The organism is Pseudomonas sp. P1.31, from assembly GCF_001269815.1.
In the GTDB taxonomy this organism is placed as follows: Bacteria; Pseudomonadota; Gammaproteobacteria; order Pseudomonadales; family Pseudomonadaceae; genus Aquipseudomonas; species Aquipseudomonas rustica.
In genome coordinates this window covers 1-57289 of sequence record NZ_LHVN01000003.1, presented here as the reverse complement: position 1 = coordinate 57289, position 57289 = coordinate 1, and the positions used below count along the sequence as shown (strand labels likewise).

The 57289-nt window shown below is 59.1% G+C and carries 51 protein-coding genes (1 of these 51 cut by a window edge); 28 read left to right on the top strand and 23 right to left on the bottom strand.

Features of this window, described 5'->3' with window-relative positions; translation table 11 throughout:
* A protein-coding gene (locus tag AD669_RS01030; protein WP_053116556.1) for an OprD family porin crosses the window boundary here: on the bottom strand, positions 1 to 204 show its 5' portion. Its footprint begins 1083 nt before the window's first position; 204 of the gene's 1287 nt are visible here — the first part of the coding sequence; its start codon is at positions 202 to 204; its stop codon lies beyond the left edge, outside the window.
* 508 nt (positions 205 to 712) lie between these two features.
* Between AD669_RS01030 and AD669_RS01020 the strand changes: the two genes are divergently transcribed.
* Together AD669_RS01020 and AD669_RS28400 are read left to right on the top strand one after the other, a co-directional pair.
* Positions 713 to 2809, top strand: coding sequence for a TonB-dependent siderophore receptor (locus AD669_RS01020; protein WP_053116554.1), 2097 nt, complete (start codon positions 713 to 715; stop codon positions 2807 to 2809).
* A 154-nt stretch (positions 2810 to 2963) separates the two neighbouring features.
* The gene (locus AD669_RS28400; RefSeq protein ID WP_156316121.1) at positions 2964 to 3317 is read left to right on the top strand and encodes a hypothetical protein; all 354 of its coding nucleotides are present in this window, start codon (positions 2964 to 2966) and stop codon (positions 3315 to 3317) included.
* A 101-nt stretch (positions 3318 to 3418) separates the two neighbouring features.
* On the opposite strand, the gene AD669_RS01015 is transcribed toward AD669_RS28400, so the two are convergent.
* The 4 genes from AD669_RS01015 to AD669_RS01000 form a co-directional block, all read right to left on the bottom strand.
* Complete coding sequence (locus AD669_RS01015) at positions 3419 to 3631, bottom strand: hypothetical protein (protein WP_053116553.1); 213 nt, start codon at positions 3629 to 3631, stop codon at positions 3419 to 3421.
* Between the two features lie 247 nt (positions 3632 to 3878).
* Positions 3879 to 4985: an agmatine deiminase gene (gene aguA, locus AD669_RS01010; RefSeq protein ID WP_053116552.1), complete on the bottom strand. Its 1107-nt coding sequence runs from the start codon at positions 4983 to 4985 to the stop codon at positions 3879 to 3881.
* Between the two features lie 5 nt (positions 4986 to 4990).
* The gene (gene aguB, locus AD669_RS01005) at positions 4991 to 5869 is read right to left on the bottom strand and encodes an N-carbamoylputrescine amidase (RefSeq protein WP_034151905.1); all 879 of its coding nucleotides are present in this window, start codon (positions 5867 to 5869) and stop codon (positions 4991 to 4993) included.
* 286 nt (positions 5870 to 6155) lie between these two features.
* Positions 6156 to 9068, bottom strand: a complete 2913-nt coding sequence (locus AD669_RS01000; protein WP_053116551.1) for an aminotransferase — start codon at positions 9066 to 9068, stop codon at positions 6156 to 6158.
* Positions 9069 to 9255: 187 nt separating this feature from the next.
* On the opposite strand from AD669_RS01000, the gene AD669_RS00995 reads away from it, so the two are divergent.
* Genes AD669_RS00995 through AD669_RS00985 form a run of 3 tightly spaced genes read left to right on the top strand, consistent with a single transcriptional unit; the run spans position 9256 to position 12898 of the window.
* Positions 9256 to 11064 carry an ATP-binding protein gene (locus AD669_RS00995; protein ID WP_053116550.1) on the top strand — a complete coding sequence of 603 codons (1809 nt, stop codon included), beginning with the start codon at positions 9256 to 9258 and terminating at the stop codon, positions 11062 to 11064.
* Positions 11061 to 12446 (top strand): sigma-54 dependent transcriptional regulator, encoded by a 1386-nt coding sequence (locus AD669_RS00990; protein ID WP_053116549.1) that lies wholly within the window; start codon positions 11061 to 11063, stop codon positions 12444 to 12446. Before AD669_RS00995 ends, AD669_RS00990 begins: the two co-directional genes overlap by 4 nt.
* Complete coding sequence (locus AD669_RS00985; RefSeq protein ID WP_053116548.1) at positions 12443 to 12898, top strand: YiiD C-terminal domain-containing protein; 456 nt, start codon at positions 12443 to 12445, stop codon at positions 12896 to 12898. The genes AD669_RS00990 and AD669_RS00985 overlap by 4 nt, the downstream gene beginning before the upstream one ends.
* Positions 12899 to 13075: 177 nt before the next feature.
* Here the strand turns inward: AD669_RS00985 and cysQ are convergent, their stop codons facing one another.
* Both cysQ and nudE read right to left on the bottom strand, forming a co-directional pair.
* The gene (cysQ, locus tag AD669_RS00980) at positions 13076 to 13903 is read right to left on the bottom strand and encodes a 3'(2'),5'-bisphosphate nucleotidase CysQ (protein ID WP_053116547.1); all 828 of its coding nucleotides are present in this window, start codon (positions 13901 to 13903) and stop codon (positions 13076 to 13078) included.
* 11 nt (positions 13904 to 13914) lie between these two features.
* Positions 13915 to 14481 carry an ADP compounds hydrolase NudE gene (gene nudE, locus AD669_RS00975; protein WP_053116546.1) on the bottom strand — a complete coding sequence of 189 codons (567 nt, stop codon included), beginning with the start codon at positions 14479 to 14481 and terminating at the stop codon, positions 13915 to 13917.
* Positions 14482 to 14570: 89 nt separating this feature from the next.
* On the opposite strand from nudE, the gene yrfG reads away from it, so the two are divergent.
* Entirely contained in the window at positions 14571 to 15233 is a 663-nt protein-coding gene (gene yrfG / locus AD669_RS00970; RefSeq protein ID WP_053116545.1) for a GMP/IMP nucleotidase, read from the top strand.
* A 104-nt stretch (positions 15234 to 15337) separates the two neighbouring features.
* On the opposite strand, the gene lysM is transcribed toward yrfG, so the two are convergent.
* The gene (gene lysM / locus AD669_RS00965; protein WP_053116544.1) at positions 15338 to 15778 is read right to left on the bottom strand and encodes a peptidoglycan-binding protein LysM; all 441 of its coding nucleotides are present in this window, start codon (positions 15776 to 15778) and stop codon (positions 15338 to 15340) included.
* A gap of 208 nt (positions 15779 to 15986) precedes the next feature.
* Between lysM and fdhD the strand changes: the two genes are divergently transcribed.
* The 3 genes from fdhD to AD669_RS00950 all read left to right on the top strand — a co-directional run bounded on the left by fdhD (position 15987) and on the right by AD669_RS00950 (position 19944).
* On the top strand, positions 15987 to 16826 hold the full coding sequence (gene fdhD, locus AD669_RS00960) for a formate dehydrogenase accessory sulfurtransferase FdhD (protein WP_053116543.1): 840 nt from the start codon (positions 15987 to 15989) through the stop codon (positions 16824 to 16826).
* Positions 16823 to 19171: an FdhF/YdeP family oxidoreductase gene (locus AD669_RS00955; RefSeq protein ID WP_053116542.1), complete on the top strand. Its 2349-nt coding sequence runs from the start codon at positions 16823 to 16825 to the stop codon at positions 19169 to 19171. Before fdhD ends, AD669_RS00955 begins: the two co-directional genes overlap by 4 nt.
* A 290-nt stretch (positions 19172 to 19461) precedes the next feature.
* The gene (locus tag AD669_RS00950; RefSeq protein WP_053116541.1) at positions 19462 to 19944 is read left to right on the top strand and encodes a glycine zipper domain-containing protein; all 483 of its coding nucleotides are present in this window, start codon (positions 19462 to 19464) and stop codon (positions 19942 to 19944) included.
* Between the two features lie 96 nt (positions 19945 to 20040).
* On the opposite strand, the gene AD669_RS00945 is transcribed toward AD669_RS00950, so the two are convergent.
* From AD669_RS00945 to AD669_RS00935, 3 genes are all read right to left on the bottom strand, one after another.
* Positions 20041 to 20475, bottom strand: a complete 435-nt coding sequence (locus AD669_RS00945; protein ID WP_053116540.1) for a thioesterase family protein — start codon at positions 20473 to 20475, stop codon at positions 20041 to 20043.
* 149 nt (positions 20476 to 20624) lie between these two features.
* Positions 20625 to 21851, bottom strand: a complete 1227-nt coding sequence (locus tag AD669_RS00940) for a 3-hydroxyacyl-CoA dehydrogenase (protein WP_053116539.1) — start codon at positions 21849 to 21851, stop codon at positions 20625 to 20627.
* A 204-nt stretch (positions 21852 to 22055) separates the two neighbouring features.
* The gene (locus tag AD669_RS00935) at positions 22056 to 23984 is read right to left on the bottom strand and encodes an ATP-dependent DNA helicase RecQ (RefSeq protein ID WP_053116538.1); all 1929 of its coding nucleotides are present in this window, start codon (positions 23982 to 23984) and stop codon (positions 22056 to 22058) included.
* Between the two features lie 438 nt (positions 23985 to 24422).
* Here AD669_RS00935 and AD669_RS00930 point away from each other — a divergent pair, with 438 nt between their 5' ends.
* The 5 genes from AD669_RS00930 to AD669_RS00910 all read left to right on the top strand — a co-directional run bounded on the left by AD669_RS00930 (position 24423) and on the right by AD669_RS00910 (position 27416).
* A complete protein-coding gene (locus tag AD669_RS00930; RefSeq protein ID WP_053116537.1) occupies positions 24423 to 24683 on the top strand; it encodes a hypothetical protein in 261 nt (86 codons plus the stop codon).
* 104 nt (positions 24684 to 24787) lie between these two features.
* Positions 24788 to 25930, top strand: coding sequence for a hypothetical protein (locus AD669_RS00925; protein WP_053116802.1), 1143 nt, complete (start codon positions 24788 to 24790; stop codon positions 25928 to 25930).
* 348 nt (positions 25931 to 26278) lie between these two features.
* Positions 26279 to 26578 (top strand): hypothetical protein, encoded by a 300-nt coding sequence (locus AD669_RS00920; RefSeq protein WP_053116536.1) that lies wholly within the window; start codon positions 26279 to 26281, stop codon positions 26576 to 26578.
* 122 nt (positions 26579 to 26700) lie between these two features.
* A complete protein-coding gene (locus AD669_RS00915; RefSeq protein ID WP_053116535.1) occupies positions 26701 to 27144 on the top strand; it encodes a hypothetical protein in 444 nt (147 codons plus the stop codon).
* On the top strand, positions 27144 to 27416 hold the full coding sequence (locus tag AD669_RS00910; protein WP_053116534.1) for a type II toxin-antitoxin system mRNA interferase toxin, RelE/StbE family: 273 nt from the start codon (positions 27144 to 27146) through the stop codon (positions 27414 to 27416). The genes AD669_RS00915 and AD669_RS00910 overlap by 1 nt, the downstream gene beginning before the upstream one ends.
* A 318-nt stretch (positions 27417 to 27734) precedes the next feature.
* Here AD669_RS00910 and AD669_RS00905 read toward each other — a convergent pair whose 3' ends face one another.
* Both AD669_RS00905 and hslO read right to left on the bottom strand, forming a co-directional pair.
* Positions 27735 to 29276 carry a phosphoenolpyruvate carboxykinase gene (locus AD669_RS00905; RefSeq protein ID WP_053116533.1) on the bottom strand — a complete coding sequence of 514 codons (1542 nt, stop codon included), beginning with the start codon at positions 29274 to 29276 and terminating at the stop codon, positions 27735 to 27737.
* A 182-nt stretch (positions 29277 to 29458) separates the two neighbouring features.
* Complete coding sequence (gene hslO, locus AD669_RS00900) at positions 29459 to 30361, bottom strand: Hsp33 family molecular chaperone HslO (RefSeq protein ID WP_008080485.1); 903 nt, start codon at positions 30359 to 30361, stop codon at positions 29459 to 29461.
* Between the two features lie 105 nt (positions 30362 to 30466).
* Between hslO and AD669_RS00895 the strand changes: the two genes are divergently transcribed.
* On the top strand, positions 30467 to 31267 hold the full coding sequence (locus AD669_RS00895; RefSeq protein WP_053116532.1) for a phosphatase PAP2 family protein: 801 nt from the start codon (positions 30467 to 30469) through the stop codon (positions 31265 to 31267).
* Positions 31268 to 31417: 150 nt separating this feature from the next.
* On the opposite strand, the gene AD669_RS00890 is transcribed toward AD669_RS00895, so the two are convergent.
* Positions 31418 to 31825 carry an RNA-binding S4 domain-containing protein gene (locus AD669_RS00890; protein ID WP_053116531.1) on the bottom strand — a complete coding sequence of 136 codons (408 nt, stop codon included), beginning with the start codon at positions 31823 to 31825 and terminating at the stop codon, positions 31418 to 31420.
* A gap of 116 nt (positions 31826 to 31941) precedes the next feature.
* On the opposite strand from AD669_RS00890, the gene AD669_RS00885 reads away from it, so the two are divergent.
* The 3 genes from AD669_RS00885 (at position 31942) to rimK (ending at position 34120) form a co-directional block, all read left to right on the top strand.
* Complete coding sequence (locus AD669_RS00885; RefSeq protein ID WP_053116530.1) at positions 31942 to 32721, top strand: EAL domain-containing protein; 780 nt, start codon at positions 31942 to 31944, stop codon at positions 32719 to 32721.
* Between the two features lie 77 nt (positions 32722 to 32798).
* On the top strand, positions 32799 to 33218 hold the full coding sequence (locus AD669_RS00880) for an ATP-dependent zinc protease (RefSeq protein ID WP_231982547.1): 420 nt from the start codon (positions 32799 to 32801) through the stop codon (positions 33216 to 33218).
* A complete protein-coding gene (rimK, locus tag AD669_RS00875; protein ID WP_007949201.1) occupies positions 33215 to 34120 on the top strand; it encodes a 30S ribosomal protein S6--L-glutamate ligase in 906 nt (301 codons plus the stop codon). The genes AD669_RS00880 and rimK overlap by 4 nt, the downstream gene beginning before the upstream one ends.
* A gap of 88 nt (positions 34121 to 34208) precedes the next feature.
* On the opposite strand, the gene AD669_RS00870 is transcribed toward rimK, so the two are convergent.
* Both AD669_RS00870 and ompR read right to left on the bottom strand, forming a co-directional pair.
* Positions 34209 to 35522: an ATP-binding protein gene (locus AD669_RS00870; protein ID WP_053116529.1), complete on the bottom strand. Its 1314-nt coding sequence runs from the start codon at positions 35520 to 35522 to the stop codon at positions 34209 to 34211.
* Positions 35523 to 35636: 114 nt separating this feature from the next.
* The gene (gene ompR / locus AD669_RS00865; RefSeq protein ID WP_008080479.1) at positions 35637 to 36377 is read right to left on the bottom strand and encodes a two-component system response regulator OmpR; all 741 of its coding nucleotides are present in this window, start codon (positions 36375 to 36377) and stop codon (positions 35637 to 35639) included.
* Between the two features lie 360 nt (positions 36378 to 36737).
* On the opposite strand from ompR, the gene AD669_RS00860 reads away from it, so the two are divergent.
* From AD669_RS00860 to tauD, 7 genes are all read left to right on the top strand, one after another.
* Positions 36738 to 39062, top strand: coding sequence for a Tex family protein (locus AD669_RS00860; RefSeq protein WP_053116528.1), 2325 nt, complete (start codon positions 36738 to 36740; stop codon positions 39060 to 39062).
* Complete coding sequence (locus AD669_RS00855) at positions 39062 to 39445, top strand: PaaI family thioesterase (protein WP_053116527.1); 384 nt, start codon at positions 39062 to 39064, stop codon at positions 39443 to 39445. The genes AD669_RS00860 and AD669_RS00855 overlap by 1 nt, the downstream gene beginning before the upstream one ends.
* Before the next feature lie 246 nt (positions 39446 to 39691).
* Positions 39692 to 41275 carry a glutamate--cysteine ligase gene (gshA, locus tag AD669_RS00850; RefSeq protein ID WP_053116526.1) on the top strand — a complete coding sequence of 528 codons (1584 nt, stop codon included), beginning with the start codon at positions 39692 to 39694 and terminating at the stop codon, positions 41273 to 41275.
* Positions 41276 to 41564: 289 nt separating this feature from the next.
* The gene (gene tauA / locus AD669_RS00845; RefSeq protein ID WP_053116525.1) at positions 41565 to 42542 is read left to right on the top strand and encodes a taurine ABC transporter substrate-binding protein; all 978 of its coding nucleotides are present in this window, start codon (positions 41565 to 41567) and stop codon (positions 42540 to 42542) included.
* Between the two features lie 16 nt (positions 42543 to 42558).
* Complete coding sequence (tauB, locus tag AD669_RS00840) at positions 42559 to 43353, top strand: taurine ABC transporter ATP-binding subunit (protein WP_053116524.1); 795 nt, start codon at positions 42559 to 42561, stop codon at positions 43351 to 43353.
* Entirely contained in the window at positions 43350 to 44189 is an 840-nt protein-coding gene (tauC, locus tag AD669_RS00835) for a taurine ABC transporter permease TauC (protein ID WP_053116523.1), read from the top strand. The genes tauB and tauC overlap by 4 nt, the downstream gene beginning before the upstream one ends.
* Positions 44190 to 44330: 141 nt before the next feature.
* Positions 44331 to 45170: a taurine dioxygenase gene (gene tauD / locus AD669_RS00830; protein ID WP_053116522.1), complete on the top strand. Its 840-nt coding sequence runs from the start codon at positions 44331 to 44333 to the stop codon at positions 45168 to 45170.
* Positions 45171 to 45330: 160 nt separating this feature from the next.
* Here the strand turns inward: tauD and mgrA are convergent, their stop codons facing one another.
* The 3 genes from mgrA to AD669_RS00815 all read right to left on the bottom strand — a co-directional run bounded on the left by mgrA (position 45331) and on the right by AD669_RS00815 (position 50108).
* Positions 45331 to 46368, bottom strand: a complete 1038-nt coding sequence (mgrA, locus tag AD669_RS00825) for an L-glyceraldehyde 3-phosphate reductase (RefSeq protein ID WP_053116521.1) — start codon at positions 46366 to 46368, stop codon at positions 45331 to 45333.
* Between the two features lie 193 nt (positions 46369 to 46561).
* On the bottom strand, positions 46562 to 47881 hold the full coding sequence (locus tag AD669_RS00820; RefSeq protein ID WP_053116520.1) for an LLM class flavin-dependent oxidoreductase: 1320 nt from the start codon (positions 47879 to 47881) through the stop codon (positions 46562 to 46564).
* Position 47882: 1 nt separating this feature from the next.
* Positions 47883 to 50108: a TonB-dependent receptor gene (locus AD669_RS00815; protein WP_053116801.1), complete on the bottom strand. Its 2226-nt coding sequence runs from the start codon at positions 50106 to 50108 to the stop codon at positions 47883 to 47885.
* A gap of 206 nt (positions 50109 to 50314) precedes the next feature.
* Between AD669_RS00815 and AD669_RS00810 the strand changes: the two genes are divergently transcribed.
* Complete coding sequence (locus AD669_RS00810; protein ID WP_053116519.1) at positions 50315 to 51352, top strand: LacI family DNA-binding transcriptional regulator; 1038 nt, start codon at positions 50315 to 50317, stop codon at positions 51350 to 51352.
* A 99-nt stretch (positions 51353 to 51451) separates the two neighbouring features.
* Here the strand turns inward: AD669_RS00810 and AD669_RS00805 are convergent, their stop codons facing one another.
* Positions 51452 to 51916: a type II toxin-antitoxin system HicB family antitoxin gene (locus tag AD669_RS00805; RefSeq protein ID WP_371262349.1), complete on the bottom strand. Its 465-nt coding sequence runs from the start codon at positions 51914 to 51916 to the stop codon at positions 51452 to 51454.
* Complete coding sequence (locus AD669_RS00800; protein ID WP_053116517.1) at positions 51913 to 52095, bottom strand: type II toxin-antitoxin system HicA family toxin; 183 nt, start codon at positions 52093 to 52095, stop codon at positions 51913 to 51915. Before AD669_RS00800 ends, AD669_RS00805 begins: the two co-directional genes overlap by 4 nt.
* Before the next feature lie 403 nt (positions 52096 to 52498).
* On the opposite strand from AD669_RS00800, the gene AD669_RS00795 reads away from it, so the two are divergent.
* Entirely contained in the window at positions 52499 to 52759 is a 261-nt protein-coding gene (locus tag AD669_RS00795; protein ID WP_053116800.1) for a hypothetical protein, read from the top strand.
* A gap of 24 nt (positions 52760 to 52783) precedes the next feature.
* Here the strand turns inward: AD669_RS00795 and betT are convergent, their stop codons facing one another.
* Both betT and epsC read right to left on the bottom strand, forming a co-directional pair.
* Positions 52784 to 54745: a choline transporter BetT gene (gene betT / locus AD669_RS00790; RefSeq protein WP_171057266.1), complete on the bottom strand. Its 1962-nt coding sequence runs from the start codon at positions 54743 to 54745 to the stop codon at positions 52784 to 52786.
* A gap of 380 nt (positions 54746 to 55125) precedes the next feature.
* The gene (epsC, locus tag AD669_RS00785; RefSeq protein WP_053116516.1) at positions 55126 to 56052 is read right to left on the bottom strand and encodes a serine O-acetyltransferase EpsC; all 927 of its coding nucleotides are present in this window, start codon (positions 56050 to 56052) and stop codon (positions 55126 to 55128) included.
* A 190-nt stretch (positions 56053 to 56242) separates the two neighbouring features.
* Between epsC and AD669_RS00780 the strand changes: the two genes are divergently transcribed.
* A complete protein-coding gene (locus AD669_RS00780) occupies positions 56243 to 57235 on the top strand; it encodes a D-cysteine desulfhydrase (RefSeq protein ID WP_053116515.1) in 993 nt (330 codons plus the stop codon).
* The last annotated feature ends 54 nt before the right edge of the window (positions 57236 to 57289 follow it).

Below are 57289 nucleotides of genomic sequence, written 5' to 3'. Positions count from 1 at the left end.
CGAGAACGTACCGATGGCCGCTTGGCCCCATTCGGATTTGTCGTCGTTGCCGTCTTTGTAGTCACGATTGATGTAAGCGTTGCGCAGCAGCACTTTGAGGCTGCTGTCTTCTTGAAAACCCTTGGACTCGGCCTGGTCGTTAGCCATGGCCTGTGTGGCGCTCAACATCCCCAGAGCGATCAGGCTGATTCGCTTGTTCAACATTTTATTTTCCTTATTACGGGTTGAAACGCGCTGTGTCGAACGGCTGAAACGGCGCTTTTGCACTCTTTTTTCATCCCGAAACAAAAAGACCCGCCCACGACCAAGTCGTGGCGGGCCTTCTTATTATTTTGAGTCATGGCGGTTGGCCACAGGCGTTGGGCCGAATCGTAGCCGCGCCCGGAACAATGTGTCAATTTCAAGAATCGTCTTTAAATAGGCGAAATTCGTCTAAGAAACGTAAATTTTGTGATGGCCGGTTGCAAGGAATCGGTCACAACCAGTGATTTTGACGCAGCGCAGAGGAAGATTCTTCAGCGGTTTATCGCGTCCATGATTGCCCTCACGAGTTGGTTTATTTCGCTGAACGAGCGGGTTGTACGGGCTGAGACACAATCCGAAACAATCCGGCAGCGGAACTTCTCAGGAATAATTAACGAAAGTAAATAGCAAGCATTATCATCCGCGCCCTACATGCTTCAGCCTAAAAATCCTACGGATGTTTTCTTCAATGCCTGCCCCTTTTCGCCTGACGTCCTACAGCTTTGGCCTTTCTGCCCTGCTGTCTGCCGGTTTTTCCTACGCTGCTCCTACAACACTGCCTGAAACATCGATCAGCGCTGCCGAAGCCGAAGACGATGATCCGCGCGTAAAGGTCAGCAACACCGCGACTCGCACCTCGACGCCGGTGCGCTACGTGCCGCAGGCCATCGATTCAATCAAGACCGCCAATGTGGCGAACTACGGCACCAACGACATTGGCGATGCGTTGAGCGGTATTCCCAACGTCAGCAGCGGCGCCGACACGCGTTTCGACAGCCTGCGCATCCGGGGTTTCGATGCGAGCAACGACTTTTATCTGGACGGCATCCGCGACGACAGCCAGTACAAGCGCGACATGCACAACATCGAACGCGTCGAAGTGCTCAAGGGCCCGGCCGCTGTGTTGTATGGCCGTGGCAGCCAGGGCGGCATCGTCAACCGCGTGAGCAAAATGCCGGAATTCGGCCGCCGCTCGACGATTGAAGCCCAAGGCAGCAGCGAAGATTTGCGCAGTCTTTACGCCGACCTCAGCACCGATCCGAGCGAGAACATCAGCCTGCGCCTGAACATGGGCAACATGGATGAAAACAGCTTCCGCGATGGCGTCAGTGGCAATCGCCAGTTGTTCGCGCCGTCGATGAGCTGGCAACTGAGCCCGGATCTGAATTGGTTGGTGCAGTACGAATACAGCCGCTACAACCGTACGCCGGATCGCGGTATTCCGGGGGTTAATGGTCGGCCGGCCGATGTCGGGCGCGACACCACTTATGGCAACGATCACGACTTCATCGACGACAAAACCCAGTCGTTGCGCTCGAAGCTCACTTACGAAATCAACGAAAACTGGCAACTGCGCCAGACCCTCGGCGTGTTCAAACTCGACAGTGATTTCGACAACACCTACCTCACCGGTTATGTCCCGGCGACCAACAAGGTCACGCGTCAGCACTGGCAGCAGGATCTGACCACCCGCAACATTTACAACAACATTGAGCTGGAAGGCGGTTTCGACACCTTTGGTCTGGAGCATCGTCTGCTGACCGGGATCGAGATCGGCAGTCAACGCCGCGACCCGAAGCTGTACAACGCGGCGACCACGGGCCCCGGCAGCTCGCCAGTGCCAGCGCTGGATCGGTACAACCCCAATCGCGATTTGCGCCACACCGGGCGCATGCAGGTATCCAGCGACACTCACACCGAGGTCGAAAGCCGCGCCCTGTACGTGCAGGATCAATTGCGTCTGAACGATCAATGGCAGGTGCTCGCCGGTTTGCGTTACGACACCTTCGACATCGAGTCGACCAACCAGTTGAAAAACATCAGCGAAGACCGCGACAGCCACAGCACCAGCCCGCGCGTGGGCCTGGTCTGGACGCCGCTGCACAATCACTCGTTCTATGCCTCATGGACTAAAACTTTCTCACCAGTGGGCGGCGGTCTCATCGGTATCACCCCGGGTGCAGCGGGCAACTCCAATGACCTGAGCCCGGAGCTGACCAAGCAGAAAGAAATCGGCGTGAAGAGCGACTGGCTTGATGATCGCCTGAATACCACGCTGGCGATCTACGACCTTGAGCTCTACAACCGCCGCACCGCAGATCCAAACGATCCGACCGTGACCGTGCTCTCCGGTGTTCAACGTTCACGCGGGATTGAACTGACCGGCACCGGCAAAATTGCCGGTAACTGGTACGTGCGCGGCGGCGTCGGCGTGCAGGACGCGACAATCGAGAAGGACAACAATGGCCTGGAAGGCAAACGCATCAACAACGTCGCCAAGCACAACGGCAGCCTCTTCCTGACCTGGAAACCGGAGATGGGCTGGTATGGCGAAACGGGACTGACGCTGGTTGGTCAGCGCTATGCCGATAACCTCAATACAACTGTGCTGCCGGGTTATGGACGTTGGGATGCGCTGGTCGGTTATCGGATGAAAGATTGGGATTTGCGCGGGGCGCTGAACAATATTACTGATCGCGAGTATTACTCGTCGGCGACCAGTGCTGCGCAGATTCAGCCGGGGGCGCCGCGTAGTGTTGTTATGACGGGGACTTATTCGTTCTGATTTCAAACAGAAATCGGGATTTACAGTTCCAAGTTGCAGGTTGAAAGGACGTTACACCGTTCGTCGGGACTGTCAGATTTTACAGGTACCCAAACCACTCTTTCGGCCTTAAAAAGAATCAGGTTCTTTTAAGGTTTTTCTGAGGAGACATTCCATGTCGAGCAATGATGAGGGAGGGTGGTATTCGCCAAAGGACGGTGATTTCCTTTCGCTGCCCGCTTTAATCAGTGGCTACGTGGACACCACCTATACAGGGTCGTTGAGAGTTGGTATTTCACTTAGACGCAACGGAGTTGAGTATTACCGAGAAGTACCTCGTGTTGAAAAATGGAATTTCAGCTTTAGGACATCAAACTTACTACTGGGCCCTGGACACCTCCAAGCCTTTGTGTGGAATCCGGATGACAGCAAAAATTATTTCCCAGATATCGATTTTATTTACGTACTCACTCCACCTGAAGAAAATGAATTAGCAGATTCAACCGACTGCTACCGTGAGGTGCTGTAGACGAGGGGCTTTTTTCCATACTCCTCCCCGACGATCTTTCCAGCCCCCATAAAAAAGCGCCGCCATCCCGGCAGCGCTTTCACCCATCCCTGTTGTTCTTCTTATCCTTCCAGCACATCCCACAACGCTTCCAGTTCGTCCTCGCTGAACAGGTCAGCGGGGTAGCGCTCGATCATCATCCGGCGCGGATCAGGAACCCTGATCTGACGCGTTCCATTGGACTTCAACCAGTGCGCAACGCGGTGGAGCGATTCGCCGTTAACGGCCATGGGATGCAAAGTCCGCTCGCTGATTACGTTCACTTCGGCGTTCATTTCAGCGCTCTCTCCCCGTTCGTGAGCGGCTACGTTATCCAAGGTTTATGACAGAACGATTGACGTTCTTTTCCCCCTCCCTAGTGCCCACAGACGAATACAAGAGCTATGCCAATGTTTCGCATTTGTCGACAAGTGGATACAAAAAAGCCCGCCGTCCTTTCGGGCTGCGGGCCTCTGTTCATACTTAGCGAGCTAATCATTGCCCGGCTGATTTGGTAATCAACTCAAGCTGTTACGACTCAACTCACTCTTTGTGCGGCGCGGGTTGCTGTTGGGTAAGGCAGTGGATGTTGCCGCCGCCCAGTAACAGTTCGCGGCCCGGCACCATGACCACTTCGTGCTGCGGGAACAGGTTCTGCAGAATTTCCAAGGCGGGTGCGTCCATCGGGTCGTCGAAGCTCGGCGCGATGATGCCGCCGTTGACGATCAGAAAGTTCACGTAAGAACCGGCCAGACGCACCGACGGATTACGCTCCTGCGTGCCGTCGACCGGATCGACACCAGCGCACTCTTCTTCGGTCGCATACAGCGGCCCCGGGATCGGCATTTTGTGCACCGTGAACGGGCGACCCTTGGCGTCAGTGCTGCTTTGGAGGACTTTCATCGCTGCCTGGCAGCGCGGGTAGTTCGGATCCTGTGGATCATCAGTCCACGCCAGCAGCACTTCACCCGGACGCACGTAGCAGCAGAAGTTATCCACATGGCCGTCGGTTTCGTCGTTGAACAAACCGTCCGGCAGCCAGATGATTTTATCCACAGACAGATTGGCGCTGAGCACTGCTTCGATCTCTTCGCGGCCCAGGTGCGGGTTGCGATTGCGGTTCAGCAGGCATTCTTCGGTGGTGATCAGCGTGCCTTCGCCGTCGACGTGAATCGAACCGCCTTCGAGCACAAAACCTTCAGTGCGATAGCGTGGGCTGCGTTCGATCTCGAGGATCTTGCCGCCGACCTGCGAGTCGCGATTCCACGGCGAATACAGACCGCCATCGAAACCGCCCCAAGCGTTGAAGTCCCAGTTCACACCGCGCACTTCACCGCTGTTATTGATGACGAAGGTCGGGCCGCTGTCGCGTACCCAGGCGTCATCGCTGGACATCTCGACCACGCGGATATTCGGCACGTCGAGGCGGGCGCGGGCGTTTTCGTATTGGCCGGCGGAAACGGCAACAGTCACCGGTTCAAAACGCGCGATGGCTTTGGCCACCGCTGCGTGCGCGGCTTGCGCCGGTTTGCCACCCAGACGCCAGTTGTCCGGGCGCTCGGGCCAGATCATCCAGGTCTGCGTTTGCGGCGCCCACTCGGCCGGCATGTGAAAGCCGTCGGCGCGCGGGGTACTTTTCAATGTGGTCATCGGGATCAGGACTCCAGGGAACCGTCGAGGGTTTTCAACGCGCCGTACAGGTTCGGACGGCGGTCACGGAATGAACCCCACGCGCTGCGAATGTGTTCGAGCTCGTCGAGGTTGAAAGTGTGCACAAGAATACCTTCTTCGGTTTTATTCAGCTCCTGCACTTTTTCGCCGAACTGGTTGGCGATGAACGAAGAGCCGTAGAACGTGATGTCGTAGCCGTCCTGTTCTTCGTTACCGATGCGGTTGCTGGCGATCAGCGGCATCAAGTTAGCGCCGGCATGGCCCTGCTGCACACGCTGCCAGTGGTCGCGCGACGAGATGGTCTTGTCGTGCGGTTCGCTGCCGATCGCGGTCGGGTAGAACAAGATTTCCGCCCCCTGCAACGCCATGCTGCGCGCCGCTTCCGGGAACCACTGATCCCAGCAGATGCCCACGCCGATTTTCGCGTAACGGGTATTCCACACTTTGAAACCGGTGTCGCCCGGGTTGAAGTAATACTTCTCGTGATAGCCCGGGCCGTCCGGAATGTGGCTTTTACGATAAATCCCGAGGTTGCTGCCGTCGGCGTCGATGATCGCGATGCTATTGAAACGCGCGCGGCCGGCCAGCTCGTAGAAGCTGATCGGCAGCACCACTTGCAGCTCTTTGGCGATTTTCTGGAAATGTTTGATCGCGACGTTTTCTTCCACCGTCGTTGCCAGTTGCAGATAGTCCGGGTTTGGCTTCTGGCAGAAGTACGGCGCCTCGAACAGCTCCTGAATCAAGATGATCTGCGCGCCTTTGGCGGCGGCTTCGCGCACCAGCCTTTCAGCGATTTCGAGGTTGGCTTCCAGATCCCACGAACAGGCCATCTGAGTGGCGGCAACGGTAACGATACGGCTCATGAATCATCTCCGGGCAAGTGCTTTGACGGTCGACCATTCGACCGAAAAGAAAACGCGCGCACCGGACAGCGAGACGCCATGCCGGAGCAATGGCGACTTTATAGCCGATAAATATCGGCTTTAGAAGCTACTAAAATGCATTTCGTCTAATTCAACGCATTAAAGACCGATACAAATCGAATTAACAACGAAACCCTGTAGGAGCTGCCGAAGGCTGCGATCTTTTGATTTTGCTCTTAAAAATCAAGATCAAAAGATCGCAGCCTTCGGCAGCTCCTACATGGGATCAGAGGCCTTCGGTGAGGACTTGGTCGAGCATGTCGACGAAGAAGTCGACACTCTGGCGCGACGTCACCATCGGTGGTTTGATTTTGAGGATGTTCAGATCATCCCCGGTCGGCTGCATGAAAATCCCCAACTCACGCAGACGATTACACAGCAGCGCGGTCTCTTCGGTCGCCGCTTCCAGCGTCTCGCGGTTACGGATCAGCTCAAGCCCCAGATAGAACCCGGAACCGTGCACCGCGCCCACCAGCGGATGTTTATCGATCAACGCTTCGAGCCGCGCCTTGAAGTGGCCACCGACCACCTGCGCGTTCTCCCAGAGTTTTTCTTCTTCCATGACATCGAGCACCGCCATGCCGATCTGGCAACTGACCGGACTGCCGCCCGCCGACGAGAAGAAATAACCTTCGGCCTCCAGCGCCTCGGCAATCTCCCGGCGAGTAATCACCGCACCGAGTGGCTGGCCGTTGCCCATGCCTTTGGCCATGGTGATGATGTCCGGCACCACGCCCTGCTCTTCAACGCCCCAGAAAAATTTACCCATACGCCCATAACCGACCTGCACTTCGTCGGCGATGCACACCCCGCCCTGCGCGCGCACCAAGGCATAAACCTGTTTCAGATAACCCGGTGGCAGCGAGATGCCGCCGGCATTGCCGTACACCGGTTCGCAGATAAATCCGGCCAATTGGCGCTTCTGCTCGGCGAGTTTTTCCAGGTGATGCTCAACGCTGCGCACATAATCCGGTGCCGAATCGACGCCACGGAACTCACCGCGATACATGTTTGGCGCAGGCACCGGGTGCACCCAGTCCGGGCGGCTTTCCAGGGCTTTCGGGTTGTCGGCAATCGACGTCGACACCGCGTCGGCGCCGACTGTCCAGCCGTGATAAGCCTCCAGCACGCTGATCATGTCGCGACCGCCGCTGTAGGCCCATGCCAGACGGATCGCCAGGTCATTGGCCTCACTGCCGCTGTTGACCAGGAATACCCGATCCATGCCTTCCGGTGCCAGCTTCAGCAAGCGCTCGGAAAACTCGGCGACTGCCGCATAGTTGAAACGCGAGTTGGTATTGAGCAGCGACCACTGACGCGCCGCGACGGCGGCCATGCGCGGATGGCCGTGGCCGAGTACCGCGACGTTGTTGAGCATGTCCAGATAGGAGCGGCCCTGCATGTCGATCAGGTGATTGCGCCAGCCTCGTTCGATGCGCGGCGGGTCGACGTAATAGTGTTTTTGCGTGCGGGCGAAACTGGCGTCACGGCGTTCAAGCAGGGTTTTGCCATCCAGCTCCGGCTCGGCATCGCAGGCCAGCCCCAGCAGCGCGGCTGGCGACGGACACAATGCCTGCCAGGCCGCCGCGTGGATTGGCGTGCAGAACAGCGGCGCTTCCAACTGCGCGCCACGGCAAAGCTGAACCAATAACGGGCCGCTGACCGAGCCCAGCACCTGACCTTTGACCAGTGCCGCGCCGCTGTGCAGCGAAGGCGTCACGCCCCACAGACGTACGCTGAGTTGCGGGCCATCGAGGCGCAACGCGCCGTCCGCCGCTTGATGCAGCACGCCGGCAAATGGCGCTTCGACGGCAGTGCCGTTGGGCACGCGCAATTCGACGTGCAGCGGGAAGGTGTCTGGTTCGTCCGCACTGTCAGGGCGCGTGCGCGACAAACGGTACTGACCATAACGGCTCGCCGCCAAACCATGCGCCGCAGCGGCTTCGGTCAGCAGGCGCTGATCGATACCTTCCTGCTCCCAGTTGCCCGCCTCGAAATGCGCGCTCAAGACGCCAAGATCGATCAAGGCAAATTCGCGCCCGACCAGACTCGGCAGCAACGGGGCAAAACCTTCGCTGTTGATCGCCGGCAGGGAATGACCGACCGCCGTCAGAATCGCCGCCTCCATCAGCGCCAGCGGCACCGAGGTCGCCACGCGGAAAATTTCCCACTCGTGGGTGAGGTTGTCGCGGCTATACGTATTGGCCGGATCAATACTGACCTGCTGCTCGCCACTCAATACCAGCACCGCCGCCCGCGCGACGATCAACGGCCACAGCGCCTGCAACTCTTCGTGTTGCAACGGATTGACCGCGTGATAGGCCTGCACCGCCGGCAGAATCACAAACGGATCGCCGCCGGCGTGATGCAGCAATGCAGCGCAGGTCACCGACAAATCGGTAATACGCCATGTGCGCACCAGATCGCCAAAATCGATGACGCCCTGCAATTGCCAATGGCGCTGCGCATCGCGCTGCCACACCGCGTTGTCATCGGTGATGTCCATGTGAATCGCCTGCACCGGCAACTTCTCGAGCAACGGCTGCAAGCGGCGCTCAGCCTGTTCGGCTGCGTCGGCGATCAATTCGCGCTGACGCTGATCCTTGATCACCGGCAGCAAATGGCTGATCAACGCGCTGGCGTGGCGCGCATCCCACTGCAACGTGCGCTCAAGGCCCGGATGATCAAAGCCTGCGAGCGCCAGATCCATCTCACCGCAAAGCCGACCAAACCCGGCCACGACTTCTGTGCCCAAATGGTCGAGATCGGTCAGCGGCTGGCCTTCGATGTAATCGAGCAAGCGCACGTGCACCGATTCGCCAGCGGATTCCAAGGTCAACAAATCCTGACCATTGTTGGCGACGATAACGCTGGGCACCCTGACTGCGGAATGTTCGGCGAGGTACTTGAGGCCGGCGTGCTGGGCTTGCAGCTCCACCAGCGAATAGTCGCCACGGCATATTTTCAGCACAAACCGGCCGCGCTCACTGTCGACCCGGAAGTTGAGATCCTGCTGGCTGCCCAAGGCTTTTAACCGGCCACTGATCCCGTAATGTTCCGCGAGCCATTGCAGGGCTTGCGCCTCAGAAACCTGAGGGCTAGGCAAACTGGCGCGGTGAAACAACGTGGCAAGTGGCATGCAAACAACCCCTGAAATTTTATTAGGCGCCTATATCGCCATTGCTGCAGAGGATGCGCAACCCCCACCCGCTGTTACAGTGACGCTTGGTAATTTTTATTCCTGCATTCACCGCATCGTCCAAGGACGCTGACGTCTTCGCCTGAGCCTAGGCATAATGCGCCTGTTCCCCACAGGCGCATTCGGCATGAAACCAACCCTTCCCCGCAGACCCCGCTGGCGCAGCCTTGCGTTGCTGGCGCTGTGTCTGGCGCCGCTGTTGTGGCCGCTGGAACATCTTGCCGAGCGGTATTACCGCAGCGAACTGGCCGGCCAGAATCGCCAGACCCTCGACCTCTACGTCGCCAACCTGCTGGGCACCCTGCACCGCTACGAAGTGTTGCCGCAGATCCTCGGTGATCTGCCCGCGCTACGCTCTGTCCTCGGCGCGCCGGATGATGGCGTCACCCAAGGCAACGCCAATCGCCTGCTGAAAAATATCGCCGCGCAAACCGGCGCCGAAGTCATGTACCTGATGGACACCAACGGCCAGACGCTGGCGGCTTCGAACTGGGACAAACACGACAGTTTTGTCGGCCGTAATTTCTCCTTCCGTCCGTATTTCAGTGAAGCGATGGCCGGGCGTCTGGGGCGCTTTTTCGGGCTCGGCACCACGTCAGCCAAACGCGGTTACTTCTTCGCCGCCGCCGTGCGCAACGGCGAGAAAATCATCGGCGTATTGGTGATCAAGGTCGATCTCGATCACACCGAAAGTCTTTGGGGCAAAACTCCAGAACAACTGCTCGTGACCGACCACAACGGCGTGGTCATTCTTACCTCGCGCCCGGAATGGCGTTTCCGCTCGACCCGCGAGTTGAGCGAAGCCGAACGCTCTGCGATCACAGCGATCCAGCCCTATCCAACCCGCGAGCCTCGACCGCTGAACCTCAGCCCCACTGCCTGGCTGATCCAGACCCACGACATCGCCGAAACCGGCTGGAGTGTCAGCATCCTTGCCCCGCGCACGCTGATCGATCGCCCGGTGCGCACGGTCGTGGCCATCGGTGGCGCCACGTTGCTGGTGGTGATGTTGTTGCTCGGTTTGATGATGCAGCGTCGCCGTCATTATCTGGAACGCATCGCTTTCGAGGCCAAGGCGCGCCGCGAACTCGAAGGTCGTGTTGCCGAACGTACCAGCGACCTCGAAGGCCTCAACCGGCGCCTGAAACAGGAAGTGCTGGAGCGCGAACAGGCGCAGCAGGAACTGGTGCGTGCGCAGGATGACCTGGTACAGGCCGGCAAACTGTCGGCGCTAGGGACGATGTCGGCAAGCATCAGCCACGAACTCAATCAGCCGCTGGCGGCGATCCGCAGCTACGCGGAAAACGCCGAAGTGCTGCTCGATCATCAGCGCACCGACGACGCGCGCGGCAACCTCAAATTGATCAGCGAGCTGACCGGGCGCATGGCCTCGATCATCGCCCACCTGCGCGCCTTCGCCCGCCGCGATCGTCATGCTCCGGAAAGCGTTGCCCTGCAACCGGCGCTGGACGATGCCTTGGCACTGCTGGCCAAACGTCGGCGCAGCATGGAAGTCGAGCTGATCCGCGATTTGCCCGCCGCCACGTTGTGGGTCGAAGCCGGGGAAACCCGGTTGCGCCAGGTGCTCGGCAATCTATTGGCCAACGCCCTCGATGCGCTCACCGAAAAAGGCCCGCCGCGCAAATTGTGGCTGAGTGCCGAATCCACCGCCGAGGGCGTCAATCTGTACATTCGCGACAACGGCCCGGGGTTCTGCATGGAAGCCCTCGGCCGCGCCAGCGAGCCGTTCTATACCACCAAGACCCGCACGCAGGGGCTTGGTCTGGGTTTGGCCATTTGCGAAACCCTGATGCGCGCCTTCGGCGGTGAACTGTCGTTCGCCAACCACAAGCAAGGCGGCGCCTTGATCACCCTGCGGCTGCGCGCCGGTGCGCCCGGGGTCAGCCTGCAACCGTCCGAGGATCGAAGTGCATGACCATCGACAATCGCATTCAGGTGGTGTTGATCGACGACGATCCGCACCTGCGTCAGGCCCTCGGCCAGACTCTGGATCTGGCCGGCCTGAAAATCCTGCCGCTGTCCGAAGCCAAAGGCCTCGCCGCACAACTTGAGCGTGACTGGCCCGGTGTGGTGGTCAGCGACATTCGCATGCCGGGCATGGACGGTCTGGAATTGCTCAGCGAACTGCACGCTCAGGATCCGGAGTTGCCAGTGCTGTTGATCACCGGCCATGGCGATGTGCCGCTGGCGGTGCAAGCGATGCGCGCCGGCGCTTACGACTTTCTCGAAAAACCTTTCGCCAGCGATGCACTACTCGACAGCGTGCGCCGCGCGTTAGCCCTGCGCCGATTGGTGCTGGACAACCGCAGCCTGCGTCTGGCCCTCAGCGATCGCAACGAGTTGAGCGCGCGACTGGTCGGCCAATCGGCGCCGATGCTGCGCCTGCGTGAGCAGATTGGCGCACTGGCGGCGACCAAGGCTGACGTGCTGATCCTCGGTGAAACTGGCGCTGGCAAAGAGGTCGTCGCCCGCGCGCTGCATGATCTGTCGAGCCGACGCAACGGGCCGTTTGTGGCGATCAACGCCGGCGCATTGGCCGAGTCCGTGGTCGAAAGCGAACTGTTCGGCCACGAACCGGGCGCCTTCACTGGCGCGCAGAAACGCCGGATCGGCAAGTTCGAATTCGCCAATGGTGGCACGCTGTTTCTCGATGAAATCGAAAGCATGAGCATGGACGTGCAGGTGAAATTGCTGCGCATGCTCCAGGAACGTGTGGTCGAGCGACTCGGTGGCAATCAGCTGATCCCGCTGGACATCCGCGTCATCGCCGCGACCAAGGAAGACTTGCGTCAGGCGGCCGATCAGGGGCGTTTCCGCGCCGACTTGTATTACCGTCTCAACGTCGCACCGCTGCGCATTCCGCCGCTGCGCGAACGTGGCGAAGATGCGCTGATGCTGTTCCAGCATTACGCCGACGAAGCCAGTGCCCGCCACGGTTTGCCGCCGCATGAATTGCAACCGGCACAGCGTGCTTTGCTGCTGCGCCACACCTGGCCGGGCAACGTGCGTGAACTGCAAAACGCCGCCGAACGCTTTGCCCTCGGTCTGGAACTGGCGCTGGATAACAGTGCTGTTGAAGGTGTCGACGGTGCGACCGTTGCAGTTGTCGAAGGCGGGCTAAGCGAACAAGTGGAACACTTCGAGAAATCGCTGATCGCCGCCGAACTGGCGCGCTCGCACAGCTCGGTGCGCAGCCTCGCCGAAGCACTGGGCGTTCCGCGCAAGACCTTGCACGACAAATTGCGCAAGCACGGTCTGAATTTTGGTGACAGCAGCCACGGGGACGAAAACGAATGAGCACAGACAGTCAATATCTGGAGTCGGTGCTTCATCACGACATTCCGCTGACCCGCGACATGGGCCTGCGGGTGCTCGACTGGCGCGAGCAGCAATTGAGTCTGTATTTGCCGCTCGATCCCAACGTCAACCACAAGAGCACCATGTTCGGCGGCAGTCTCTATTGCGGCGCGGTACTGGCCGGCTGGGGCTGGTTGCATTTGCGTTTGAAAGAAGAAGGGATCACCGATGGGCACATCGTGATTCAGGAAGGGCAGATCAGTTATCCGCTGCCGGTGACGGGCGATGCCACGGCGATTTGCCCGGCGCCTGATGAGCGGGTGTGGAAGAAGTTTTTGGCGATGTATCAGCGGTATGGGCGGGCGCGGTTGGTGTTGCAGACGCGGATCGTCAATGTCGGGAGTGAAGTCGATGCGGTGACGTTTAGCGGGCAATACGTGTTGCACCGCTGACGATCAAAAGCCCCTCACCCTAACCCTCTCCCGGGGGGAGAGGGGACTGACCGGGTTGTTCTCTCGATTTGCATCGACCTGAGATATCGAGTCGAACTCAGGTTTTGAAGCGCATGAAGATCAGCTCCCTCTCCTGGGGGAGAGGGCTGGGGTGAGGGGGATTCTGGATCAGCCCACTTACCCGCGCGCCAACTCCAACAACCTCGCCCGCCATGCCGCCTTCGCCGGCAGCGCCAAAAAGAACTCGTTCAACAGCGACTCCCGCGCCGGATAACAAAACGCCTCACCGCGTAAATCCAGTACCTCGCCGCCCGCCCCTTCCAGCACACCCTGCGCCGCCGCCGTGTCCCACTGCGAAGTCGGCGCCAGTCGCGGATAGCAATCCGCCGCCCCTTCCGCCAGCAGGCAAAACTTCAGCGAGCTGCCGATGTTCGCCAACTGCAGTTCACCGAGGCTGGCGCTCAAGCCCGACAGCAATCGCTCCTGCTCGGGGCTGGAATGCCGACGGCTGGCGACAACCGTAAACGCCTCACCCGTTCCCGGCACATCACGCACCTGAATCGAAACCGGTGTGCCGCCCTTGTCGCAACGCCACGCGCCAAGCCCGGCACCACCGACGTAAAAGCGACCGTTGGTCGGCATCGACACCACGCCAAACACCACCCGACCGTTTTCGATCAACGCAATGTTGACGGTAAATTCTTCACTGCCGCTGATGAATTCTTTGGTGCCATCCAGCGGATCCACCAACCACCAGCGCGTCCATCCGGCGCGTACGTTTTGGGGAATGTTCGCGTCTTCTTCAGACAGCACCGGAATACTCGGATCCAGCGCGGTCAGCCCGGCCAGAATCAAATGGTGCGCCGCCAGATCCGCCGCCGTCACCGGTGAATCATCGGCCTTGGCGGTGACTTCAACGCCTGCGCGCCAGAACGGCAAAATCGCTTCGCCGGCCTGCAATGCCAGTTCAACCACTGGCGCCATCAACGGATGGGGGAAATTCATCGACAGGTCACTCACGACTGAAAGAACCCACGCTGGGTCAGCAAGTCACGGGTCAGATACAGCGCCGCCAATGCGCGGCCTTCGGAGAATTGCGGGTTCTGCGCCAGCGCCGACAGATCACGCAGATTGACCTTGTCGACCCGCATCGGCTCAGGCTCGTCGCCCTCCAGCCGCTCTTCGTAGAGATCGGTGGCCAGCACCACCTGAATCTTCTGGCTCATGTAACCGGGCGACAGCGACAGCTCGGTCAGATGCTCCAGTTGCCGCGCGCCAAAACCAGCTTCTTCCTTGAGCTCACGTTCAGCCGCCGCCAGCACATCTTCGCCCGGCTCGATCAAACCTTTGGGCAGCGACAATTCGTACTCATCGGTACCGCCGCAGTATTCCTCGATCAGCACCGCGTGCTCGGCATCGAGCATTGCCACGATCATTACCGCGCCATAGCCGGCGCCCTTGCCGACCAGCCGCTCGTAGGTGCGCTCCACGCCATTGGAAAAACGCAGCTTGAGTTCTTCGACGCAAAACAGACGACTGGTGGCGACGATCTCGCGGGCGAGTACGGTAGGTTTCTGGCGCATGCAAAGCTCCTTGGCGTGAACGCGCTACTATAACGCGGCTTTCCCGATTGTTTACGTCGGATATCTTTCTACCGTTTCGAGACGTTGCCATGCCCTCTTTACCCTGGTCCGACATCGATACCGTCCTGCTGGACATGGACGGCACGCTGCTGGATCTGCACTTCGACAACCATTTCTGGCTGGAACACCTGCCCCAGCGCTACGCCGAACTGCACGGGGTCAGCCGCGCAATGGCCGAGATGGAATTGCAGCCGCTGTTCGAACGCCATGCAGGTCAGTTGCAGTGGTATTGCCTGGATTTCTGGAGCAGCGAACTGAAGCTGTCAGTGCGTGAGTTGAAACAGGAAACCGCGCACCTGATCGCTTTGCGTCCTGACGCGGATACTTTTCTGGAAGCAATAAAACGCGCCGGGAAACGGGTGATCATGATCACCAACGCGCACCGTGACTCACTGTCGCTGAAGCTGGAACGGATTGAACTGGCGCCGTACTTCGAGCGGCTGATCAGCTCGCATGATTACGGTTTCCCCAAGGAAAACCCGCAGTTCTGGGACGCGTTGCAGGCAGATATCGGTTTTGATCCGGCACGCAGTCTATTCGTCGACGACACCTTGCCGATTCTGCGCAGCGCGCGGGATTTTGGCGTGGCGCACTTGCTGGCAGTCAAACAACCCGACAGCCGCAAAGGCCCGAAAGACACGGCCGAATTCGCGGCAGTCGAAGACTACCGCGACCTGATCTCAGGCTTGTGACCCCACTGTAGGAGCTGCCGCAGGCTGCGATCTTTTGACTTTTATTTTTAAAAAAAACAGATCAAAAGATCGCAGCCTTCGGCAGCTCCTACAGGGGTTCCTGTTTACTCAGGAATACGCAGTGTCTGACCCGGATAGATTTTATTCACATCCTTGAGCATCGGTTTGTTGGCATCGAAAATCTTTTGATACTTGTTGGCATCACCGTACACACGCAGCGAAATCGCGCTGAGGGTGTCGCCCGACTTGACCACAACAAACTGCGCAGCCGTCACAACCGGGCCGCTCACGGTGATCTGATCATCAACACTGCCAACCCCGGCAATATTGCCAACGGCCAGCAGGATTTTCTCTTTCTCTTCCTGACTTGCCACTTCACCGGTCACGGTGACTTTGTCGCCATCCACCGTTGCCTGCACATTCGGATTGCCCAGCCCGACCTTATTGATGTGATCCTTCAATTGCTCACTGGCATTGGCGTTACCGGGGGTCAGCAGATCCAGCAGCTTCTCACCCGCTTCTTTCACAAAGCTCAAAAGACTCATAGCGCACACTCCTTGATTTGGGTTCCAGATGCCCAAGCCTAGACCACGTCAGGCAAACCCGGTTCCGAGCCGACCAATGACTCTGTAACCGTATGCGTACGGAAAAGGCCCCTTGATCGACGCCATCTATCAATACATCGACAGTAGCGATTAGACGCGACAACTTGACGCGCCTAGTCTTAACGTTGATCAAACCGTCGGTGATGCCATGAACGCCAAGCGCCCAACTTGCGCGGCGCCTGCACTCGAAACGCCCGCGCCTGCCGCCAGCCAGACCTACAGCTACAGCGATCTTCCCCGTAAAGAGTCGGCGAGCACTGCGCTCGCCGAGGAAGTCGCGTTGGCGATCGCCTACAACGGCATCAGCCAAGCCGTGATGCTGGTGACGCCGACTGACCTGGAAGACTTCATCGTCGGCTTCAGCCTCGGCAGCGGCATCATCGAAGACGCGACCGACATCTATGACCTGCAACTGACCGGCGCCGGCTCAGCGCAATACGCGCATGTGACCATCGCCAATCGCGCCTTCTGGAACCTCAAGCAGCAACGTCGGCAAATGGCTGGCACCAGTGGTTGCGGATTGTGTGGCGTCGAAGCGGTGGAACAGGCGTTGCCTGATCTGAAAGTGCTGCCCGGAGCGCCGTTGCCACCGATTGAATGGCTTGATGGTTTGCGTCAGCGCATCAGTGCGTTTCAGCCTTTGGGTCAGCACTGCGGCGCGGTACACGCGGCAGTGTTCATGAACGCCAGCGGCGAACTGCTGCTCGGTCGCGAAGACATTGGCCGGCACAACGCGCTCGACAAACTGATCGGCGGACTGATCCGCCAGAAGATATCCACCGAAGGCGGACTGGCAATTGTCACTAGCCGTTGCAGCCTCGAATTGATCCAGAAAGTGTTGCGCGCCGGCATCCAGACCCTGGTCAGCCTGTCCGCGCCCACGGGCCTCGCCGTGCAATGGGCCCGTCGACACAACCTCAATCTCATCCACCTGCCGCAGAAAAGTGCGCCGCGGGTGTATAGCCCCGCGATGGAGAATCAAGCGTGAGCCAACATCATCAAGCCGACCAGAAACCCGTCCCGCGCTACAAGCCTTACAAAGGCGCAGCCGGCGGCTGGGGTGCCCTGATCAGTGTGGCTCAGGCCTGGTTGACCAGCGACAACGCCCTGAAAAACCTGCGCATGATGCTCAAGACCAACCAGAACGGCGGCTTCGACTGCCCGGGTTGCGCGTGGGGCGATTCGCCGGAAAGCGGCATGGTCAAGTTCTGCGAGAACGGCGCGAAAGCGGTGAACTGGGAAGCGACCAAGCGTCGTGTCGACGCCAAGTTCTTCGCCAAGCACAGCGTCACATCGTTGCTGGAGCAGAGCGACTACTGGCTCGAGTATCAGGGCCGCCTGACCGAGCCGATGGTCTACGACGCCGAAACTGATCGCTATAAACCGATCAGTTGGGACGACGCCTACACGCTGATTGCCAAACACCTGCAAAGCCTGCCGAGCCCGGATCTGGCCGAGTTTTACACCTCGGGCCGCGCCAGCAACGAAGCGGCTTATTTGTACCAGTTGTTCGTGCGCGCCTTCGGTACCAACAATTTCCCTGACTGCTCGAACATGTGCCACGAAGCCAGCGGCGTGGCGTTGGCGCAAAGTGTCGGCGTCGGCAAAGGCACCGTGACCTTCGATGATTTCGAACACGCCGATGCGATTTTCGTTTGGGGCCAGAACCCCGGCACCAATCACCCACGCATGCTCGAACCGTTGCGTGAAGCGGTGAAACGCGGCGCGCAAGTGGTGTGCATCAACCCGCTGAAAGAGCGTGGCCTGGAACGTTTCCAGCACCCGCAACATCCGATCGAAATGCTCACCAACGGCGACAAGCCGACCAACACCGCCTACTTCCGTCCGGCACTCGGCGGCGACATGGCGCTGTTGCGCGGCATGGCCAAATTCCTCCTGCAATGGGAACGCGATGCGCAGAAGGCTGGCGCGCCAGCGGTGTTCGACCACGACTTCCTCAATGAACACAGCACCAACGTGCTGGAGTATCTCGGTGTCGTGGATGACACGCCGTGGGAACAAATCGTCGAACAGTCCGGCCTGACCCTCGTGGACATCGAGCAAGCCGCGCGCATGTACGCCAGAGGCAAAAACGTAATCATGTGCTGGGCGATGGGCATCACCCAGCACCGCCATTCGGTGCCGACCATTCAGGAAATCGCCAACCTGATGCTGCTGCGCGGCAACATCGGCAAACCGGGCGCCGGTCTGTGCCCGGTGCGCGGTCACAGTAACGTGCAGGGCGACCGCACGATGGGCATCAACGAGCGTCCGCCGGTGGCGTTCCTCGATTCTCTGGAGCGGCGCTTCCAGTTCAAGGTGCCGCGTCATAACGGCCACAACGTGGTCGAGGCGATTCATGCGATGGCCGAAGGTCGTGCCAAGGTCTTTATCGGGCTGGGCGGCAACTTTGCTCAAGCGACGCCGGATAGCCCGCGCACTTTCGAAGCGCTGAGCAATTGTGACCTGACCGTGCAGATCAGCACCAAGCTCAACCGCAGCCACTTGGCTCACGGTAAAGACGCGCTGATCCTGCCGTGCCTCGGTCGCACCGACATCGACATCCAGACTGAAGGCCCGCAAGCGGTCACCGTGGAAGACTCGTTCAGCATGGTTCACGCCTCCAACGGCCAGTTGCAGCCGCTGTCGAACCAGATGCGCTCGGAGCCGTCGATCATCGCCGGCATCGCCGCCGCTACGCTGGGCAGCAAACCGGTGGACTGGAACTGGCTGGTGGCCGATTACGCGCGCATTCGCGACCTGATCGCCGACACCATTCCGGGCTTCAAGGAATTCAACGAGAAGGTCAAAAACCCGGGCGGTTTCTACCTTGGCAACAGCGCCGGTGCGCGCAAGTGGAACACGCCGTCGGGCCGCGCCAATTTCCGCGCGAACCTGCTGCCGAAAGATCTGGTGCACGAACGCACTCGTGCGACTGGACAACTGCCGGATCTGATCCTGCAATCGATGCGTTCTCACGATCAATACAACACGACGATTTATGGGCTCGATGACCGTTATCGCGGCGTGAAGGGCCAGCGCGATGTGTTGTTTGCCAACGAGGCGGACATCATTCGCCTGGGCTTCCGTCCGGGGCAGAAGGCTGACATCGTGTCGCTGTGGGACGACGGTCGTGAGCGTCGGGTGAAAGGCTTTACCTTGCTGGCGTTTGATATTCCGGCGGGGCAGGCGGCGGCTTATTATCCGGAGGTGAATCCGCTGGTGCCGCTGGAGAGCACCGGGGATGGCAGCCATACGCCGACGTCGAAGTTCATCGCGATCCGGTTGGAAGCGGCGAGTGAGACGGGGTTGATCATGGCCAAGTCGGCTTAACACAAGGTCAAAAGATCGCAGCCTTCGACAGCTCCTACAGAGATCGGTGTAGGAGCTGCCGAAGGCTGCGATCTTTTCGTTTTTGCCTTTCGAACGCCCACAAAAAAGGCCGCTTTTTTACAAAAGCGGCCTGTCCGAAGTAGTTAAAGACCGGCAAAAATCAGATAAGTTCCGTATACAAAACAGTAACTTGCGAAATTGTATACAAGTCGTGTTATTCGTCGGATTTCGATTGTCACGCTTGTTACACAGCCTCAGGATCGGCGCCGTCATCCCTTTGAGGCTCCTCTATGAAGTTCTCCCAGATTCTCTTGTTGTCCCTTGGCCTGGTCAGTGGTTTTGCGTCGGCAGGCGGCACCACCGAAGCAGGTGTTGGCGGCGCATTGGGCGGGGTTCTTGGCTCGGTCGTCGGTCAGTCTTTAGGCGGCAATACAGGTTCCACCATTGGCGCAGCCTTGGGCGGCGCGGGTGGTAGCGCAGTCGGCGCCGACAAACGCAGCCGTGGCGAAGCAGCCATTGGCGGTGCGTTGGGCGCTGCTGGCGGTAACGTGGTCGGTCGCAGCCTCGGCGGCAGCACTGGCAGCCTGATCGGTTCGGCCGCAGGTGGCGGTGCCGGTGGTGCGTTGGGTAACTACATGGGCAACAAGAGCGATGACGATGATCGTCATTACGATCGCGGTCGTGATAACCGTCGCTACTACCGCGACGACCACCGTGGTCGCGGTCATGCCTACGGTCACCGCAAGCATCACAAGTATTATCGTCACCGCTGATTGCTGATTGGCGGCAAGTAGATCAAGAGATCGCAGCCTGCGGCAGCTCCTACACAGATCAATGTAGGAACTGCCGCAGGCTGCGATCTTTTTGCTTTATCCCACCACCAGACGTTCCAGCGCCTGACGCAATTCGCTCGGAATCGGCACCGGCTGATTGCTCGCCCGATCCACAAACACATGAACGAATCGCCCGGCCGCACAGGCCTCGCTTTCGCCGACCTTGAACACCGCCAGTTCGTACTGCACCGAACTGTTGCCCAACTTGCCAACCCGCAATCCGATCTCGATCAGATCCGGGAACGCGATCGAGGCGAAGTAATCGCATGCCGAACTGACCACGAAACCCACCACTTCCCCGTCATGGATATCCAGACCACCGACCTGGATCAGGTAAGTGTTCACGGCTGTGTCGAAGAAGCTGTAGTAGGTGACGTTGTTGACGTGACCGTAGGCGTCGTTGTCGTGCCAGCGTGTGGTGATGGGCTGGAAGTGCGGGTAGTCGGTGCGTTGAGGCATCGGGTTGGACATTGATCAACGATTCCTGAAGGTATTTGTTGCGAGTCTAATTTAAATCCGTGGCGCGGCCTTCGCGAGCAAGCTCGCTCCCACATTCGGAACGCATTCCAAATGTGGGAGCGAGCCTGCTCGCGAAAGCGTCACCCCAAGCACCCAATCACTCAGCGATCAGCAAACCCCTTCCCCTGCGCCGCCAACTCACCAATCAACCGCGCCGGTTTCCACTGATCGCCCTGCCGCGTCTCCAGCGCCAACAGCCGCTGATGAATATCCGCCAGCCCCTGCTGATCCGCCCAGGCCATCGGCCCGCCCTTATCCGCCGGGAAACCGTAGCCATTCAGGTAAACCAGATCGATGTCATGGGCAGACTCGGCAATACCTTCCTGAAGAATCTTCGCCCCTTCGTTGACCAATGCCAGCAGGGAGCGCTCGAGAATCTCCTCCGGGCCGATCTCACGGCGCTGAAAGCCCAAGCCTTCGCTGACCTGCAACACCAGCGCATCGACCTCAGGATCATGCTCAGCCTGACGACTGCCCGGCTCGTAATGGTAATAACCGTTGCCGGACTTCTGCCCGAATCGACCCATTTCGCACAAGCGATTATCCACGTGCACCTCTGGCGCATCCTGACCCTTGCCGGCCAACTCGCGCGCGCGCCATTCCAGATCGATGCCGACCACGTCGTACATGCGAAACGGCCCCATGGCGAAACCGAATCCTTGCAACCCCGCATCGACCTGCTGTGGATAAGCGCCTTCAAGCAACATCTTGCGCGCCTCCAACACGTACGGATGCAGCATGCGGTTGCCGATAAAACCATGGCAGTTGCCCGAGACCACGCTGACTTTGCCCATGCGCTTGCCCAAAGCCAGTGCGGCGTCCAGAGCTGCTGGTGAGGTCTGCGCGCCGCGAACGATTTCCAGCAGTTTCATGATGTGCGCCGGGCTGAAGAAATGCAGGCCCAGCACTTGTTCCGGACGTTTTGTCGCCGCCGCAATCGCATCGATATCCAGTGCCGATGTATTGCTCGCCAATAGCGCTTCAGGCTTCAGCAAGCCATCCAGCTCGCGGAAGATCTTCTGCTTCAGTTCAAGATTCTCGTACACCGCTTCGATCACCAGATCGACATTGCGAATCGCCGCGTAATCCGCCGCCGCACTGACCCGGGCGATACGCGCATCAGCCTCGGCCTGATCAATGCGCCCCTGCCGTACATTGTGTGCATAGGTGTCGGCAACGGTGGCGAGTGCCTGCTCAAGCATCTGTGGGTTGTTATCTACCCACTGCACTGTCACGCCGGCATTGGCCAGGCACATGACGATGCCACGGCCCATGGTGCCCGCGCCGATCACGGCGGCCTGCTGAATATCGAAGGATGTCTGGCTCATATTGTTCTCTTGTTGGCGATCCAAAGACTGGTCTCACCATAGTCAGCCGACGACGTTTTTTGAAGTTTATTACCGTGATGATCGACATTCAGCGGATGGATAGAGCCCTTGTCTTGATCATGTAGGAGCTGCCGAAGGCTGCGATCTTTTGATCTTGAAAAATCAACATCAAAAGATCGCAGCCTTCGGCAGCTCCTACAAGGGTTAGAGGTGATCTTGTGCCCAGCTGCGCACCTCGGCGTAGGGGTATTCTTCGAGCGCCGCATACCCGGGAATCGCCCGCGCCTTGAGCTTGGTAAACAGCGGCACGCTGATCCCGCACAAAAACCGTGTCAACCGCTCCGCCGTCGGAACGCTGCCCGTATGTTGTTCGTGCCTGTGGATAAAATCCCCACACAGCGCCGCGAAGTTTTTATCCACAAGCGGCGGCAATTCCGGCGGCGCCGGCAAGCGTGCAACCTGCCCATGACACACCGAACAATGCCCACAACGCTCGGGCGCATCATGGTCACCGAAGTACCCGGCCAGTCGATAACCCAAACACCGCTCGGTGGCGAAAACCTCAAGCATCGCGTGAATCCGCGCCACTTCGGTCTGTTCATGTCGAGTGAAGTAATCGTGCAACTCGCCACTCAACACGTCACTGTCAAAGTCGCTGTGCAGCAGGCTGTAGACCTCAGTCATCTGCTTGCTTTCAAGCTCGACCCAGCCCTTCTCCTGAAAATAATCCAGCGCCGTTACCACCCGATTACGCTCGGCAGAATACTGTTCGTACATCGCATCGAAACTCACGGTCGCCCATGTGCGTGCGCGATTTGAGGTCTGGATAATCGCCGCGACAAAATCCCTGCGCTCACCCTCGAAACGCGAGAGCAGCGCGTCCGGCTCCACCAAGTACTTGAAACGGTATTCGGCGTAGTAGGCATAGCGCGGCGCGATCAAACCGCGCAGCTCCAACTGCACCAGCAATGTCTTCAGCGGCAACGAACGAATGTTGCTTTGATCCGCCAACGGCCCGAGCAAAAACTCCCACTGCCCGTCCGGCACCGAAGCCTTCAGTTCGTCGAGCACATGACGAATGCCATCGCGCTCCGGCGTATCGCCGTAGACGAAGTTTTCCAGCACGTTGAGGCTGTCGCGGTTGGCCAGCACCAGACAGTCCGAGGGCTGCCCGTCTCGCCCGGCACGGCCGATTTCCTGACTGTAGTTTTCGATGGATTTGGGCAGGTCGAAGTGCACCACATTGCGGATGTCACTCTTATCGATGCCCATGCCGAACGCGATGGTCGCGACGATGCAATTGGACTGCCCGGCCATGAAGCGTTTCTGGATCGCTTCCCGCTTATCGTGGGGCAAACCGGCGTGATACGCCTCGGCCTGAATGCCGTTGCGTTCAAGGTGTTCGGCGATGTGTTCAGCGGTTTTCTGCAAGGTCACGTAGACGATGCTGGGCTGCCCCGGGCGCTCACTCATCCACTCCACCAGACGCCGACGTTTGTCCTGACCGCGCACCGGTTCCACCAACAAGTTGAGGTTGGGCCGGTAGAAACCGGTGGTCACCACATCCTCTGGAGCGATGGCGAATTTGCTCTGCATATCGACGATGACTTTCGGCGTCGCGGTGGCTGTCAGCAGTAAGGTTTGCGGGATGTTGAACTGCCGTTGATAGTCCGGCAGCTTTAGGTAGTCGGGACGGAAATTGTGGCCCCACTCGGAAATACAGTGTGCCTCGTCCACCACCAGCAAGGAGATCGGTACCTGCTGCAAAAAATTGCGGAAACGCTCGTTTTTCAAACGCTCCACCGAGATCATCAGGATCTTCAATTCACCCGTTCGAGCACGCGCCATCACGTCATTGGCGTCTTCGCGGCTCTGCGCAGAATCAATGCTGCCCGCTGAAATGCCGTGGCGTTGCAGGAACGCCAATTGATCCTGCATCAGCGCCAGCAATGGCGAGACCACCAGCGTCAGGTGCGGCAGCAACAACGCCGATATTTGATAGCAAAGGGACTTGCCGGAGCCGGTGGGAAAAATCGCCGCCGCCGAGCGCCCGGCCAGCACTGCGCTGATCGCGGCCTCTTGTCCGGGACGAAACTGTGGATAACCAAAAACCTGTTCCAGGGTGTTGTGCATTCGCTGTCACTCCTTTGACCGCTGCCATGCCAACAGCCTAGCGGGCAATCGCAGCGAGTCGAGAAAAGGTCGGGGCCAAATCGATTCGGAATGATACAGCGGTCACGCAAATTCTGTGGGAGCAGCCTGCACGCCCGCCGTTTTCCCTTTAAGCGCGTGTCAGACGTTTGCAAACGCCCTACAGATTCTGTCGCGCACCGTACCGCCGTGTACGGCGAATTACCCGACAAGCAGGTAGGAATTTTCCGCATAGAGGTTTTGCCTCGAATATGCCGAAAAATCACGTAGGGAAAATCCGTAAACCCTGGAAAACCCCCTACAAACACTGTCCATTGCGGCCGTCTTGTCCCGCTGCGCAACGCCCTTCTATAGTGGCCGGCGCGGCTGAAAGCACTCTGTCGGCCGACCCGAGCGTCTTCGAACAGGACAAGCCTCACCATGATCGACCGTTACCAGCCACTCAAAACCTGCTACAGCGAAAAACCCGTGATGTTGATCGACACCGCCGCCAGTCACAGCGATTTGCTCGATGCCGCCGACCAACGCTTGCGCGCCGCCAGTGATCTGCTGGAAACACTTTACTGTATGTGTTTCAAACAGGCCGACGCGAAAGATATTCCGCACATAGTCAATGCGCTTTATTTATTGGTGCAAGATGGCTGCGACCTGCTGCAAGTTGCCAAGCTGCAACTTAAATAACTCGACCTCAATAAAAACCACAAACCCGGATACAACCCAGCGCTTTATTAATGAGTGGGACGCACACTAACTTGTTGGCTCTTATCACCAACAAGGCCAACATCATGACAGTCGTCACTATATTTTTTTGCGGCACAGGTTCTAACAAGTTCGATACCCAACATGAAAACTTCTGGGACGGCGAACTGGTTTCCACCCTCGCCTCTCACCATACAGGCCGCGAGTTCGCTGAATGGATCGTCGTCGACGGCCCCGGCAGCGGCAACCTGCAGGCCGATGATCTATTCACCGAGAACAAAGACTACGGCCTAAGCGGCACACTGTTCGGCAAGGGCTGGGAAGAAAACGTTCAGCACGCCTTGAACATCATCAAGGGCCAATGTGAATGGCAACGAGAGCAACTGACCGAAGCCGAATACAACCGACTTAAAGCCGCCGGCATTCCCATTGAAGATGTAAAAGTGGAAGGCTCGTGGTTCTGGCGTAAATATAACTACGGCGACCGCAGCGTCACCCAACAGAAGTTACAGGAACAAATCATCAAGACTTTCCGTAAAGATGGCGTTATTCCGACCACGGTTAACCTGGTAGGCTGGAGTCGTGGCGGTATTAGTTGCCACATGCTCGCCAACGCGATGCTCAAGGACAGCGCACTGCAAAACATTCCGGTGAACATCTTTGCGATTGACCCGGTGCCGGGCATCGCCAACTTTCAGGAGCAACGCGTCAAACTCGGCAGCAACGTCAAAGAGTACGTCGGCGTTTACGCCCGCGACGAGCGCTCCAAAGGTTTCAGCTGCGTGATCCCGCAGACCGCCACCGGCACCAAAACCTCCATTTATCCAATGGCCGGTCGCCATGCCACCCTCGCGGGCAACGCCACTTCCACTGGCGGCGTGCCGACCAATGCCAGCGACCTGAAAGTGCTAACTGAACCCGGCCGCATCGTTCGCCACCTGGCTGAGATCTGCCTGAAGCGCTGGGGCACAACACTCGACAAAACCCTCAACCTGACCCAGACCGACCTGGAAAACCTCACCAACGGCATCGTCCGCGACGAGGCCAGATATCAATTAATGCACAACTATTCATACACCTACTTCACCGAACTGGATCAGGGCGAACGTTATGTTTCCCTCGGCAGCAAAGGCGTGCCGTTCTCGACTGTGAAAGGCCCGATTTACCAACCGGCGACAGGGTTGGCGACGAGTTTGCTGGATATTTCTGCGTATGTGCATTTGCGTTGAAAAACGTTGAATGATCGGTAGGAACGTCCGATGCAATCTTCGTCCAGTTCCTACAAGAACAGACCGCTTTGTCGACTATCGGGATTTGAGGGCGCGAATCTATAGTTGTGACTGTCGCTGCCAATCAGCGACTCGGGCTTGGTCACCCGTATTAGATGTGCATTCACAGTCGTTGTATGCTGCTGGCGCTTTTTTGTGTCAGCACGCTCTATGGCGGCTGTGTTCGGGACGTCTTCGGGCGTGCCGGTTGTGAATGCCTCATCGGTTGACCAACCCGAACGCAGTCCGCCACCTATCGCTTGGTCACGGTAGGAGGGGATTCTCCTGACGCAATACGAGGCAAAAATAATGAAAACATGGAATCAATTCACCACCGACCGCTACCGAACGCTCGAATCCAATCTCACTGACACCAACCCACTGATCATCGACACAGAAGCCAACCCCCAAGACATCCTCGAATGCGCCGTCCAGCGCTTACGCGCATCAAGCGACCTGCTACGCACCCTCTACTGCCTCAACTTCAAACAAGCCGACGTCGAAGACATCCCCCACATCACCCACGCCCTCTATCTGCTGACGCAGGATGGTTGTGATCTGCTGCAAGTTGCCCAGCAGCAAATGCTCAACTGGAAAGCTCCGGCTTAAAAATCCCCCACACCAGAGAGCATGAATGCTCGAAAACCAACGTCCAAAGCAGGAGTTGAATTTTGCAAACTACTATTGATTGCGTACGATGGGAGCCACTGTTCAATCAAGGGCTCATCTTCATGACCACTGAAACTATCGATCACAGCACCCTCGCTCGCTTGATTGAAAACGGGTCAGTCAGCAGCGCAAATATCGTCGCTCAACCGGGTGGCTGGTCGATTCAAATTTTGCAGGGAAGAAAAGAATGCTCGCTGGCAGCACAGCGTAGTGGTCAGGTACGACTGTTCAAGCGGCTTGAAACGCTGGTGAGCTACTTGCGGGGAATGGGCATCAGCCACTTCAATGTAGATGCCTCCAGTTACGACCCGCAGCAACTGAAAACCTACGCTCGGCCTGATCGTGCCGAAGCAATGAAACAGGCCCACGAGGCGGCCGCTTATGAGGAATGGTTCAAGCGTCAGGTGCAACTCAGCATTGATGACCCAAGGCCGAGCATCAGCGATGAAGACAGCCGCCGAATATTTGCAGCCAAACGCGATGCTCTCCGTCAACGAGCGCGCTGATGAAGTTGGTCTGGCGCCCCGAGGCGCATGACGACCGAGACCGAATCATGGATCGCATTAGTCAGGACAACCCTGTTGCAGCGGCCGATCTCGACGAAATATTCGAATCAAAAGGGGAAGTCGCTCGACAGCGCCCGACCTTGTACAGAAAGGGCAGGGTTAAAGGCACACGAGAAATCGTTGCAGCTTCTAATTACATCATCGTCTACATGATTAAAGATGAATGCGTGCAAGTTCTGCGAATAATGCATGCCCGGCAGCAGTGGCCCTGACCAATCAAAAAGAGCCGATAAGACCCCAACTGCCAGATCAACCAAACACTTGCAATTATTCTGCTCCAGCGATTCCTCAAGCAACAAATCCGCGAGAGAACTAAAACGCGAGATCCAAAAAGTTAAAAAAATTCCGACGTCAAAGACGAGTGTTCTTGATACGACACTCGTTAGCGAGGATCGTCTAGAAGCCTTCCCGCTGAATACTCATTCACTGTCTGCACTGCTGATGAAAAATCGACAACGAACCCCATGATGAAAAGCCGACCAAAAAAAGCCGCCCCGAAGGGCGGCTTTTTCATTCACATCAAACCAATCTTACAACTTCGGCCCGGCAGCCTTGATCGCATCGCTCACTTCGAACTTCTTGAAGTTCTCGATGAACAGACCGGCCAGTGCTTTGGCAGCCTCGTCGTACGCAGCCTTGTCAGCCCAGGTGTTGCGTGGGTTGAGCAGGTTGGTTTCAACGCCCGGTACGGCCAGTGGCACGTCGAGGTTGATGGTGTCGAGGTGTTCGGTGTCAGCACCGATCAGCGCGCCGCTCTGGATCGCTGCGATCACCGCGCGGGTGGTCGGGATGTTGAAGCGTTTGCCGACGCCGTAGCCGCCGCCGGTCCAACCGGTGTTGACCAGGTAAACCTTCGAACCGAAGCCGCGGATGCGCTTGATCAGCAGCTCTGCATATTCGCCAGCCGGACGCGGGAAGAACGGTGCGCCGAAGCAGGTGGAGAAGGTCGACTTGATGCCGCTGCCGGAACCCATTTCAGTCGAGCCCACCAGTGCGGTGTAGCCGGACAGGAAGTGGTAGGCCGCTTGTTCTTCGTTGAGGATCGACACTGGCGGCAGCACGCCGGTCAGGTCGCAGGTCAGGAAGATCACCGCGTTTGGCTCGCCACCGAGGTTCTGTTCGGAACGCTTGGCAACGTGCTCCAGCGGGTAAGCGGCGCGGCTGTTCTGGGTCAGGCTGACATCGGCGTAGTCGGCGTGCTTGGCGTCGTCGATAACGACGTTTTCCAGTACAGCACCGTGCTTGATGGCTTTCCAGATAACCGGCTCGTTCTTCTCGGAGAGGTCGATGCACTTGGCATAGCAACCGCCTTCGATGTTGAACACCACGCCTTCGCCCCAGCCGTGTTCGTCGTCACCGATCAGGTAACGGCTTTCGTCGGCCGACAGGGTGGTTTTACCGGTGCCCGACAGACCGAAGAACAGGGTCACGTCGCCTTCTTCGCCGATGTTGGCAGCGCAGTGCATCGGCAGCACGTCAGCGGCCGGCAGCAGGAAGTTCTGCACGGAGAACATGGCTTTCTTCATCTCACCGGCGTAACGCATGCCGGCGATCAGCACTTTTTTCTGTGCGAAGTTGAGGATCACGCAACCGTCGGAGTTGGTGCCGTCACGCTCAGGCACGCACTCGAAGTTGGCCACGTTGAGCACTTGCCACTCTTCACGACCGGCCGGGTTGTACTGGGCCGGGTTGATGAACAGGCAACGACCGAACAGATTCTGCCAGGCAGTCTGGGTGGTCATTTTCACGGCCAGGTAGTGATCTTCAGCTGCGCCTACATGCACGTGGGAAACGAAGTGCTCTTGCGCGTTGTTGAACGCCTCGACACGAGCCCACAGCGCGTCGAACTTGTCGGCCGGGAACTTGCGGTTGATCGGGCCCCAGGCGATAGCAGCCTGGGTGGAAGGCTCTTCAACGATGAAACGGTCAACAGGCGAACGACCGGTGCGGTGACCGGTGCGAACAACCAGAGCGCCGGTATCGGCAAGCTCGCCCTCACCGCGATTCAAGGCTTCTTTTACCAGATCATCGACACTCAGATCGGTGTACACGGCGTTATTGGCTTGCGTCATGAGATTCCCCGTCGGCCAGTGGCCGAGTGTGCTCCAAACGTTTTGTAGTAGAAAGTCGTGCACTACTACCGCGACAAAAAGTGGGCCGGATTATGCCAGAAACGCCCAAAAAGAGTAGGGCCCTCCCGTCGTAACGGCGTAATTGCGCGTTTGAGCAGTGAATTTACCTGCGCTGAACCGTTTTAGTGCCGGGTGTCGGATGGCGTGTCGACACCTGCGCCAGCGAACAATTGAGCGATATCGGCTGCATCAAACAGGTAGCGCTCGTTGCAAAACTGGCAATCGATCTCGACGGTGCCACCCTGTTCGGCGACCAACGCTTGCGCATCTTCCAGACCCAGACTGACCAGCGCATTGCCCGAACGATCCCGCGAGCAACTGCAACGGAAGCGCAGATTCTGCACATCGAACAGACGCACCTGCTCTTCGTGATAGAGACGATGCAGCACGGTTTCGTTGTCCAGGCTGAGCAATTCATCGGCGGTCAGGGTGGTGGCCAGCGCGGTGATGTGCTGCCAACTGGCGGCGCGATCTTCTTCGTCTTTCAGACGATCGGCCGGCAATTGTTGCAGGAGCAAACCACGGGCACGACGACCGTCGGCGAACAGCTTGAAGCGCGTACCGACCTGTTGCGACATGACGAAATAGTTGGTGAAGCAATCGGACAGGGTTTCGCCGTCGAGGTCGACAATGCCCTGATAGCGCTGGCCGACAGTCGGGTCGACGGTCAGGGCCAGAACACCGTTCGGCATCAGGTCGGCGAGGGTCGCGTCCGGGGCGATCTGGTCGGCGTGATAACGCGCCAGACCACGGATGTCGCGGTCGCTGGAGCACTCGATCATCAGCATCGGGATCGGGCCTTCGGAACGCGCCTGCAGAATCAGCAGTCCATCGAACTTGAGGGTGCCCACCAGCAACGAGGCGGCGGCCATCAGCTCGCCCAGCAATTGCGCAACCGGCTCCGGGTACGGGTGCTTGGCGAGGACTTCGGCGTAGCTGCGCTCAAGCGCGACCAGTTCGCCACGGGTGTCGCTGTCATCAAAGATGAAGCGTTGGGTGAAATCGGTATCCGGTAGGTCGGTCATAGGTCTGGGTATCTGAAAGTGGTGACAAAATGGTTACAAGACGTGAAAATTTGCGCTTCTTGGCACCCCTTTTGGTGCCGACTGCTTTGCCATGGGAGGCATTTTATGAACAATCCGGGTTTGTTCCAATCAAGGTGGAACCTCGGCCGGCTGGTTCTGTGCAACGTGGTGCCATTAGCACTACTGGCTTTCTGGTTATGGCCTACGGGCAACGCGCTGTGTGTGATTTTCGACGAGTGGCTGTTTCGCTCACTCAATACACCGCTGGCCAGCAACCCCATATGGCTCCACATCTGGGCAATTGCAAGTATGCGTCCGTTCGACATCGTCGTTGGCCTGATCCTGCTGACGCTGCTGATCAAGGGCGACTGGGTGTTCAAGGCGATTGACGTGCGCCGGGCTTTTTTCGGTTTTCTGTCAATTCTGTTGTTGATGGTGGTAATTCGCGCACTGTTTTCCAAGTTCGCCGACTCTATGGATTGGCAGCACAGCAGTCCGTCGATGGTGCTTGAGGGCGCCGTGCACATCAGCGACTACTTCCCGGATCTGGAAAAAACCTGGGAAATTAAAGATCGCTCCAGCCAGAGTTTCCCCGGTGATCACGCCTCGGTGTTGTTGATCTGGGCGCTGTTCATGGGCGTGTTCAGCCGTACGGTCGGGCAATTTTTGGCGGTGTGGGGCTTGGCGGTGTTGTTCATGTTGCCGCGACTGGTGGCTGGTGCGCATTGGGGCCAGGACGATTACATCGGTGGGGTTTTATTGGCGGTGTGGGCGTTGGGCTGGGGTTATTACACGCCGTTCGCGTATCACGCTGCGAACTTCTGGTTGAAGGTGACGGCGCCGGTTTTTGCGCTGCTGGGCAAGTTGCCGGTGGTGTCGCGGATGAGTGTGGTGCGTAGCGCCTGATCCGCGTTGACTCCGGCGAGTGCCGTGCACTCGATTCGCGAGCAAGCCCGCTCCCACAATTGACCGCATTCCTTCCGTTGAAATGCAATCCAATGTGGGAGCGGGCTTGCTCGCGAAGAGGCCGGCACCAACAACGCAAAAATGTCGCTCTCACTCGTCGTGGCTGCTGCCACGAAACTTGAACAAATCCCGCCGCTGTTTCTTGCTCGGTTTGCCATCGGTGCTCATGCCCAACGCGCCCGCCTTGCGCATCGCCGCAGCCGCCTCACGTTTGGCAACACTCTCGGCAGTCTCCGCGTACAACGTCTGCGCCTCGGGCGCACCGCGGCGCACGATCGACAGCGCCTCGACCTTCACCGTGCGCACTTCGAACCCCATACGAATCTCGAACTCATCGCCAATGCGTGGCTCTTTGCCAGGCTTGCAGCGCTCGCCCCGACAATGCACCTTGCCACTCTCAATGGCGGCTTTGGCCAACGCGCGAGTCTTGTAAAAACGTGCGGCCCACAGCCACTTGTCGAGACGAACCTTGTCGTCCTCTTCCTGTTTTTGCGCCATATGAATTCCTCGGTCAGCCAGTAGTCGGAACTGTACTACCGTTTCTGTCGGGCGCAACAACCCGGCCCTCCAGATAGACTGTGATCCAGGCCGGTTCATCGGCACGGAGAGATCGAGTGACAAAATTTCCATCTTCATTAACTTCGCCCAAGGCCGGTTGCCAAGGCTGCCAGCAAAGCGAGCCGCTGGGCTTCGAGTTTGCCTTCGCCTATCAACCCATCGTCGATCTGCGCGATCAGTCGATTTTCGCCCACGAAGCGCTGGTTCGGGGTGTGGCCGGTGAAGGCGCGTTCACCGTGTTGGATCAAGTTACAGAAGACAACCGCTACCGTTTCGACCAGCTCTGCCGCACCCGCGCCATCGAAGGCGCGGCCACTCTAAATATGCAGACACACTTGTCGATCAACTTCATGCCCAACGCGGTCTATCGTCCAGAGTTATGCATTCGCAGCACTCTGGAGGCGGCAAAAAAACACAATTTCCCGATCGACCGATTGATTTTCGAAACCCTGGAAAGCGAGCACGTAGATAACTATCGCCATTTGACCAATATTCTGCGTGAATACCGCGAATTCGGCTTCAAGACCGCCATCGATGACTTCGGTGCCGGTTATTCGGGGCTCAATCTGCTGGCTGATTTCCAACCGGATCTGATCAAACTCGACATGGCGCTGATCCGCGATGTCGATCGCGACCGTGTTCGTCAGGCGATCGTTCGGGGGATTGTCACAATCTGTGCGGAGTTGGACGTTACAGTCATTGCCGAAGGCATTGAGAGCGCCGGTGAACGGGATTTCCTGGCGGACTGTGGAATATTTCTGATGCAAGGCTACTGGTTCGCCAGACCTGCATTCAAAGCGTTGGCCCAGGTAGCACCTGAGGCCTGGACGCGTTAATCGTTGGTTTTTATCTATTGAAGACATTTGACCATTTGACCGTTGTCGGTCTGCGCGAGTGGGTGGCGCTCCCGGATTTGGGAGTCGCGGGCCTGCGGGCGAAAATCGACACCGGGGCCAGCACCTCCAGTCTGCACGCCACCGATATCGAACCGTTCGAACGCGACGGCGAGAAATGGGTGCGTTTCACCGCGCACCTGGGCACGGTGGTGCAGTTACGTCACCGCCGCTGCGAAGCGCCGCTGGTGACGCGCAAAACCATTAAGAGCTCCAACGGCCATGCGCAGGTGCGCTACGTGATCAGCACCACCCTGGCCTTGGGTGATCGGGTCTGGCCGGTCGAGTTCACCCTCGCCTGCCGCAAGTCCATGCGTTATCGCCTGTTACTCGGTTCCAAAGCCCTGATCGACGGCCAGTTGGTGGTCAATCCGGGTATCAAATATGTACAAGACAAGCCGGTGTTCCCGGTATCTACCTCCTCCACAGGTGTTGCATGAAGATCGCTGTGCTGTCGCGGAACCCGCGTCTGTATTCCACCCGCCGTCTGGTCGAAGCCGGAACCGAGCGCGGGCATGAAATGGTAGTGATCGACACGTTGCGCGCCTACATGAACATCGCCAGCCACAAGCCGCAGATCCACTATCGCGGCAAACCGCTGGAAGGTTTCGACGCGGTGATTCCGCGGATCGGTGCGTCGGTGACGTTCTATGGCTGCGCCGTGTTGCGTCAGTTTGAAATGATGGGGGTGTTCCCGCTCAACGAATCGGTGGCGATTGCCCGTTCCCGGGACAAATTGCGTTCGCTGCAATTGCTCTCGCGTCGCGGCATCGGTTTGCCAGTGACCGGGTTTGCTCACTCGCCGGATGACATTCCCGATCTGATCGACATGGTCAACGGCGCGCCGCTGGTGATCAAAGTGCTGGAAGGCACCCAGGGCATCGGTGTGGTGCTGTGCGAAACCGCGACTGCCGCGGAATCGGTGATCGAGGCGTTCATGGGCCTGAAGCAGAACATCATGGTGCAGGAGTACATCAAGGAAGCGGGCGGCGCGGATATTCGTTGCTTCGTGGTCGGCGACAAGGTGATCGCGGCGATGAAGCGTCAGGCGAAACCGGGTGAGTTCCGCTCAAACCTGCACCGTGGCGGCAGTGCGAGCCTGATCAAGATCACGCCGGAAGAACGCATGACCGCGTTGCGAGCGGCGAAGGTCATGGGCCTGGCGGTGGCGGGTGTGGATATTCTGCGTTCCAATCACGGGCCGCTGGTGATGGAAGTGAACTCGTCGCCGGGGCTGGAAGGGATTGAGACCACCACCGGGAAGAATGTGGCGGGGATCATTATTGAGCATCTGGAAAAGAATGGTGGGCCGAATATGACGCGCACCAAAGGCAAAGGCTAAATGCAAAAGATCGCAGCCTGCGGCAGCTCCTACAGGAAACGCATTTCCATGTAGGAGCTGCCGCAGGCTGCGATCTTTTTTTCAGCCGTTAAACGGCATCGCGCGGCAGCATCAACCCAAGCGGCAACCTTACCCGCGCCTCCAGCCCACCCCCGGACCGGTTGCGCAACTCAACATTGCCGCCATGCATCGACGCAATCCGCTTCACGATCGCCAGACCCAAGCCAGTACCCTTCCCGCCCCGAGCACGATCGCCGCGAGTAAACGGGTTAAAGATCGCCTCAAGCTCTGAAGGATCAATCCCCGCCCCACGATCCATCACGCTCAGCACCACATACGGCGCGCTGACGTCACCGCTCACATAAGCCGCAACTTCCACGCTGCTGCCGGCATGATTCAGGGCGTTGCCGATCAGGTTATTGAGCAAGCGCTTCATCGACACCCGACGCAGCGGAAACGGCTGAATCGGCTCCAGACGCAAACGGACTTTCTCTTCATTCTGGTTGTAAGGCGCAGCCACCTCACGCACCAGATCGCTGAGATCGACCTCCTCCACCGATTCATCACGACCATCACGAATAAATGCGAGGAACTGGTCGAGAATCGCGTCCATGTCCTCGATGTCACGCACCATGTCGTCAGTCAGGTCGTTGCGATCGCCCATCAATTCCAGCGACAGTCGCAATCTGGTCAACGGTGTACGCAAATCGTGGGAAACCCCCGCCAGCATCAACTCGCGCTCGCGTCCGGCCTGCTCGACGTCTTCGGCCATCTGGTTGAAGGCGCGATACACCTCGGTCATTTCGCTCGGCGTATCGCTGATCGGCAGACGCACGCTGCGGCCCTGACCGAGTTGCCGCGCAGCAAACACCAGACGTTTCAACGGCTGATTGAGCTGACTGACGAAAATCCATGCCGACGCCGTCGACAGCAAACCAATGGCGAGGAACCAGCCGAGCACGTTCCAGATTTTCTGGCCGCGCAACGGATGCGGATACAGCGGTACTTTCAGCCAGCCATCACCGAGGCTCGGCGCGCGAACCCACAGCGCCGGCGGCGAATGCATGCGCAAACGCACTTCGGTGTCGGCACCCAGTTCCGCCTGCATCTGCCGCTGATAGATTTCGCTGTACGGCCAATGCTGTTCGCCTTCCGGCACGCCAGCGCCGACCACGCGGATCAGGGTCGCGGCATCAGCGATCTTCGCGCGGTTTTCTTCGTCGGCGGCCCAATAGGCGCGCAGCGTCAGGGCGACGCCGTGGCTGTATTGACGATCCACCAGCACGTCCTCGTTCATCAATAGATAAACCAGGGTCAGCGCTTTGGAAAACAGCACGACGATAAGCACCAGCCAGAGGGTGCGGGAGAAAAAACTTTGGGGGAACCAGACGGGGGTTTTCATGAATAACCGCTACACACTTGCAGGAGCGAGCAATGCTCGCATATTGCGGATTGCGAGTCTGCGGGCCGGGTCATTCAACCCGGGCCCGACAGACCCGCTCCTACAAATCGCCGATCACTTGGTGGCGGCGCCATCCGGCACGAACACGTAGCCCACACCCCAGACAGTCTGGATGTAGCGCGGCTTGGATGGATCGGGTTCGATCATCCGGCGCAGACGCGAGATCTGCACGTCGATGGAACGCTCGAGGGCATCCCACTCGCGGCCACGGGCCAGGTTCATCAGCTTGTCACGGGTCAGTGGCTGACGCGCGTTCATCACCAGAGCCTTGAGTACCGCAAACTCACCGGTGGTGAGCATGTGCACTTCGTCGCCGCGCTTCAGTTCGCGGGTGGCCAGCGACAACACGTAATCACCGAAGGTGACGTTTTCGTCTTCGCTGCCCGGCGCGCCTGGCACCGGTGCGGCCTGACGACGCAGAACGGCTTTGACCCGGGCCATCAGCTCGTCCGGGTTGAACGGCTTGGCCAGATAATCGTCGGCGCCCAGTTCCAGGCCCTTGATGCGGCTGATCTCATCGCCCTTGGCGGTGAGCATGATGATCGGGATCTGATTGTTCGCGGCGCGCAGGCGGCGGCAAGCGGTCAGGCCGTCTTCACCCGGCAGCATCAGGTCGAGTACGACCAGATTGAACACTTCACGCGACAACAGACGATCCATCTGTTCGGTGTTCGGAACGGTACGGGCGCGGTAGCCCTTGCTGACGAAGAAACGTTCCAGCAGGCTGCTCAGCCCCGGATCGTCATCAACGATAAGAATTTTTTCGCCTTCAGCAGTTTGTGCAGTGCTGCTCATTAGATGCTCCTTTTAGCTCGGCGCGCATTATGGCGTAGCTGCCGTTATACGCACCGTGTGCATTGTTAGCAGATTTTTCCTTCACTGCCAGAAAACCGGGGTTTATGCCTACAGACTGCAACACCCCCGAATGGCAGAACGCTGGTTATAATGCGCGGCGTTTTGTGCCAGGCAACGTCTGAATCGTTACCGCAGGTGATCGCCGGTTTTTTTCATGGCAACCGCAGTAATTGTTCGATTTCACGGGTCAATGGGGTGCCTTTTGACCCAGGCAGCGGCCATCTTCATGCCGCTCAACCAGACTCCGGGCCTTTATTTCCGTGCCTGCGAGCCTGCTTTCACAATATGTCAGGTGGTTTTATGGACAGCATCAACAGCCGCATCGCCGAGGAACTCGGCGTACGCCCACAACAGGTCGAAGCGGCCGTCGCGCTACTCGATGAAGGCTCAACCGTTCCCTTCATCGCCCGTTACCGGAAAGAAGTCACCGGCAGCCTCGATGACACCCAGTTGCGTCATCTGGAAGAGCGCCTGCGCTACCTGCGAGAACTCGACGAACGGCGCATCAGCATCCTCGCCAGCATCGAAGAGCAAGGCAAACTCACCCCGCAGCTTGAGCGCGACATCAAGCTTGCCGACACCAAAACCCGCCTCGAAGACTTGTACCTGCCGTACAAGCAGAAGCGCCGCACCAAGGGCCAGATCGCCCTGGAAGCCGGCCTCGGCGACCTCGCGGACGGTCTGTTCAACGACCCGAACCTGGCCCCGGAAACCGAAGCCGCACGCTTCGTCGATGCCGAAAAAGGCGTGGCCGATGTCAAGGCTGCCCTCGAAGGCGCCAAATACATCCTCATGGAACGTTTCGCCGAAGACGCCAGCCTGCTGGAAAAACTGCGTAACTACCTGAAACAGGAAGCCACTCTCAGTGCCCGCGTTATCGCCGGCAAAGAAGAGGAAGGCGCCAAGTTCCGCGACTACTTCGAACACGACGAACCACTGAAAAGCATGCCGTCGCACCGCGCGCTGGCGATTTTCCGTGGCCGCAACGAAGGCATCCTCAGCTCCGCGCTGAAAGTCGGCGACGAGCTGCCGGGCAGCATGCACCCGTGCGAAGGCATGATCGGCCAGCAATTCAATATCCAGAACCAGAACCGTCCGGCCGACAAATGGCTCGGCGAAGTGGTGCGCTGGACGTGGAAGGTCAAGCTCTACACGCACTTGGAAACCGACCTGCTCGGCGAACTGCGTGACGGCGCTGAAACCGAAGCGATCAACGTCTTCGCCCACAACCTGCACGATCTGCTGCTGGCCGCCCCGGCCGGCCCGCGCGCTACTCTGGGCCTCGACCCGGGCCTGCGTACCGGTTGCAAGGTGGCCGTGGTCGACTCCACCGGCAAGCTGCTTGATCACGCCACGGTTTACCCGCACGTGCCGCACAACAAGTGGGATCAGACCATCGCCATCCTGGCCGCCCTGTGCGCCAAGCACTCGGTTGACCTGATCGCCATCGGCAACGGCACCGCCAGCCGCGAAACCGACAAACTGGCGATCGAGCTGATCAAAAAATACCCAGCGATGAAAATGACCAAGGTCATGGTTTCCGAGGCCGGCGCATCGGTGTACTCGGCATCGGAACTGGCGGCCAAGGAATTCCCGGATCTCGACGTATCGATCCGTGGCGCCGTGTCCATCGCCCGTCGTCTGCAGGATCCACTGGCAGAACTGGTGAAAATCGATCCGAAATCCATCGGTGTCGGCCAGTACCAGCACGACGTTTCGCAGCTGAAACTGGCGCGTGGTCTGGATGCAGTGGTTGAAGACTGCGTGAACGCCGTCGGCGTAGATGTGAACACCGCCTCGGTGGCGCTGCTGGCGCGTATCTCCGGCCTCAACTCGACGCTGGCGCAGAACATCGTGACTCACCGCGATGAGCACGGCGCGTTCAAAACCCGTGCAGCCCTGAAGAAAGTCGCGCGTCTGGGCGAAAAAACCTTCGAACAGGCGGCCGGTTTCTTGCGCGTGATGAACGGCGACAACCCGCTGGATTCCTCGGCCGTTCACCCGGAAGCCTATCCGCTGGTGCAGCGTATTGCCGCTGAAACCGACCGCGACATCCGTTCGCTGATCGGCGATGCAAGCTTCCTCAAGCGTCTGGATCCGAAGAAATTCACCGACGAGACCTTCGGTCTGCCCACCGTCACCGACATTCTGCAAGAGCTGGAAAAACCCGGCCGCGACCCGCGTCCGGAGTTCAAGACAGCCGAGTTCCAGGAAGGCGTTGAAGACCTCAAGGATCTGCAATTGGGGATGATCCTTGAAGGCGTCGTCACCAACGTGACCGCGTTCGGTGCCTTCGTCGACATCGGCGTGCATCAGGACGGTCTGGTGCACATCTCGGCGCTGTCGGAGAAATTCATCAAGGATCCACGCGAAGCGGTGAAGGCCGGTGACGTGGTGAAAGTGAAGGTCATGGAAGTCGATATCCCGCGCAAACGCGTTGGCCTGTCGATGCGCATGGGCGACACCCCGGGCGAGAAAATCGACGGTGCGCGTGGCTCGCGTCCGGGCTCGGCGCAGCGCCAGCCTTCGAACAATGCGCCACGCAAGGAAATCGCCACCGCCGCGCCGGTGAACAATGCGATGGCCTCGCTGTTCGCTAACGCCAAGCAGTTGAAGAAACGCTGATGGAGATTCCGGCCGGGCTCGTCGAGAGCGCGTTTTTCAAGCTGTTGGGCTGCCGCCTGCACAGCCTGGAAACCGGGGTGGCGCAAGTCGCCCTGGTGCTGGAACCGGAACTTCGCAATCGCGGCGGCAAATTGCACGGTGGCGCGCTGTTCAGCCTGGTCGATATCGCCATGGGGCTGGCCTGTTCCAGCACTCACGGCTTCGATCAGCAGAGCGCGACCATCGAGTGCAAGATCAACTATATCCGCGCCGTTTCCGACGGCGAGGTCATGTGCACGGCGCGGGTCATCCACCCGGGCCGGCGCACGTTGGTGGTTGAAGCCGACGTGATGCAGGGCGACAAACTGGTCGCAAAAGCACAAGGCACGTTCGCTGTCCTGTAGCTAGACGCCATCAATTTGAGTTAATTTCGGCGCAATGAATCCTGTAGGAGCTGCCGCAGGCTGCGATCTTTTGATTTTGTTTTTCAATAGCAAGATCAAAAGATCGCAGCCTTCGGCAGCTCCTACAGGGTATGTGTGCGGCTGACCGGCTAGAAAACCAGGCGATAACGCCAGTTTCAACTTCACCCTTGTAGACCGTCCTGCCCACCCCCATATTGGGGCGACTGACGCGTGAAGGAATCCAAATTGAGCGAACTTCTCAACCGCCGCCTGGCTCTGCTCGGCGAGCGCGCTAACCTCTCTCTGCTCGAGCAGTGCCTGCACGGTATCGAACGTGAATGCCTGCGCGTGACCAGCGAAGGTCGCCTGGCGCAAACGCCGCACCCCGAAGCCTTGGGTTCCGCGCTGACCAACGAACAGATCACCACCGACTACTCCGAGTCGCTGCTGGAATTCATCACGCCCGCCCTGCCTGACCCGGCTGATACGCTGGCGAGCCTGGACAAGATTCACCGTTTTGCCTACAGCAAACTCGGCAACGAGTACCTGTGGAGTCCATCGATGCCGTGCCCGTTGCCGGCCGAGGAAGACATCCCGATCGCCTATTACGGCACCTCCAACATCGGTCAGCTCAAGTACGTTTACCGCAAGGGCCTGGCCCTGCGCTACGGCAAGACCATGCAGTGCATTGCCGGGATTCACTACAACTTCTCCCTGCCGGAAAAGCTCTGGCCGCTGCTGCGTGAAACCGAAGGGTTTGTCGGCACCGACCGCGATTTCCAGTCGTTTTCCTACATCGCGCTGATCCGTAACTTCCGTCGTTATAGCTGGCTGCTGATGTACCTGTTCGGTGCCTCGCCAGCGCTGGACGCCGGTTTCCTGCGGGGTCGTTCGCATCAGCTCGAACAACTCGATCCGGACACCTTGTATCTGCCGTACGCGACCAGCCTGCGCATGAGCGACCTCGGTTACCAGAGCAATGCCCAGGCCGGTTTGACGCCGTGCTACAACGATCTGGCCAGCTACACCGACAGCTTGCGCAAAGCCGTGGCCACGCCGTACGCGCCTTACGTTGAAGTCGGCACGCACAAGGATGGTGAGTGGGTTCAGCTCAACACCAACATCCTGCAGATCGAAAACGAGTACTACTCCAACATCCGCCCGAAACGCGTGACCTACACCGGCGAGCGGCCGATACAGGCGCTGGTGGCCCGTGGCATTCAGTACGTCGAAGTGCGCTGCCTGGACATCAACCCGTTCCTGCCGATGGGCATCGACCTGACCGAGTCGCGCTTCCTCGACGCGTTCCTGTTGTTCTGCGCGCTGAACGATAGCCCGCTGCTTACCAATACTTCGTGCGGCAACGCCACGTCGAACTTCCTCAGCGTGGTCAAGGAAGGTCGTCGTCCGGGTCTGGAGTTGCAGCGTGACGGTGAGTCGGTCGAGATGAAGACCTGGGCTGCCGAACTGCTGGAACAAATCGCCCCGCTGGCGGCGTTGCTGGATCAGAGCCATGGCGGCGATGCGCACAGCAAGGCGCTGGATACGCAACTGGCCAAGGTCAGCGATCCGTCCCTGACACCGTCCGCGCAGGTTTTGGCGGCGATGGCTGAGCATAAGGAAAGCTTTGCGCAGTTCTCGTTGCGTCAGAGTCAGGCGCACGCGGAGTTCTTCCGTAGCGAGCCTTTGGCAGCGGAAGAGCAGGCGAAGTTTGAGGAGTTGGCGCGTACTTCGCTGGCTGCGCAGGCTGAGCTGGAGCAGAACGAGGTGGGGGATTTTGATGTGTTTGTCGGGTCGTATCAGGCGAGTATTTTGGCGATCAGCAATTAAGCGTTGGCAGTAAAAAGATCGCAGCCTGCGGCAGCTCCTACATGGGAACGAGATTTCCTGTTGATCGTTCCCACGCTCCGCGTGGTAACGCCTCAAGGGACGCTCCGCGTCCAGGTGACGTGGAGCGTCACCGGCTGCATTCCCACGCAGAGCGTGGGGACGATCTGCTCCCTCGCTCTTAGATTTTTCCGCTCATAAGCTCATTCGAAAAAGTTATTTATTTACTGATTCTTAGATCATTTAGTCTCCTTTCACGCCGACGCTCGGTCGCCTGATATGGAGCTCTTCAATGAAACTGAATTTCCCGCTTCGCCTGCTGGCCGCAGCCTCTCTGGCTGCCGCGAGTTTTCTGGCTCAGGCCGCCGACCTCACCGTCGCCTACCAAACCACCGTTGACCCGGCGAAAGTCGCTCAGGCTGACGGCGCTTACGAAAAAGCCACCAAAGCCGATATCGCCTGGCGCAAGTTCGACAACGGCGCCGACATCATCGCCGCCATCGCTTCCGGCGACGTGCAGATCGGCTACCTCGGTTCAAGCCCGCTGACCGCCGCGATCACCCGCAAAGTCCCGGTCGAAACATTCCTCATCGCCACTCAGATCGGCGCTGCCGAAGCACTGGTCGCCCGCGACGGTTCCGGCATCAAGACCCCGCAGGATCTGGTCGGCAAGAAAATCGCTGTGCCGTTCGTATCCACCGGTCACTACAGCCTGCTCGCCGCACTGAAGCACTGGAACATCGATCCATCAAAAGTCACCATCCTCAACCTCGCGCCACCGGCCATCGTTGCTGCGTGGAAACGCGGCGACATCGACGCCACTTACGTTTGGGATCCGGCGCTGGGCGTAGCCAAAGAAAACGGCAAAGTGCTGATCACCTCCGGCGAACTGGCCAAGTTCGGCGCGCCGACTTTTGATGCGTGGATCGTGCGCAAAGACTTCGCCGAGAAGCACCCGGAAATTGTCACCGCGTTCGCCAAGGTTACCCTCGACGCCTACGCCGACTACCGCAAAGACCCGAAAGCCTGGCTCGCCGATCAATCCAACGTCGACAAACTGGTGAAACTCTCTGGCGCCAAGGCCAGCGACATCCCATTGCTGCTGCAAGGCAACGTCTACCCGCTGGCAGCTGATCAGGTCGTCACCCTCGGCGCGCCGACCACCAAAGCCATCACCGACACCGCTGCGTTCCTCAAGGAACAAGGCAAGGTCGAAGCCGTTCTGCCGGACTACGCGCCGTACGTCAGCGCCAAATTCATCACCAACTGATCGGGAGTTAACCGCGATGGCCTTGCTACAGCTGGAGCGCATCAGCGCACAGTACCCGGGCAGCCCCGAACCGGTGCTGGCGGATATTTCTCTGACCCTGGGGCCTCAGCAATTGCTGGTCGCCCTCGGCCCGTCCGGCAGTGGCAAGACTTCGCTGTTGAACCTGATTGCCGGTTTCGTCGAACCGAGCGCCGGGCGCATCACCCTCAACGGCGTGCCGGTCAAAGGCCCGAGCGCCGAACGTGGCGTTGTGTTCCAAGACGACGCGTTACTGCCTTGGCAGGATGTGTTGGCCAACGTCGCATTCGGCCTGGAACTGGCCGGCGTCGCCAAGGACAAACGCGAAAAAATCGCCCGTGAAATGCTCGCACTGGTTGATCTTTCCGGTTTCGAAAGCCGCCGTATCTGGCAACTCTCCGGTGGCCAGAAACAACGCGTCGGCCTCGCACGCGCCCTCGCCGCTGACCCGCGTGTGTTGCTGATGGACGAACCTTTCGGCGCCCTCGACGCGTTCACTCGCGAACAAATGCAGGAGCTGTTGCTGCAAGTCTGGCAGCGCACCGCCAAGCCGGTTTTCCTGATTACCCATGACATTGAAGAAGCGGTGTTCCTCGCCACTGACCTGATTCTGCTCGCGCCGAATCCGGGGCAGATCGTTGAGCGTCTGCACCTGGATTTCGGTCAGCGTTACGCCGCTGGCGAGTCCGCCCGCGCGATCAAATCCGATCCGCGCTTTATCGAAACCCGCGAACACGTGCTGAGCAAAGTGTTCTCGCAACGCAGCGCCGGGCAACGGCAGGAGCGCGCATGAGCAGTTACGACGTTTCCTCGGCTGCGGTAAAACCGGTCAGCGCATCCGTGGTGATTCCGGTGCGCCGCAGCCTCAGCACGCGCTGGATCAGCCTGTTGACGCTGTTCACTTTGGTGGCGATCTGGTGGGCAGTGACTGCCACCGGTCTGATCGAACCATTGTTCCTGCCGCCGCCGTCCGCCGTGCTGCAAAAGGGTTGGTTGCTGGCGACCACCGGTTACATGGATTCGACGTTGTGGCAGCACCTTGGTGCGAGCCTGAGCCGTATCGGTCTGGGTCTGGGTTTTGCGATTTTGACCGCTGTGCCGGTGGGCATTGCGATCGGCGCCAACCGCATCGCCCGTGGTGTGCTCGATCCGCTGATCGAGTTCTACCGCCCGATTCCACCGTTGGCTTATCTGCCGCTGATTGTTATCTGGTGCGGCATCGGCGAGTTGTCGAAAGTGCTGCTGATTTATCTGGCGATTTTCGCGCCGATTGCCATTGCTACCGCCACTGGTGTGCGCACGGTTGACCCGGCGAAATTGCGCGCGGCGCAGTCGTTGGGTGCGACGCGTTTGCAGCTGATTCGCCATGTGATTTTGCCAAGCGCTCTGCCGGACATTCTCACCGGCGTGCGCATTGGTCTGGGTGTTGGCTGGTCGACGCTGGTCGCTGCCGAATTGATCGCTGCCACCAGTGGCCTGGGCTTCATGGTGCAGTCGGCCGCGCAATTCCTGGTCACCGATGTCGTGGTGCTGGGGATTCTGGTCATCGCCCTGATCGCCTTCGCCATGGAAATGGGCCTGCGCGCCCTGCAACGCAAACTGGTGCCGTGGCACGGCCAGGCCCACTAAAACATCTTTTTGAATCCCCCCCTGTAGGAGCTGCCGCAGGCTGCGATCTTTTGATCTTGCTTTTAAAAAGATCAAGATCAAAAAATCGCAGCCTTCGGCAGCTCCTACATAGGGTGATGACCGCAATTGAAGAGAAAGACCATGAGCAGCCTCAACATCACCCCATTAAGCTCGGCCCTCGGCGCACAGATCAGCGGCGTCGACATCAGCCAGCCGCTGTCCCTGGAACACCGCGACGCCATTGAGCAGGCGCTGCTCAAGTATCAAGTGCTGTTCTTCCGCAACCAGCCAATCGAGCCACCGCAACAGGCGCGTTTCGCTGCGTACTTTGGCGACCTGCACATTCACCCGATCTACCCGAACGTACCGGAACAACCGGAAGTGCTGATCCTCGACACCGCCGTCACCGACGTGCGCGACAACGCGATCTGGCACACCGACGTAACCTTCCTGCCGACGCCAGCGATGGGCGCGGTGCTCAGCGCCAAGTTGCTGCCGGAGTTTGGCGGCGACACGTTGTGGGCCAGCGGGATTGCTGCGTATGAAGCGCTGTCAGCGCCGATGAAAAGTTTGCTCGAAGGGCTGACCGCGACTCACGATTTCACTCGTTCGTTTCCGCTGGAGCGTTACGGCAACACGCCTGAAGCATTGGCGCAGTGGGAAGAAGCACGGCGCAAGAATCCACCGCTGTCACACCCGGTGATTCGCACGCACCCGGTCAGCGGGCGACGCTCGTTGTTCGTCAATGAAGGCTTCACGTCGAAGATCAATGAACTGTCGGAAACCGAGAGCGAGGCGATTCTGAAGTTTTTGTTTGCCCACGCGACGCGGCCGGAATTCACCATTCGCTGGCGTTGGCAGCAGGACGATATTGCGTTTTGGGATAACCGCGTGACCCAGCATTACGCGGTGGATGATTATCGGCCGGCGCGGCGGGTGATGCAGCGGGCGACGGTGTTGGGGGATGTGCCGTTTTTTTAGGATCAAAAGATCGCAGCCTGCGGCAGCTCCTACCTTGATCGTTCCCACGCTCTGCGTGGGAATGCCGCCCGGGACGCTCTGCGTCCCATCTAAAGCCGAACGCGGAGCGTCCGTGGATGCATTCCCACGCGGAGCGTGGGAACGATCAGCTTCGAGAGGCTTACTCTGCCGTCGAAGGTTTCTCCCACAGATTGATCCCGCCCTCTTGGGCAAACCGGTCAATCTCCGCCAGTTCTTCAGCACTGAAGCTCAGATTCTTCAACGCCCCAACGTTCTCAATAATCTGCTCCGGCCGGCTCGCACCAATCAACGCCGAGGTCACTCGCGGATCCCGCAGCGTCCACGCCAAAGCCAATTGCGCCAGGCTCTGGCCACGACGCTTGGCGATCTCATTCAACGCCCGCACGTGAGCGATGTTGGCCTCGGACAAGTGCGAAGCCTGCAACGAACCACCGCCCGGACGATTGACCCGCGCATCCGCCGGCACGCCGTTGAGGTATTTGTCGGTGAGCAGACCTTGCGCCAACGGGGTGAACGCGATCACGCCAGTACCGAGTTCATCGGTGGTATCGAGCAGATCCTTTTCCACCCAGCGATTGAGCAGGTTGTACGCCGGCTGATGGATCAGCAGCGGAACTTTCCACTCTTTGAGCAGCGCAGCGATCTCACGGGTTTTCACGCCCGAATACGACGAGATCCCGATGTACAACGCCTTGCCTTGCTGCACAGCGGTGGCGAGGGCGCTGGCGGTTTCTTCCAGCGGGGTGTCCGGGTCGAAGCGGTGCGAATAGAAGATATCCACATAGTCGAGACCGAGGCGTTGCAGGCTCTGGTCGAGGCTGGCCAGCACGTATTTGCGCGAGCCACCGCCCTGACCGTAAGGGCCGGGCCACATGTCCCAACCGGCCTTGCTGGAGATGATCAGTTCGTCGCGGTACTGCTTGAAGTCTTCGCGCAACAGACGACCGAAATTGGTCTCGGCGCTGCCGTACGGCGGGCCATAGTTGTTGGCCAGGTCGAAGTGATTGATGCCCAGATCGAACGCGGTGCGCAGCAAGGCGCGCTGGGTGTCGATCGGCGTGCTGTCGCCAAAGTTGTGCCACAGGCCCAGCGACAGCGCCGGCAGCACCAGACCGCTGCGCCCGACGCGGCGGTAAGGGATGGAGTCATAGCGATTTTCGGCAGCGGTGTAAGTCATCGAATCCTCTCTTGTCTGTCTTTTAGTCATCTGAAACCGAACACCTTTGTGGCGAGGGGATTTATCCCCGATCGGCTGCGAAGCAGTCGTAAAACCAGCGCACTCGGTACATCAGGTTGACCGAAGCTTCAGGTCTTGGGGCGGCTCCGCCACCCATCGGGGATAAATCCCCTCACCACAAAAGCTCTACCAATCATGCGAAACGGTTTACAGGCCGGGCCAGGCCAAGGTTCTGGCGCAATGTCCGGCCCTCGTACTCCGTTCTGAACAACCCACGCCGTTGCAGTTCCGGCACCACGCCGTTGGCGAAGTCTTCGAGCCCGCCCGGCAGGTGCGGCACTAGCACGTTGAAGCCGTCCGCCGCGCCTTGTTCGAACCATTCCTGCAAACGATCAGCAATCTGCTCAGGCGTACCGACCAGGCTGTAATGCCCTCGCCCGCCAGCAATCTTGCGACCGAGTTCAGCAAGGCTCAGGCTGTCCCGCCCCGCCAATTCCGTCAGCAATTTCTGCCGGCTCTGCTGGCCGCTTTCCGTCAGCGGCAATTCGGGCAACGGGCCGTCCAGCGGATACTTCGATAAATCGAAGTTGCCCAGCATACGCCCAAGCAAGGCGACGCCAACCTCGGGTTCGACTAATTGCTGAAACGTTTCACATTTTTCCTGCGCTTCGGCTTCGGTGCGGCCGACCACGACAAAAACCCCGGGCATGATTTTCAGCGAATCGGCGCTGCGACCGTACTTGGGCAGACGCCCTTTGAGGTCGGCGTAGAACGCCTGTGCATTGACTAAGGATGTCTGCGCGGTAAACACCACCTCAGCCGTCTGCGCCGCCAATTCACGCCCAGTCTCGGAAGAGCCGGCCTGCACGATCACCGGTTGCCCCTGCGGCGAGCGTGCAACATTCAGCGGCCCTTTGACCCGAAAGTGCTCACCCACATGATCCAGCACATGCAACTTCGCAGGGTCGTAATACGCCCCGCTAGCCTTGTCGCGCACAAACGCATCGTCCTCCCAACTGTCCCACAGCCCGGTGACCACCTGATGAAATTCCCGCGCACGGTCGTAGCGTTCGGCATGACCGATATGCTCATCACGACCAAAATTCAGCGCCTCGGCAGCATTGTCCGAAGTCACCAGATTCCACCCCGCTCGTCCGCCTGATAAGTGATCAAGCGAAGCGAACTTGCGCGCCACGTGATACGGCTCGTTGTAACTGGTGGTCGCCGTGGCGATCAGACCGATGTGCTCGGTCACCGCACTCAGCGCCGAGAGCAATGTCAACGGCTCAAAGTGATCAGAGCGCGCCATGCGACTGGCGATGTCCTGGGTCGGCGCGGCGACGCTGTCAGCGACAAACAATGCATCGAATTTCGCCGCCTCGGCAATCTGCGCCAGCCGTTTGTAATGGGCGAAATCCAGACCTGCATTCGCCGGCACTTCAGGATGCCGCCACGCTGCGACGTGGTGCCCGGTGGCCATGAGAAATGCGCCGAGTTTCAACTGTCTGCTCATCTCAGAAATCCTTGCGCAGTTGCACGCCGAAGTAGCGTTCGTCGTCGCGTGGCACGGCGCGGTAGATGTAGTTGCCACCGCTGGCGAGCACCGGCGAGTAAGACTTGTCAGTGAGGTTTTTGCCGAGCAGCGCAACACGCCAGCCATTGCTGTAATCGGCGAGTGCGACGCTGGCGTTCCAGATACCGTAGGCGCCCTGTTTGGTGTCGACGTTCTGGCTGATGTCGTACTGCACTTCGCTCTGCCAGCTGTAGTCGGTGCCGAGTTCGATATCCAGACCGTTATCCAACGGAATCGTGTAATCGGCGCGCACGTAGCTTTTCCAGTCCGGGCTGAACGGCAGCGGTTTGCCGTTGACGTTGCAGGACGCCGCCGCGCCCGCCGGGCAGGCGAATTCGTCGATGCGTGCACGGGTGTAGGCCAGTGCGCCGGACAGTTTCAATTGCTGGGTCGCTTGCAGTGCGTAATCGAGTTCGACGCCTTCGGTGCTGACGCTGCCGGCGTTGATCAGACGCGTCACCACTTGCCCGGCGACGGTGTCGAAGAAGTTCGCCTGATAGTTGTCGTACTCGCTGTGGAACACCGCAAGGTTGGTGGTCAGGCGGTTGTTCCACGACGTGGCTTTGATGCCCGCCTCCCAAGTGTTGGAGGTTTCCGGTTTCAGCGCTTCGGTATCGCGCGGCTGCATGTTGAAGAACACGTTGTAGGCCGGGCCTTTGTAGCCGCGCGAGTAGGTCAGGTACGTGGTGACGGCATCGCTCAAGTCGTACTGCACTCCGAGGCGACCGGACCAGCCGTCTTCATCGACGGAACCTGAGCTGCTGGTCGCCGGTTGGATACCGCTGACGGTGGTGGCCGACGTCGACACGCGGCGGTGATCGTATTCGAGATCATCGTGGGTGTAGCGCAGGCCGGCGATGCCGCGAAAGTCCGAAGTGAAGTTCAGCGTGCTCTCGCCAAACACGGCGTAACTGTCGCTGGTGGTGCTGTAATCGGCGACGCCACGGTCGGTGCGCGTGGTGGTCGTCAGGGTGCGCTGATAGGTTTCTTCGTCCTTGCCGTGCATGTAGAACAGACCGCCGACGTATTCGAGGAATTCGCCTTTCGGTGAGGCCAGGCGCAGCTCTTGCGAGTATTGATCGAAGGCCAGATCACCCTTGTCTGCGGTGCCGGGAAACGCTGCGGCCACCGTGCCGAGACGGTCGCCGTCCTGATATTGGGTGTTGTCCCAGCCGCGCCACGCGGTGATCGACGTCAGCGTGTAATCGCCCAGTTGCCAGTCGAGCTGGCCGGACAAACCTTTGTTGATGTCCTCGACGTGAGTGCGGGTGTCGGTATTGATGTCGCGGTTGTGGCTGGAGGCGTACGCCGGGCTCAGCGCATTGGCGAAGGCCGGGGTCAGTGACTTGCTGACCACGCCATTGGGGCCGTCGTCGTGGGACTGCATGTAGTCGGCGATCAGGGTGAAAGTGACGTCGTCATTCGGAGTGAATTCGAGTTTGCCGCGCACGCCACGATGGTTGTAGCCGTTGACCTCCTGACCGTTGTGCTCGTTGTCGACGTTGCCGTCGTAGGTGCCGAACAGCGTGCTGATCGAGCCCTTCAACGTCTCAGGAATCAGGCTGCCGCCGAGGCCGAAACGGGTGCGGCTCTCGTTGCCGCTGTAATACGACTGATCGATGTAGCCGTGGGTCTCGGCGGTGGGTGCCTTGCTGGTGATGTTGAGCACGCCAGCCGAGGCGTTCTTGCCGAACAAGGTGCCTTGCGGGCCGCGCAAAACTTCGACGCGCTCCAGATCCAGCAGGTCCAGGGTCGCCTGTCCCGGACGCGCATACACCACGCCATCGATCACCGTGGCTACGGTCGGCTCAACGCCTGGAGAAGTGGAAATTGTGCCAACGCCGCGCACGAACAACGAGGTGTCTTTGTTCGATGCGCCGGTGCGGAAATTCAGCGACGGCACTTGCTGGACGATGCTTGCCACGCCGTTGCGGTTATCGCGCTCGAGCTGCTCGCCGTCGATCACCGAGACCGCAACCGGCACTTTTTGCAGCGACTCTTCGCGGCGGGTCGCGGTGACAGTGACCGACTTCAGCGTCGGCTCCTGATCGCTGCTGTCAGCAGCGAATGCATTGGGCAACGGCAGCGCCGCCAGCCCCGCCAGTAACCAGCCAGCGGCGCGAATCGACTGCGCCAGTTTGTGTGTCGCCCCAGGAATGTTGTGCATGTTCTGCCCGCTCGAAATTGGCCCTGATCCGCTGCCGTTCTGCGACGACAGCGCCTGAATCGGTGTCTTGGGCATTCGCTCGAGCGAGTAGCAGACAACGCGCTTTGTTAGCGCTAACATCGCCAATATTGGCCATCATCACATAGACCGTCCAATACTGAAAAATTAGTTTTATATGCGATTTGGTTTTTAACAAGGATCGGACCATGAGCGAAGAAAAGCCGCGCAAACGCCGTGGCGCCGGACGTGTGACCCTGAATGCGGTGGCGCGCGAGGCCGGGGTTTCGGCGATCACCGTGTCGCGCTACTTCAATCAGCCCGAACAGGTGTCGCCTGAACGCCGCGAGCGGATCGCGGCAGTGGTGGCTGATTTGGGTTATGTACCGAATCTGGTAGCCGGCGGGCTGGCCTCGGCGCGGGGGAAAATCGTCGGCATGGTCATTCCGAACATTTCCGGGCCGATCTTCGCCAACACCATTCAGGGCTTCAGCGATACGCTGAGCCGCTATGGTTATCAGCTGTTGCTCGCGTCGAGTTACTTCAGCACCGAGCAGGAAGAAAATGCGGTGCGCGCGTTTCTCGGCTGGTCGCCGGCGGCACTGGTGCTGACCAGTCACTTTCACAGCGCGGGCACAGAAAAGATGATCGCCGAGGCGGATATTCCGGTGATCGAAACCTGGGATTACCAGCCGGAACGTGAGCCGATGCAGATCGGTTTTTCGCATTTCGACGTAGGCGTGACGGCGGCGAATTATCTGCTGGAAAAAGGCTATCGACGCATTGCGTTCGTGCAGAACAGCGCTGCGGGTGACTTCAGCGCCCTGGAACGCCGCGACGGTTACGCGGCGACCTTGCGAGAGGCAGGCGTGGAGCCGTGGGTCTTTGCCCCCGACGCTGATCGCACGCCCTTCGAGGCCGGCAAACAGGCGATGGACGCCCTGATGAACGCCTCACCGCGCCCCGACGCGATCATCTTCGCCAACGACAACCTCGCCGCCGGCGGCCTCCTCGCCGGGCAACGCGCGGGCATTAAAATCCCTGAAGACTGCGCCGTTCTCGGCTTCGGTGATTACCCGTTCGCCGAGATGCTGCTGCCGAGCCTGAGCACGATCAAACCGCCGGCGCTGGAGATCGGTGTGCTGGCGGCGACACGCGTGCTGGAAAGTCTTGGTGTATTGACGAGCGATGAAGTGCAGCGGCTGAATCTGCTGCAGTGCCAAGTCATCGAACGGGAAAGCACCTGAAACGGACATCTCAGTAGGAGCTGCCGCAGGCTGCGATCTTTTGATCTTTAAAAACAAGTCAAAAGATCGCAGCCTGCGGCAGCTCCTACAGGGTCATCTTTACATCGAGAGTTCGCGCAAGGCGGCTGCCGCGAGGAAACCGGAGCGGGAGCGATAGCGCTGGTCACGCCGCACAGTCTGGTCAATACGCTCAAGCAGCTGTTCAGGCAGCGTGGCATTAAACCGCACTGACTTGCCGAAATACGGGGTGATATCAAAATCGACCATACCCCAGATCCCTCCCGCGTAATCCGGGTTATCGAGATGAGCATCAATCTCCCGCACTTGCGGCAACGGCGCGCCGTCGGCGACCAAGCCTTCATAATGAAGCGCCAAAGCTTCCTGAGTATTCTCAAACGCCTCGGCGACCGTACTGCCCGCAGAGAAGCAGCCCGGTACATCCGGGATGATCACGCCGTAGTCTGAGTCGGCATCCTTGTGCAGAACGACCGGGAATTTCATGTGAGTGAGTCCTTCCTCTGACAGGCCCTTAAAACGGCCTTCGTTTCCAATAACGGGCCTCATTTCAGGTCCGCCTGTTTCAAAATGCTGTTGATCGTGCCCTTGGGCAGATCGGAGTCGGGGTGCTTGATCGTCACCCTTCCCTGCTTGAACGCATGCTTGTACTGGTGGTGACTGCCTTTCACCGCCACCAGATACCAACCATCGTCCTCGATCATCCTGATCATTTCCCGACTGCGCATTTCCTTTGCCCTGTTCGACCGCTAGAGCTGTTTACTCTAGGGGACGCTAGCGCCTGTAATACACACAATACACACCAAGATAAATATTAGCGCACGGAACGGACGCTCGGTTAAGGGCCAGTTCAACGGCAGGCGCGAGCCAGCGAACACCACACCTCGTGAGCCGTGCACATTTGGATGAGTCGCGAAATGTGTCCCGATGGAGAGCACCGGTGTTTTAGTGGTGTGGGCCGGATTGTCTATGCTCTAAAGGACACCGAGGTGACCCTATCGCGAGCAGGCTCACTCCTACAGGGGTTGTGTTGTACATAAAATTCATGTCCAACCACACTCCACTGTAGGAGCGAGCCTGCTCGCGAAAGCGGCCTATCAGGCAATGCACATCCACCAGGCAGAACCCGCCATGCACACCGCCATCATCATTTTCTTCGGCCTGGTTCTGCTCGCCCTGATGCTCTACATCGGCGAGCGCATCGGCTTCAGCCGTCAAACCATGGCCTACAGCTTCGCCGCTCTGTGGCTAGCGTTGACGGTGATTAACGGCGCGGTGGGTGTGGTGCATGCGAAGCAACCGCTGGGTTCGGAAATAGCGATTGGCAGTGCGGTATTTGGCGTGCCGATGGCGGCGATGGTGTTGTTCATGGTGCTGAGCGCCGAGTCGTAAAACGTCCCGGCGCCCAGCTGCCAATCAACGCACCAGATGCAAAAACTGCATATGCCGTTCGTACTGATCGAGGATGTCGTTGATGATCTGTTCTTTGGTGTAGCCGACCAGATCGTAGTCCTGACTGCCCTCGCTCAAATGCACTTCGGCGCGGTAATAGCGGCGATTGTTGAGCTGCTTCGAGCCCATCCCGCCACGCGCGAAGGACGGCGTGAAGTAGCCGCGCATCTGCACCTGATAGATGAATGGATGCGCATCGCCATGGCCGATTTCGAGGCTGACGCTGTCATTCGCCGGATCCGGCTGGGTGACCACGTTCAGGCCTTTCTCGACGAACACCGCCGTCACTTCTTCAATCGCCGGGCGCACCGTGGTGTCCATGAAGCGGTACACCTCGTCGCGTGACGGGAAGTGCACGGCCTGACTCAGACGCTGTCGCCAGCCGCCCGTGCCGCGCCGCGAACCGGAGACCGGTGCCAGCGAATGCAACTGCGCGATCTGCTTCTGCGACTCGAGATAGAACGCCTTGTGCAGGCCCCACATCATCAACAACAGAATCAGCGAGAACGGCAACGAGGTCAGTACCACCGCTGACTTCAGCGCATCGATGCTGCCGGAGAACAGCAGCGCACTGGTGATCAGTGCAGTCATCGCGCCCCAGAACACTCGCAGCCATTTCGGCCCGTCTTCGTCCGGGCTACCGCCCTTGGCCGACAAAGTCGAGAGCACCACGGTGCCGGAATCGGCAGAGGTGACGAAGAACACGAAGCTGATAAACACCGTCACGGCGATGACGGTTTTGCTCCATGGATAGGTTTCCAGCAGCAGGTAAATACTCATCGACGGGTTGTCGAGGGCCGACATGCCCAGCGCACTCATGCCGTGGTTGAGCACCTGATCGATGGCGCTGTTGCCGAAGATCGACATCCACGCGAGGGTGAAACCGAGCGGAATCAACAGCACGCCGAAAACGAATTCACGGATGGTGCGGCCACGGGAAATCCGTGCGATGAACAGTCCCACGAACGGCGACCATGCAATCCACCAGGCCCAGTAGAACACCGTCCAACCGCCGAGCCAGTCGCTCGGTTTGTCGTAGGCGTAGAGGTCGAAACTCTTCATCGGCAAGGCGCCGAGGTAGTCGCCGATATTCTGGATCAAGGTGTTCAGCAAGTGCTGGGTAGGCCCGGCGAACAACACAAACAGCAGCAGTGCACAGGCCAGCAGCATGTTGATGTCGGACATCACCCGCACGCCTTTATCGACGCCGGAGACCGCAACAATGATCGCCGCGCCCATCATCAGCGTGATCAGGCCGACCTGAATCCACTGGGTGTGCGCGATACCGAACAGGTAGTCGAGACCGGAGTTGAGGTGCAGCACACCGAAACCCATGTCGGCACCGAGGCCGAACACCGTGGCGATGATGCCGAAGCCATCGACCGCGTAACCGATCGGGCCGTTGATGCGTTTGCCGATCAGCGGATACAGCGCCGAGCGCAGCGCCAGCGGCAGGTTGTGGCGGTAAGCGAAGTAGGCCAGCGCCATGCCGACGAAGGCGAACACGCCCCAGCCATGCAGGCCCCAGTGCAAAAACAGAATCTGCATGGCTTGGCGCGCCGCATCCGCCGTGCCGGCCTCGCCTTGCGGCGGCTGGAGCATGTGGGTCAGCGGCTCAGAGACGCAGAAGAAAAACAGCGTGATGCTGATCCCGGCGGCGAACAGCATACCGGCCCAGGACAGGTAACTGAATTCGGGCTCGTCGTGGTCGGCACCGAGTTTTATCTTGCCGTAGCCGGATAAGGCGGTGACCACCACGAAGACCAGATACAGCGTCATCGCAAGCATGTAGTACCAGCCGACCGTGTTGGCCGCCCAGTTTTGCGCTTCCAGCAGCCAGGCGCCGGCCTGTTCAGGCATGGCAATGACAACGAGACCAAACAGCAGAATGACCGTCGCGGCGAAGTAGAACACCGGCGGATTCATGCGTACCAGACCGCTGGCGGGGGTAGACGATGCACTCATGAAACGTGCACCTCGAGGGGTTTAAACGTGGCTGAAATGATCGGACTCAGCAAAGGCAAGCCTCCTGTTGTGAGCGGGCAGCGAACCACCGGTTTAACTTGAATGAACGTTCAAGTTAAACATGGATGGGGGGGTAAGGACTAATCGTACGGCTAGGCGGTAGTTTTCCTACGCTAGCTCAAGGATGGGTATGACGCGGGTTTGAGGGGATTCGTTCAACGACAACAGGACTCATGCACAAACCTGTAGGAGCTGCCGAAGGCTGCGATCTTTTGATGTGATTTTTGTAGATCAAAAGATCGCAGCCTGCGGCAGCTCCTACATGGGATTTGCTGCTTGGCCTACTTCTGCGTGCCGTCATCGTGCTGCAAGTTGGCCTGGGTCAGATTGCACCCCGCCGGCACACTGCGCGTCAGCCACACATTGCCGCCAATGGTCGACCCCTTACCGATAGTGATGCGTCCGAGAATCGTCGCCCCGGCGTAAATCACCACATCATCTTCCACGATCGGATGACGCGGATGACCCTTCTGCAACTGGCCGTCTTCGTCCGCCGGGAAGCGCTTCGCCCCCAACGTTACCGCCTGATAAATCCGCACACGCTCGCCAATGATCGCGGTCTCGCCGATCACCACGCCCGTCCCATGATCGATAAAGAAGCTACGGCCAATCTGCGCGCCCGGGTGGATATCAATCCCGGTCGCCGAATGGGCGATTTCCGCGCTGATCCGCGCCAGCAATGGCAGCCCCGCGCGATACAAATGGTGCGCCAGACGATGGTGAATCACCGCCAGAATCCCCGGATAGCACAGCAACACCTCATCAACGCTGCGCGCCGCCGGATCACCGTGGTAGGCCGCGAGCACATCGGTATCGAGCAGTGTGCGCAAGCCCGGCAAGGCCAGGGCAAAGTCCTGAATAATCTCAATCGCACGGGCCTCGACTTCGGTGTCGGCCTGCGCACTGTGGCGAGCGACATAACGCAGCTCCAGGCGCGTCTGCGCCAATAAGGCATTCAGGGCGACATCAAGGGTGTGACCGACGTAGAAATCCTCACTCTCTTCGCGCAGATCCACCGGCCCCAGACGCATCGGGAACAACGCGCCGCACAGCGCTTCGAGAATCTCCGCCATCGCCGCCCGCGACGGCAACTCGCGACCACCCTGCTCGCCGGACGCCCGGCCGTTCTGTGCCCGCCACTGATCCCGCGCGCTGCGCAGTTGACTGACGATGGTCTGCAATTGCCAATGGCTGGAACGCTCGCTCACGGTAAAGACTCCTCACGGGCGGCCGGACTGTCTGGCCGCGTCAACGGCGACTACTTTACGGCATGCTCACGAGGGCGAATTAAGAACCGATAGTGCTGGGCTCAGTTCATTTGGCTATAAGCGATTCGCGGTTGCCCCTGCAAAAACCCGTGCCTATAGTCCTTTCATCTTTCTCCGCCAGTACGGACTCATGATCAAGAATCAGCTGGAACGCTTTAACCGCCTCGACCTGCTCGGCCATCCGACGCCGCTGGAAAAACTCGAACGCCTGTCCGCATGGCTCGGTCGCGAGGTGTACATCAAGCGCGATGACCTGACGCCGCTGGCCATGGGCGGCAACAAACTGCGCAAACTCGAATACCTCGCCGCTGATGCCTTGGCGCAAGGCGCCGACACGCTGATCACCGCCGGCGCGCTGCAATCGAACCACGTTCGGCAGACCGCCGCGCTGGCCGCCAAACTCGGTCTCGGTTGTGTGGCATTGCTGGAAAATCCGCTGGGCACCGACGACAGCAACTACACCGGCAACGGCAACCGACTGCTGCTGGATCTGTTCGACGCCAAGGTCGAACTGGTCGACAACCTCGACAACGCTGATGAACAACTCGCCGCCCTCGCGGTGCGTTTGCGCAGCAACGGTAAGAAGCCGTATCTGGTGCCGATTGGCGGTTCGAATGCGCTCGGTGCGCTGGGTTATGTGCGCGCCGGCCTGGAGCTGGCCGAGCAAATCAAAGACACCGGCCTGAATTTCGCCGCCGTGGTGTTGGCCTCGGGCAGCGCCGGCACGCACAGTGGTCTGGCCTTGGCGTTGAGCGAAGTGTTGCCACAGTTGCCGGTGATCGGCGTGACGGTTTCGCGCAGTGAAGAAGATCAGCGGCCGAAGGTGCAAGGGCTGGCTGAGCGTACGGCGGCGCTGCTCGGCGTCGAACTGCCGGCGGATTTCAAGGTCGAGTTGTGGGACGAATACTTCGGCCCGCGCTATGGCGAGCCGAATGCCGGGACGTTGGCGGCGGTGAAGTTGCTGGCGAGTCAGGAGGCGGTGTTGCTGGATCCGGTTTATACCGGCAAGGCGATGGCGGGGTTGCTGGATGGGATTGGTCGTCAGCGCTTTGATGAAGGCCCGATCATCTTTTTGCACACTGGCGGCGCGCCGGCGTTGTTTGCCTATAGGGATTTTCTGTAAGAGCAAGATCAAAAGATCGCAGCCTGCGGCAGCTCCTACAGGTGATCCCGTGTA

What these genes read in the sequence shown, in the direction of transcription:
- AD669_RS01020 (WP_053116554.1), top strand. Translation starts at nt 713, where the DNA reads ATGCCTGCCCCTTTTCGCCTGACGTCCTACAGCTTTGGCCTTTCTGCC.
- AD669_RS28400 (WP_156316121.1), top strand. Translation starts at nt 2,964, where the DNA reads ATGTCGAGCAATGATGAGGGAGGGTGGTATTCGCCAAAGGACGGTGAT.
- AD669_RS01015 (WP_053116553.1), bottom strand. Translation starts at nt 3,631, where the DNA reads ATGAACGCCGAAGTGAACGTAATCAGCGAGCGGACTTTGCATCCCATG.
- aguA (WP_053116552.1), bottom strand. Translation starts at nt 4,985, where the DNA reads ATGACCACATTGAAAAGTACCCCGCGCGCCGACGGCTTTCACATGCCG.
- aguB (WP_034151905.1), bottom strand. Translation starts at nt 5,869, where the DNA reads ATGAGCCGTATCGTTACCGTTGCCGCCACTCAGATGGCCTGTTCGTGG.
- AD669_RS01000 (WP_053116551.1), bottom strand. Translation starts at nt 9,068, where the DNA reads ATGCCACTTGCCACGTTGTTTCACCGCGCCAGTTTGCCTAGCCCTCAG.
- AD669_RS00995 (WP_053116550.1), top strand. Translation starts at nt 9,256, where the DNA reads ATGAAACCAACCCTTCCCCGCAGACCCCGCTGGCGCAGCCTTGCGTTG.
- AD669_RS00990 (WP_053116549.1), top strand. Translation starts at nt 11,061, where the DNA reads ATGACCATCGACAATCGCATTCAGGTGGTGTTGATCGACGACGATCCG.
- AD669_RS00985 (WP_053116548.1), top strand. Translation starts at nt 12,443, where the DNA reads ATGAGCACAGACAGTCAATATCTGGAGTCGGTGCTTCATCACGACATT.
- cysQ (WP_053116547.1), bottom strand. Translation starts at nt 13,903, where the DNA reads ATGAATTTCCCCCATCCGTTGATGGCGCCAGTGGTTGAACTGGCATTG.
- nudE (WP_053116546.1), bottom strand. Translation starts at nt 14,481, where the DNA reads ATGCGCCAGAAACCTACCGTACTCGCCCGCGAGATCGTCGCCACCAGT.
- yrfG (WP_053116545.1), top strand. Translation starts at nt 14,571, where the DNA reads ATGCCCTCTTTACCCTGGTCCGACATCGATACCGTCCTGCTGGACATG.
- lysM (WP_053116544.1), bottom strand. Translation starts at nt 15,778, where the DNA reads ATGAGTCTTTTGAGCTTTGTGAAAGAAGCGGGTGAGAAGCTGCTGGAT.
- fdhD (WP_053116543.1), top strand. Translation starts at nt 15,987, where the DNA reads ATGAACGCCAAGCGCCCAACTTGCGCGGCGCCTGCACTCGAAACGCCC.
- AD669_RS00950 (WP_053116541.1), top strand. Translation starts at nt 19,462, where the DNA reads ATGAAGTTCTCCCAGATTCTCTTGTTGTCCCTTGGCCTGGTCAGTGGT.
- AD669_RS00945 (WP_053116540.1), bottom strand. Translation starts at nt 20,475, where the DNA reads ATGTCCAACCCGATGCCTCAACGCACCGACTACCCGCACTTCCAGCCC.
- AD669_RS00940 (WP_053116539.1), bottom strand. Translation starts at nt 21,851, where the DNA reads ATGAGCCAGACATCCTTCGATATTCAGCAGGCCGCCGTGATCGGCGCG.
- AD669_RS00935 (WP_053116538.1), bottom strand. Translation starts at nt 23,984, where the DNA reads ATGCACAACACCCTGGAACAGGTTTTTGGTTATCCACAGTTTCGTCCC.
- AD669_RS00930 (WP_053116537.1), top strand. Translation starts at nt 24,423, where the DNA reads ATGATCGACCGTTACCAGCCACTCAAAACCTGCTACAGCGAAAAACCC.
- AD669_RS00925 (WP_053116802.1), top strand. Translation starts at nt 24,788, where the DNA reads ATGACAGTCGTCACTATATTTTTTTGCGGCACAGGTTCTAACAAGTTC.
- AD669_RS00920 (WP_053116536.1), top strand. Translation starts at nt 26,279, where the DNA reads ATGAAAACATGGAATCAATTCACCACCGACCGCTACCGAACGCTCGAA.
- AD669_RS00915 (WP_053116535.1), top strand. Translation starts at nt 26,701, where the DNA reads ATGACCACTGAAACTATCGATCACAGCACCCTCGCTCGCTTGATTGAA.
- AD669_RS00910 (WP_053116534.1), top strand. Translation starts at nt 27,144, where the DNA reads ATGAAGTTGGTCTGGCGCCCCGAGGCGCATGACGACCGAGACCGAATC.
- AD669_RS00905 (WP_053116533.1), bottom strand. Translation starts at nt 29,276, where the DNA reads ATGACGCAAGCCAATAACGCCGTGTACACCGATCTGAGTGTCGATGAT.
- hslO (WP_008080485.1), bottom strand. Translation starts at nt 30,361, where the DNA reads ATGACCGACCTACCGGATACCGATTTCACCCAACGCTTCATCTTTGAT.
- AD669_RS00895 (WP_053116532.1), top strand. Translation starts at nt 30,467, where the DNA reads ATGAACAATCCGGGTTTGTTCCAATCAAGGTGGAACCTCGGCCGGCTG.
- AD669_RS00890 (WP_053116531.1), bottom strand. Translation starts at nt 31,825, where the DNA reads ATGGCGCAAAAACAGGAAGAGGACGACAAGGTTCGTCTCGACAAGTGG.
- rimK (WP_007949201.1), top strand. Translation starts at nt 33,215, where the DNA reads ATGAAGATCGCTGTGCTGTCGCGGAACCCGCGTCTGTATTCCACCCGC.
- AD669_RS00870 (WP_053116529.1), bottom strand. Translation starts at nt 35,522, where the DNA reads ATGAAAACCCCCGTCTGGTTCCCCCAAAGTTTTTTCTCCCGCACCCTC.
- ompR (WP_008080479.1), bottom strand. Translation starts at nt 36,377, where the DNA reads ATGAGCAGCACTGCACAAACTGCTGAAGGCGAAAAAATTCTTATCGTT.
- AD669_RS00860 (WP_053116528.1), top strand. Translation starts at nt 36,738, where the DNA reads ATGGACAGCATCAACAGCCGCATCGCCGAGGAACTCGGCGTACGCCCA.
- AD669_RS00855 (WP_053116527.1), top strand. Translation starts at nt 39,062, where the DNA reads ATGGAGATTCCGGCCGGGCTCGTCGAGAGCGCGTTTTTCAAGCTGTTG.
- tauA (WP_053116525.1), top strand. Translation starts at nt 41,565, where the DNA reads ATGAAACTGAATTTCCCGCTTCGCCTGCTGGCCGCAGCCTCTCTGGCT.
- tauB (WP_053116524.1), top strand. Translation starts at nt 42,559, where the DNA reads ATGGCCTTGCTACAGCTGGAGCGCATCAGCGCACAGTACCCGGGCAGC.
- tauC (WP_053116523.1), top strand. Translation starts at nt 43,350, where the DNA reads ATGAGCAGTTACGACGTTTCCTCGGCTGCGGTAAAACCGGTCAGCGCA.
- tauD (WP_053116522.1), top strand. Translation starts at nt 44,331, where the DNA reads ATGAGCAGCCTCAACATCACCCCATTAAGCTCGGCCCTCGGCGCACAG.
- mgrA (WP_053116521.1), bottom strand. Translation starts at nt 46,368, where the DNA reads ATGACTTACACCGCTGCCGAAAATCGCTATGACTCCATCCCTTACCGC.
- AD669_RS00820 (WP_053116520.1), bottom strand. Translation starts at nt 47,881, where the DNA reads ATGAGCAGACAGTTGAAACTCGGCGCATTTCTCATGGCCACCGGGCAC.
- AD669_RS00815 (WP_053116801.1), bottom strand. Translation starts at nt 50,108, where the DNA reads ATGCACAACATTCCTGGGGCGACACACAAACTGGCGCAGTCGATTCGC.
- AD669_RS00810 (WP_053116519.1), top strand. Translation starts at nt 50,315, where the DNA reads ATGAGCGAAGAAAAGCCGCGCAAACGCCGTGGCGCCGGACGTGTGACC.
- AD669_RS00805 (WP_371262349.1), bottom strand. Translation starts at nt 51,916, where the DNA reads ATGAGGCCCGTTATTGGAAACGAAGGCCGTTTTAAGGGCCTGTCAGAG.
- AD669_RS00800 (WP_053116517.1), bottom strand. Translation starts at nt 52,095, where the DNA reads ATGCGCAGTCGGGAAATGATCAGGATGATCGAGGACGATGGTTGGTAT.
- AD669_RS00795 (WP_053116800.1), top strand. Translation starts at nt 52,499, where the DNA reads ATGCACACCGCCATCATCATTTTCTTCGGCCTGGTTCTGCTCGCCCTG.
- betT (WP_171057266.1), bottom strand. Translation starts at nt 54,745, where the DNA reads ATGAATCCGCCGGTGTTCTACTTCGCCGCGACGGTCATTCTGCTGTTT.
- AD669_RS00780 (WP_053116515.1), top strand. Translation starts at nt 56,243, where the DNA reads ATGATCAAGAATCAGCTGGAACGCTTTAACCGCCTCGACCTGCTCGGC.